The 55866-nt window shown below is 73.9% G+C and carries 55 protein-coding genes and 1 tRNA gene (1 of these 56 running past the window's edge); 26 read left to right on the top strand and 30 right to left on the bottom strand.

Features of this window, described 5'->3' with window-relative positions:
* Positions 1 to 8 precede the first annotated feature (8 nt).
* Together ABD332_RS04815 and ABD332_RS04810 are read left to right on the top strand one after the other, a co-directional pair.
* Entirely contained in the window at positions 9 to 3773 is a 3765-nt protein-coding gene (locus tag ABD332_RS04815) for a hypothetical protein (protein WP_344499885.1), read from the top strand.
* A gap of 122 nt (positions 3774 to 3895) precedes the next feature.
* The gene (locus ABD332_RS04810) at positions 3896 to 4051 is read left to right on the top strand and encodes a hypothetical protein (RefSeq protein ID WP_344499884.1); all 156 of its coding nucleotides are present in this window, start codon (positions 3896 to 3898) and stop codon (positions 4049 to 4051) included.
* 429 nt (positions 4052 to 4480) lie between these two features.
* Here the strand turns inward: ABD332_RS04810 and ABD332_RS04805 are convergent, their stop codons facing one another.
* The 5 genes from ABD332_RS04805 to ABD332_RS04785 all read right to left on the bottom strand — a co-directional run bounded on the left by ABD332_RS04805 (position 4481) and on the right by ABD332_RS04785 (position 14639).
* The gene (locus ABD332_RS04805) at positions 4481 to 7039 is read right to left on the bottom strand and encodes an ATP-binding protein (protein ID WP_344499882.1); all 2559 of its coding nucleotides are present in this window, start codon (positions 7037 to 7039) and stop codon (positions 4481 to 4483) included.
* Between the two features lie 176 nt (positions 7040 to 7215).
* Positions 7216 to 9405 carry a DUF4132 domain-containing protein gene (locus tag ABD332_RS04800; RefSeq protein ID WP_344499881.1) on the bottom strand — a complete coding sequence of 730 codons (2190 nt, stop codon included), beginning with the start codon at positions 9403 to 9405 and terminating at the stop codon, positions 7216 to 7218.
* A gap of 114 nt (positions 9406 to 9519) precedes the next feature.
* The gene (locus tag ABD332_RS04795) at positions 9520 to 10206 is read right to left on the bottom strand and encodes an MOSC domain-containing protein (RefSeq protein ID WP_344499879.1); all 687 of its coding nucleotides are present in this window, start codon (positions 10204 to 10206) and stop codon (positions 9520 to 9522) included.
* Positions 10207 to 10422: 216 nt separating this feature from the next.
* On the bottom strand, positions 10423 to 13290 hold the full coding sequence (locus tag ABD332_RS04790; protein WP_344499877.1) for a DUF7824 domain-containing protein: 2868 nt from the start codon (positions 13288 to 13290) through the stop codon (positions 10423 to 10425).
* Positions 13287 to 14639, bottom strand: coding sequence for an SWIM zinc finger family protein (locus ABD332_RS04785; RefSeq protein WP_344499875.1), 1353 nt, complete (start codon positions 14637 to 14639; stop codon positions 13287 to 13289). Before ABD332_RS04785 ends, ABD332_RS04790 begins: the two co-directional genes overlap by 4 nt.
* A 67-nt stretch (positions 14640 to 14706) precedes the next feature.
* Here ABD332_RS04785 and ABD332_RS04780 point away from each other — a divergent pair.
* A tRNA-Arg gene (locus tag ABD332_RS04780) sits at positions 14707 to 14781 on the top strand.
* A 32-nt stretch (positions 14782 to 14813) separates the two neighbouring features.
* A complete protein-coding gene (locus ABD332_RS04775) occupies positions 14814 to 16346 on the top strand; it encodes an ankyrin repeat domain-containing protein (protein ID WP_344499873.1) in 1533 nt (510 codons plus the stop codon).
* Here the strand turns inward: ABD332_RS04775 and ABD332_RS04770 are convergent.
* The gene (locus ABD332_RS04770) at positions 16339 to 17460 is read right to left on the bottom strand and encodes a pyridoxal-phosphate dependent enzyme (protein WP_344499872.1); all 1122 of its coding nucleotides are present in this window, start codon (positions 17458 to 17460) and stop codon (positions 16339 to 16341) included. The two genes, ABD332_RS04775 and ABD332_RS04770, sit on opposite strands and share 8 nt — an antisense overlap.
* Before the next feature lie 74 nt (positions 17461 to 17534).
* On the opposite strand from ABD332_RS04770, the gene ABD332_RS04765 reads away from it, so the two are divergent.
* The gene (locus ABD332_RS04765) at positions 17535 to 18503 is read left to right on the top strand and encodes an aldo/keto reductase (protein WP_344499871.1); all 969 of its coding nucleotides are present in this window, start codon (positions 17535 to 17537) and stop codon (positions 18501 to 18503) included.
* 19 nt (positions 18504 to 18522) lie between these two features.
* On the opposite strand, the gene ABD332_RS04760 is transcribed toward ABD332_RS04765, so the two are convergent.
* Positions 18523 to 19221: an MFS transporter gene (locus ABD332_RS04760; RefSeq protein WP_344499869.1), complete on the bottom strand. Its 699-nt coding sequence runs from the start codon at positions 19219 to 19221 to the stop codon at positions 18523 to 18525.
* Between the two features lie 3 nt (positions 19222 to 19224).
* On the opposite strand from ABD332_RS04760, the gene ABD332_RS04755 reads away from it, so the two are divergent.
* Both ABD332_RS04755 and ABD332_RS04750 read left to right on the top strand, forming a co-directional pair.
* Positions 19225 to 19779, top strand: a complete 555-nt coding sequence (locus ABD332_RS04755; RefSeq protein WP_344499867.1) for an Lrp/AsnC family transcriptional regulator — start codon at positions 19225 to 19227, stop codon at positions 19777 to 19779.
* A gap of 104 nt (positions 19780 to 19883) precedes the next feature.
* Positions 19884 to 21032: an endonuclease gene (locus tag ABD332_RS04750; RefSeq protein WP_344499865.1), complete on the top strand. Its 1149-nt coding sequence runs from the start codon at positions 19884 to 19886 to the stop codon at positions 21030 to 21032.
* 47 nt (positions 21033 to 21079) lie between these two features.
* On the opposite strand, the gene ABD332_RS04745 is transcribed toward ABD332_RS04750, so the two are convergent.
* Entirely contained in the window at positions 21080 to 22042 is a 963-nt protein-coding gene (locus tag ABD332_RS04745) for a helix-turn-helix transcriptional regulator (protein ID WP_344499863.1), read from the bottom strand.
* A 62-nt stretch (positions 22043 to 22104) separates the two neighbouring features.
* On the opposite strand from ABD332_RS04745, the gene ABD332_RS04740 reads away from it, so the two are divergent.
* Together ABD332_RS04740 and ABD332_RS04735 are read left to right on the top strand one after the other, a co-directional pair.
* Complete coding sequence (locus ABD332_RS04740) at positions 22105 to 23091, top strand: MDR family NADP-dependent oxidoreductase (protein WP_344499861.1); 987 nt, start codon at positions 22105 to 22107, stop codon at positions 23089 to 23091.
* Positions 23088 to 24185, top strand: a complete 1098-nt coding sequence (locus ABD332_RS04735) for a winged helix DNA-binding domain-containing protein (protein ID WP_344499859.1) — start codon at positions 23088 to 23090, stop codon at positions 24183 to 24185. Before ABD332_RS04740 ends, ABD332_RS04735 begins: the two co-directional genes overlap by 4 nt.
* A 26-nt stretch (positions 24186 to 24211) precedes the next feature.
* Here ABD332_RS04735 and ABD332_RS04730 read toward each other — a convergent pair whose 3' ends face one another.
* The 3 genes from ABD332_RS04730 to ABD332_RS04720 form a co-directional block, all read right to left on the bottom strand.
* A complete protein-coding gene (locus ABD332_RS04730) occupies positions 24212 to 27262 on the bottom strand; it encodes an ExeM/NucH family extracellular endonuclease (protein WP_344499857.1) in 3051 nt (1016 codons plus the stop codon).
* Between the two features lie 224 nt (positions 27263 to 27486).
* Complete coding sequence (locus ABD332_RS04725) at positions 27487 to 28176, bottom strand: ABC transporter permease (protein WP_344499856.1); 690 nt, start codon at positions 28174 to 28176, stop codon at positions 27487 to 27489.
* Positions 28166 to 28855 carry an ATP-binding cassette domain-containing protein gene (locus tag ABD332_RS04720; RefSeq protein WP_344499855.1) on the bottom strand — a complete coding sequence of 230 codons (690 nt, stop codon included), beginning with the start codon at positions 28853 to 28855 and terminating at the stop codon, positions 28166 to 28168. The genes ABD332_RS04725 and ABD332_RS04720 overlap by 11 nt, the downstream gene beginning before the upstream one ends.
* A 108-nt stretch (positions 28856 to 28963) precedes the next feature.
* On the opposite strand from ABD332_RS04720, the gene ABD332_RS04715 reads away from it, so the two are divergent.
* The gene (locus tag ABD332_RS04715; protein WP_344499854.1) at positions 28964 to 30118 is read left to right on the top strand and encodes a sensor histidine kinase; all 1155 of its coding nucleotides are present in this window, start codon (positions 28964 to 28966) and stop codon (positions 30116 to 30118) included.
* Positions 30115 to 30783 carry a response regulator transcription factor gene (locus tag ABD332_RS04710; protein WP_344499852.1) on the top strand — a complete coding sequence of 223 codons (669 nt, stop codon included), beginning with the start codon at positions 30115 to 30117 and terminating at the stop codon, positions 30781 to 30783. The genes ABD332_RS04715 and ABD332_RS04710 overlap by 4 nt, the downstream gene beginning before the upstream one ends.
* A 23-nt stretch (positions 30784 to 30806) precedes the next feature.
* On the opposite strand, the gene ABD332_RS04705 is transcribed toward ABD332_RS04710, so the two are convergent.
* Positions 30807 to 31184 (bottom strand): Hpt domain-containing protein, encoded by a 378-nt coding sequence (locus ABD332_RS04705; RefSeq protein ID WP_344499850.1) that lies wholly within the window; start codon positions 31182 to 31184, stop codon positions 30807 to 30809.
* 110 nt (positions 31185 to 31294) lie between these two features.
* Here ABD332_RS04705 and ABD332_RS04700 point away from each other — a divergent pair, with 110 nt between their 5' ends.
* Positions 31295 to 31735, top strand: coding sequence for a hypothetical protein (locus ABD332_RS04700; protein WP_344499848.1), 441 nt, complete (start codon positions 31295 to 31297; stop codon positions 31733 to 31735).
* Between the two features lie 183 nt (positions 31736 to 31918).
* Here the strand turns inward: ABD332_RS04700 and ABD332_RS04695 are convergent, their stop codons facing one another.
* Positions 31919 to 32512 carry a hypothetical protein gene (locus ABD332_RS04695; RefSeq protein WP_344499846.1) on the bottom strand — a complete coding sequence of 198 codons (594 nt, stop codon included), beginning with the start codon at positions 32510 to 32512 and terminating at the stop codon, positions 31919 to 31921.
* 132 nt (positions 32513 to 32644) lie between these two features.
* Between ABD332_RS04695 and ABD332_RS04690 the strand changes: the two genes are divergently transcribed.
* Genes ABD332_RS04690 through ABD332_RS04680 form a run of 3 tightly spaced genes read left to right on the top strand, consistent with a single transcriptional unit; the run spans position 32645 to position 33713 of the window.
* On the top strand, positions 32645 to 33022 hold the full coding sequence (locus tag ABD332_RS04690; protein WP_344499845.1) for a DUF2089 domain-containing protein: 378 nt from the start codon (positions 32645 to 32647) through the stop codon (positions 33020 to 33022).
* Positions 33022 to 33279: a hypothetical protein gene (locus tag ABD332_RS04685; protein WP_344499844.1), complete on the top strand. Its 258-nt coding sequence runs from the start codon at positions 33022 to 33024 to the stop codon at positions 33277 to 33279. The genes ABD332_RS04690 and ABD332_RS04685 overlap by 1 nt, the downstream gene beginning before the upstream one ends.
* An 11-nt stretch (positions 33280 to 33290) precedes the next feature.
* Positions 33291 to 33713: an SHOCT-like domain-containing protein gene (locus ABD332_RS04680; RefSeq protein WP_344499842.1), complete on the top strand. Its 423-nt coding sequence runs from the start codon at positions 33291 to 33293 to the stop codon at positions 33711 to 33713.
* On the opposite strand, the gene ABD332_RS04675 is transcribed toward ABD332_RS04680, so the two are convergent.
* From ABD332_RS04675 to ABD332_RS04665, 3 genes are all read right to left on the bottom strand, one after another.
* Positions 33714 to 34505 carry a class I SAM-dependent methyltransferase gene (locus ABD332_RS04675; RefSeq protein WP_344499840.1) on the bottom strand — a complete coding sequence of 264 codons (792 nt, stop codon included), beginning with the start codon at positions 34503 to 34505 and terminating at the stop codon, positions 33714 to 33716.
* Between the two features lie 86 nt (positions 34506 to 34591).
* Positions 34592 to 35026, bottom strand: a complete 435-nt coding sequence (locus ABD332_RS04670; RefSeq protein ID WP_344500722.1) for an iron chaperone — start codon at positions 35024 to 35026, stop codon at positions 34592 to 34594.
* A gap of 74 nt (positions 35027 to 35100) precedes the next feature.
* Positions 35101 to 35556 (bottom strand): carboxymuconolactone decarboxylase family protein, encoded by a 456-nt coding sequence (locus tag ABD332_RS04665; RefSeq protein ID WP_344499838.1) that lies wholly within the window; start codon positions 35554 to 35556, stop codon positions 35101 to 35103.
* A 166-nt stretch (positions 35557 to 35722) separates the two neighbouring features.
* On the opposite strand from ABD332_RS04665, the gene ABD332_RS04660 reads away from it, so the two are divergent.
* Positions 35723 to 37948 carry an ATP-binding protein gene (locus ABD332_RS04660; RefSeq protein ID WP_344499836.1) on the top strand — a complete coding sequence of 742 codons (2226 nt, stop codon included), beginning with the start codon at positions 35723 to 35725 and terminating at the stop codon, positions 37946 to 37948.
* On the opposite strand, the gene ABD332_RS04655 is transcribed toward ABD332_RS04660, so the two are convergent.
* From ABD332_RS04655 to ABD332_RS04615, 9 genes are all read right to left on the bottom strand, one after another.
* A complete protein-coding gene (locus ABD332_RS04655; protein ID WP_344499834.1) occupies positions 37949 to 39127 on the bottom strand; it encodes a hypothetical protein in 1179 nt (392 codons plus the stop codon). It abuts the gene before it with no gap.
* Complete coding sequence (locus ABD332_RS04650; RefSeq protein WP_344499832.1) at positions 39120 to 39653, bottom strand: SigE family RNA polymerase sigma factor; 534 nt, start codon at positions 39651 to 39653, stop codon at positions 39120 to 39122. Before ABD332_RS04650 ends, ABD332_RS04655 begins: the two co-directional genes overlap by 8 nt.
* Before the next feature lie 23 nt (positions 39654 to 39676).
* Positions 39677 to 40297, bottom strand: coding sequence for a hypothetical protein (locus ABD332_RS04645; RefSeq protein WP_344499830.1), 621 nt, complete (start codon positions 40295 to 40297; stop codon positions 39677 to 39679).
* Between the two features lie 132 nt (positions 40298 to 40429).
* Positions 40430 to 40858, bottom strand: a complete 429-nt coding sequence (locus tag ABD332_RS04640; RefSeq protein WP_344499828.1) for a YybH family protein — start codon at positions 40856 to 40858, stop codon at positions 40430 to 40432.
* Positions 40855 to 41298, bottom strand: coding sequence for an SRPBCC domain-containing protein (locus ABD332_RS04635; protein WP_344499826.1), 444 nt, complete (start codon positions 41296 to 41298; stop codon positions 40855 to 40857). Before ABD332_RS04635 ends, ABD332_RS04640 begins: the two co-directional genes overlap by 4 nt.
* Positions 41295 to 41639 carry an ArsR/SmtB family transcription factor gene (locus ABD332_RS04630; RefSeq protein WP_344499824.1) on the bottom strand — a complete coding sequence of 115 codons (345 nt, stop codon included), beginning with the start codon at positions 41637 to 41639 and terminating at the stop codon, positions 41295 to 41297. Before ABD332_RS04630 ends, ABD332_RS04635 begins: the two co-directional genes overlap by 4 nt.
* Before the next feature lie 56 nt (positions 41640 to 41695).
* On the bottom strand, positions 41696 to 42217 hold the full coding sequence (locus ABD332_RS04625) for a hypothetical protein (RefSeq protein ID WP_344499822.1): 522 nt from the start codon (positions 42215 to 42217) through the stop codon (positions 41696 to 41698).
* On the bottom strand, positions 42214 to 42975 hold the full coding sequence (locus ABD332_RS04620; RefSeq protein ID WP_344499820.1) for a hypothetical protein: 762 nt from the start codon (positions 42973 to 42975) through the stop codon (positions 42214 to 42216). Before ABD332_RS04620 ends, ABD332_RS04625 begins: the two co-directional genes overlap by 4 nt.
* Entirely contained in the window at positions 42972 to 43682 is a 711-nt protein-coding gene (locus ABD332_RS04615) for an ABC transporter ATP-binding protein (RefSeq protein WP_344499818.1), read from the bottom strand. Before ABD332_RS04615 ends, ABD332_RS04620 begins: the two co-directional genes overlap by 4 nt.
* Positions 43683 to 43794: 112 nt before the next feature.
* Here ABD332_RS04615 and ABD332_RS04610 point away from each other — a divergent pair, with 112 nt between their 5' ends.
* The 6 genes from ABD332_RS04610 to ABD332_RS04585 all read left to right on the top strand — a co-directional run bounded on the left by ABD332_RS04610 (position 43795) and on the right by ABD332_RS04585 (position 49467).
* Entirely contained in the window at positions 43795 to 44646 is an 852-nt protein-coding gene (locus tag ABD332_RS04610; RefSeq protein WP_344499816.1) for a sensor histidine kinase, read from the top strand.
* A 32-nt stretch (positions 44647 to 44678) separates the two neighbouring features.
* A complete protein-coding gene (locus tag ABD332_RS04605) occupies positions 44679 to 45326 on the top strand; it encodes a response regulator (RefSeq protein ID WP_344500720.1) in 648 nt (215 codons plus the stop codon).
* 54 nt (positions 45327 to 45380) lie between these two features.
* Positions 45381 to 46658, top strand: coding sequence for a sugar efflux transporter (locus ABD332_RS04600; protein ID WP_344499814.1), 1278 nt, complete (start codon positions 45381 to 45383; stop codon positions 46656 to 46658).
* Between the two features lie 36 nt (positions 46659 to 46694).
* Positions 46695 to 47375 (top strand): GOLPH3/VPS74 family protein, encoded by a 681-nt coding sequence (locus ABD332_RS04595; RefSeq protein WP_344499812.1) that lies wholly within the window; start codon positions 46695 to 46697, stop codon positions 47373 to 47375.
* Positions 47376 to 47443: 68 nt separating this feature from the next.
* Positions 47444 to 48589, top strand: coding sequence for a winged helix DNA-binding domain-containing protein (locus ABD332_RS04590; protein WP_344499810.1), 1146 nt, complete (start codon positions 47444 to 47446; stop codon positions 48587 to 48589).
* Between the two features lie 329 nt (positions 48590 to 48918).
* Entirely contained in the window at positions 48919 to 49467 is a 549-nt protein-coding gene (locus ABD332_RS04585) for a hypothetical protein (protein ID WP_344499808.1), read from the top strand.
* Positions 49468 to 49573: 106 nt separating this feature from the next.
* Here ABD332_RS04585 and ABD332_RS04580 read toward each other — a convergent pair whose 3' ends face one another.
* Positions 49574 to 50650, bottom strand: coding sequence for a tetratricopeptide repeat protein (locus tag ABD332_RS04580; RefSeq protein ID WP_344499806.1), 1077 nt, complete (start codon positions 50648 to 50650; stop codon positions 49574 to 49576).
* 165 nt (positions 50651 to 50815) lie between these two features.
* On the opposite strand from ABD332_RS04580, the gene ABD332_RS04575 reads away from it, so the two are divergent.
* Both ABD332_RS04575 and ABD332_RS04570 read left to right on the top strand, forming a co-directional pair.
* Complete coding sequence (locus tag ABD332_RS04575; protein ID WP_344499804.1) at positions 50816 to 51223, top strand: YciI family protein; 408 nt, start codon at positions 50816 to 50818, stop codon at positions 51221 to 51223.
* Positions 51220 to 52365, top strand: a complete 1146-nt coding sequence (locus tag ABD332_RS04570) for an RNA polymerase sigma factor (RefSeq protein ID WP_344499802.1) — start codon at positions 51220 to 51222, stop codon at positions 52363 to 52365. Before ABD332_RS04575 ends, ABD332_RS04570 begins: the two co-directional genes overlap by 4 nt.
* A gap of 61 nt (positions 52366 to 52426) precedes the next feature.
* On the opposite strand, the gene ABD332_RS04565 is transcribed toward ABD332_RS04570, so the two are convergent.
* From ABD332_RS04565 to ABD332_RS04555, 3 genes are all read right to left on the bottom strand, one after another.
* A complete protein-coding gene (locus tag ABD332_RS04565; RefSeq protein ID WP_344499800.1) occupies positions 52427 to 52549 on the bottom strand; it encodes a hypothetical protein in 123 nt (40 codons plus the stop codon).
* A 47-nt stretch (positions 52550 to 52596) separates the two neighbouring features.
* The gene (gene lepB / locus ABD332_RS04560) at positions 52597 to 53220 is read right to left on the bottom strand and encodes a signal peptidase I (protein ID WP_425552117.1); all 624 of its coding nucleotides are present in this window, start codon (positions 53218 to 53220) and stop codon (positions 52597 to 52599) included.
* 142 nt (positions 53221 to 53362) lie between these two features.
* On the bottom strand, positions 53363 to 53818 hold the full coding sequence (locus ABD332_RS04555) for a tellurite resistance TerB family protein (RefSeq protein ID WP_344499798.1): 456 nt from the start codon (positions 53816 to 53818) through the stop codon (positions 53363 to 53365).
* Between the two features lie 250 nt (positions 53819 to 54068).
* Between ABD332_RS04555 and ABD332_RS04550 the strand changes: the two genes are divergently transcribed.
* A complete protein-coding gene (locus tag ABD332_RS04550) occupies positions 54069 to 55268 on the top strand; it encodes a beta propeller repeat protein (protein WP_344499796.1) in 1200 nt (399 codons plus the stop codon).
* Between the two features lie 64 nt (positions 55269 to 55332).
* On the opposite strand, the gene ABD332_RS04545 is transcribed toward ABD332_RS04550, so the two are convergent.
* Positions 55333 to 55728 carry an MmcQ/YjbR family DNA-binding protein gene (locus ABD332_RS04545; protein ID WP_344499794.1) on the bottom strand — a complete coding sequence of 132 codons (396 nt, stop codon included), beginning with the start codon at positions 55726 to 55728 and terminating at the stop codon, positions 55333 to 55335.
* 71 nt (positions 55729 to 55799) lie between these two features.
* Here ABD332_RS04545 and ABD332_RS04540 point away from each other — a divergent pair, with 71 nt between their 5' ends.
* Positions 55800 to 55866: the 5' portion of a synaptic vesicle VAT-1 family membrane protein gene (locus tag ABD332_RS04540; protein WP_344499792.1), read on the top strand. The gene runs 959 nt beyond the window's last position; the window shows 67 of its 1026 coding nt (coding positions 1–67); its start codon is at positions 55800 to 55802; its stop codon lies beyond the right edge, outside the window.

The following is a 55866-nucleotide window of genomic DNA, read 5'->3' as shown; positions in this document are numbered from 1 at the left end:
TCGGGGGTATGGGCGCCGCACCTGAATCCGGCGAGGCCGGTTCGCGGTCGCAAGGGGTGCAGATCGGCGACCACAACGTCCAGCACAACTACTTCCACGCTGCCGGGCCGGCGCGGTCGACGTACCGGCACCAGGTGGAGCGGATCGCGCCGCATACCCTGGAGGGCCGCGACGGCGAGCTGGCGGACCTGGCCGCGTTCGCCACGGGCACCGCGGGGCAGTACGTCATGTGGCAGGCACCGGCCTGGGCCGGCAAGACCGCGCTGCTGTCCTGGTTCGCGCTGCGGCCGCCGGCCGGGGTCCGCGTGGTGCCGTTCTTCATCTCGGCGAGCCTGGCCGAGCAGGACGGCAGGATCGCGTTCACCGAGTTCGTCATCGAGCAGCTCGCCGAACTGCTCGACGAGCCGGCGCCGGCGATCACCGAACCGAAGCGGGACACCCTGTTCCTGGACCTCCTCGACCGGGCCGGCGAGCGCTGCGCCCGGCAGGAACGCCGGCTCGTCCTGCTGGTCGACGGGCTCGACGAGGATCTGGCGCTGGCGACCGACCTGCACACCCCGAGCATCGCCGCGCTGCTGCCCAGACGCCCGCACGCCAACGTCCGGGTCATCGTCGCGTCAAGGCCCAATCCACCGCTGCCGGACGACGTCCCACGGGACCATCCGCTCCGTGATCCGTCCGTCGTACGCACGCTGACCAGCTCGCCGGCGGCGGCGGTCATCCGGCATGACCTGATCCGCGACCTGAAGGTCCTGCTCGGCGGCGCCGGTCCGGGACGGGACGTGCTCGGCCTGCTCGCCGCCGCGCGTGGCGCGCTGACGGGACGGGATCTCGCCGAGCTGACCGGACGGCCGGACTGGGAGCTCGCCGAGCTGCTGGGCAGCCGGGCCGGCCGGCTGTTCCTGGCCCAGCCGAGCCGGTGGCGGGTGGGGCAGGACACCGAGGTGTACGTCTTCAGCCATGACGCGTTGCGGACCACCGCCATCGAGCGGATCGGTCCGGGCCACCTGACCGAGTCGCAGGACAGGATCCATGCCTGGGCCGACCGGTACCGCGGCGAAGGATGGCCGCAGGAGACGCCGGTCTACCTGTTGTCGGGCTACGGCGCCCTGCTGCTCACGACGGGCGATGCGACCCGCCTGGTGGAGCGCGGGGTCGACCGGGTGCTGCACGACAGGGTGCTCGTCGCCACGGGCGGCGACCACCTGACCATGACCGAGATCGACGCGACCGCACGGCTGCTCACCGCCGGCGTCGAGGTCGACCTCGACGCGGTCGGACGGCTCGCGGCACACCAGGCGTTCCTGCGGCGCCGCGGCACGCGAATTCCGGTCGAACTGGCCGCCGCCTGGGCGAGCCTCGGCGAGTTCGACCGCGCGGAGGTCCTCGCGCGGTCGATCACCGACCAGGAGGAGCGCGAACGGGCACTCTGCGAGGTCGTGAGCGCGCTGGCGAAGGATGCGGGATCGCTGGAAAAGGCCCGGCTGGTCGCCGGGTCGATCCGGGGCGCGCACGCCAAGGGCAGAGCACTGATGGAGATCACCCGTGCACTGGTCGAGTCCGGTCAGTACCGCGCCGCCGAGGACACCGCGAGGTCCATCGGCGCACCGGCCCTGCGGACCGCCGCGCTGGGCATCCTCGTCCGTGACCTCGCGGACCGCAGCGCATGGCCGCAGGCCGATGCTCTCGTGGACGCCCTCGACGAGCCGACCCAGCGCGAATGGATCCTCGTCGACCTGGTCGGCAAGGCGGGTGCCGCCGATCTGGAACGCGCCGGCCGGTTCCTCAGGTCGATCGGCCCGTCCGAGTACATGAACACCCGGAGGGCCGCGAAGAAAGAGATGGCCCGGGCGCTGGTGGCGGCCGACCGGGTGCAGGACGCCGGTCGCCTCGCCGACGAGTTCGGGGAGAACCCGTTCCGGTTCTCCGCCATGCTGGCCGACGTCGCGGAGATCGTGGCCGACGCCGGGCGGGTCGACGACGCGCTGCACATGACCGAGACGATCCCCGACCCGGTGGCCCGCGGCCGAGCGCTCGGCAGCATCGCCCGGTCGCTGGCCGTCCAGGGGGAATGCCGCCGCGCCGAGCACGTCACGCGGCGCATTCCCGACCTGCAGCCGGTCGAGTCCAACGCCCTGTCCCAGGTCGCCATCGCGATGGCCCAGCACGGCGATCCCATCCGCGCGGAGCGGATGGCGCGCAGGATCACCGAGGCCGATGTCCGGGCCGGGACCTTCGGCGTCCTTGCCCTGGTGTCCGCGCTGTCCGGCAACACCGGCCACGCCGAAACCCTCACCGGCGAGGCGGAAACCGCGGCGAACCTGCTCAAGGGCGCGCACCGGGAGTTCGCCCTGCTCGGTGTCGCGGTGGCGTGCGTGCACGCGCACGCCGGCGACCGCGCGGACGCCATCGTCGAGTCGCTGCGCCCGCTGTCCATCCACCCCAACCAGCAGACCGACGCGCTGCGGGCGCTGGCGGGCGCCTACGCAACCGCTGGGCAGGTCGGTCAGGCCGAGGCGGCGGTACGCGAGCACTCGGAGCCGGCCATGCATGCGGCGCTGCTCGCACAGCTCGCCGAGCACCACGCCACGCAGGGCGACCGACAGGTCGCGGAGCAGCTGGCCGTCCGGGCGGAGCAGCTCGCGCGTTCCGCCGCGGTGCCGTACTGGCACGTACCGGCGCTCATCAACCTGGCACGGTCGCTGGCCGGCACCAGCGAACGGGCATTCTCCGCCGCGCTGCTCGACGCGATCCCGGACCACCAGATCCGGGACGCCGACCTGGACGACCTCGCCGGTCTGCAGGCATCGATCGCGCACGCGCTGGTCGCCCTGGGCCGCCTCGACGAGGCGGCCGACGTCGCCAAGGGGATCCGCCGCCCACAGGAGCGGGCCGATGCGCTGACGGCGCTGGCAACGGCGTACGCCACCGCCGGCGCCTTCACCGAGGCGATCGCGGCGGCCCGGTCCTGCCCCGACGAAGGCCCGCGCGAGGAGGCCCTGGTCCGCGTCTTCGACATCGCCGCCTCGGTTCGCCGGACAGACGTCGCGGTCGAGGCGGCCACCGCGATCAGCGACACGGTCCGGCGGTCCGAGCTGCTCGGCGCCGTCGTCGACAGCCTCGTCTCCACCGGCGACCTGCCCGCCGCGACGCGTCTGGCCGCGACCATCGCCCACCCGCAGACCCGGATCGAAGCGACATCGGCAATCGTCCGGACCCACGTCCTGGCCGGCGACCAGCACCTCGCGGAGGCCCTGCTGGCCACGATCGAGAGCCACCCCGAACGCGCCCGCGTGACGATCGCCGTCGCGGCGGCGATGGTGGCACTGGACCGATTGGACCTGGCGGAGGAGACCGCCGGCTCGTTCGCCGATCCGAGCCTGCAAGCGGCCGCCTTCAGGCAGCTCGCCCGCGCCGCCGACGAGCGTGGAGCTGCCGGGCACGCCCGCCGCTGGGCCGAACGCGCCACCGCCGTCGAACGGTTCGCCATGCCCAGGTCGGCCGGCGACACCCGTCCACGCCGGCCGCGTCAACCGCGCCGGCCGGTCGCCGCCCGCCCGCCGGTGACGACCGCACCGGCGCCGGAAGAGGCCCCGGATGCCGACCCCCGGACGGCCGGACGCCAGGCCGCCGAGGCGCTGCTGGCGTTCGACGGCAGCGGCCCGGTCACCGCGGCCGCGGCCCTGGATCCCCGAGCGGTCCGTCGCATGGCGGAGGAACTGCTTCGCGTCGCCGCGCCCGAACTCCTCCCTCTGGTCGCCGGCATCGCATGAGCGGACGCTGAACGCTGGTTCATCGGCGGCACGACAGGCCCCGGGTTGATCGTCGGGGTGCCAGGACGCGTCGGATTCCGTTCTCACGGGACTGAGATCCGGCGTTCTCCGCGCTGACCCGGGTGCCGCTCGCATCGCCGCGCGACGGCGTGCCGGTGAGCGGCCACGACCAGCGGGCGAGCCGCCCGCAGGTTCTGCTCGACGCGCTCGGCTACGACGGCGACCGGCGTGCGTTCGGGACGGCGGTGCCGCACCGGCCCAGCGGCACGCCGACGTGATCCGCCAGATGGCCGACGCCAAGACGCGGCGTCGATCGCGCTGCTTCCCACCGCGGAGCTGCGCCAACGGCCCGCGATCGACGTCGAGGCCCTCCTGGACGACTACTGGGCGCATCGACAAGGTCGTCGCGGCCCGCCGACCTGGATGGCTCCAGGTCCGGGTCGGGGGCCAGGAACTCGATCCGAGACATGCCGCGCGGCCCCGGCCCGAAGCCGGCCGTCGCGCAGCAGCAGCGCGGGCCAGCAGCCCAGCAGCGCGGGCCAGCAGCCCAGCAGCGCGGGCCAGCAGCCCAGCAGCGCGGGCCAGCAGCGCGCCCAGTCCCCACGCCGGCCCGGGGTCGGCGCGACCCCGTCACGGTCACATCAGGTCGGACGCGGATGGATTGCGGCGGCACGGACACCCGCACGCCCACGACGCGGCGGGCGGAGTCAGCGTGGACCTTCTTCGGGGGCGCGGGTCAGGCGGGTGCGGAGGCCGTCGGCCTCGGGCATGCCGAGCTCGGTGAACAGAGCGACCGCCTCCTCGTGATGCGCGCGGGCGCTGGACAGGTCGTGCATGGCCTCGTGGGCGTCGCCGAGGCCGAGGTGGGCGCGGGCCTCCTGGTCGCGGGCGGCGGCGATCGTCGCGGCGGCGAGGGCGGCCGCGTGGTGGGTGAGGGCGGTGGACGGGTCGCCGAAGGCCATGGCGGCCTCGCCGAGGCCGTTGCGCGCCCAGGACTCGCCGAGGCGGTCGCGGCCGTCGAGGAACAGCTCCAAGGCCTGGCGGTGGTGCGCGGCGGCCTGCTCCGCCCGGCCGAGCCGGTGCTCGACGATGCCCAGGTCGGTCAGCGCGGCGGCCACTCCCAGCAGGATGCCGAGCTGCTCGTACAGCACGAGCGCCCGCTGCTGGTGCGCCTCGGCGGGGCTGTAGCGGCCCAGGCGCTCCTCGACGAGGCCGAGGTTGTTGAGGGCGCGGGCCTCACCGGTGCGGTCGCCGGCCTGCTCGAACAGGTGCAGCGAGCGCTCGAACCTGGCGGCGGCGGCCTCGAGCCGGTGCCGCTGGCCCTCGGCCAGGCCCTGCCCGAGGGTGGCGCGGGCCTGGCCGGCGAGGTCGCCGAGGTCGGCGAACAGGGCCTCCGCCCGGTCGAACTGCGCCGTGGCGGTCGCGGGCCGGCCCTGCCGCAGCAGCGCCAGGCCGAGGGCGTCGCGGGCCGCCGCCTCCCTCGCCCCGTCGCCGAGCGCCGCGTCGGCGGCGAGACCGTGGACCGCGACCGCGTCGGCGGGCGGGCCGTCGACGAGATAGCGCGCCAGGATCGCCGCCAGGTCGACGGTGTGCGCCGGGTGCCCGCTCGTGGCGGCCTCGGCGACGATCGCGAGCAACGCCGCCCGCTCGGCCTCCAGCCAGGCGTGGGCCGCGTCCCGGTCACCCACCGGAAAAACCAGCGACACCGCATCCCGGTCACCCACCAGACGAACCGGCGACACCGCATCCCGGTCGCCTCCCAGACGAACCGGCGACACCGCATCCCGGTCACCCACCAGACGAACCGGCGACACCGCGTCCGGGTCGCCCGACGGCAAGACCGGCGAAACCGCGCCCCGGTCGCCCTGCGGCAGGACCGGCGACGCGGCCGCCGGCATCTGCGCACGCGGGAACAGCGTGGCGACGGCGCTCGCCGCGGTCGCGCGGTAGAAGTCGAACATCCGCCGGCGGGCCTCGCCCGGCTGCTCGGCATGGGCGCCCGCATACGCCCGCAGCAGGTCATGCATGCCGTAGCGGCCCGGACCCGTCCGGTGCGCGAGGTGTGCCCGGACGAGCAGCGCCAGGGCGTCGCGCGTCTCCGCCAGGCCGGCACCGGTCAGGCTCGCGGCGGCGTGCGCATCGAAGTCCGGCCCAGGATGCAGCCCCAGCAGTCCGAACGCCCGCGCGACCGGCTGCGGCAGGTGCCGCACCGACCACGACAGGACCGCAGGCACCGACGCCCGCAGGTCCTCACCGGCGGCGAGCACGGCGAGCCGGCGCCGCTGGTCCTGCAGCTCGTCGACCAGGTCCTCCAGCGTCACCTCGGGGCGCGCCGCGATCAGCTCGGCCGCGACCCGCAGCGCCAGCGGCAACCGCGCGCATTGCTCGGCGAGGGTGGCGACGGCGTCGGGCGCGGACCGGGCCCGCGCCCCGATCAGCCGCCGCAGCAGGACCTCCGCGTCGCCGGCGGTCAGCAGGTCGACCTCGACCCGCCGGGCGCCGTCGACGGCGACGAGCCCCGACAGCGTGTCGCGGCTCGTCACCAGCACCGTGCACGACGCGGTGCCGGGCAGCAGCGGCCGGACCTGCTCGGCCGACGACGCGTTGTCCAGCAGGAGCAGCAGCGGGCGGTCGGCCACCTCGGTGCGGAACCGGGCGGCCCGGTCGTCCTCGTCGACCGGCACGTCCTCGGCGGCGACCCCCAGCGCCGTCAGGAACCTGGTGAGGGCGTCGCCGGCGGCCATCGGCCGGGCCGGGTCATAGCCGCGGAGGTTGACATACAGCTGCCCGCCGGGGAACCGGTCACGGACGTGGTGCGCCCACCGCACCGCGAGGGCCGTCTTGCCGACGCCCGCCGGCCCGGTCACGACCGCGACGAACACCGCCGTCGGCTGGTCTGCGGCCGCGAACGCCAGCGCGTCGAGGGCGGCCAGCTGCGCCTCCCTGCCGGTGAACGCCGACACGTCCGGCGGCAGCTGCGCCGGCACCCGACCGGAACCCACCCGCCCGCCGGCGGGCGGGTCGGCGGCGACGCCGGCCGCGCAGCGGCGGAAGTCCTCGGCGTCGGCGCCGGTCAGCCCGAACACCTGCGCCAGCAGCCGCACCGTCGGCGGCCGCGGCACCCCGATCCGGCCGCCCTCCAGCTTGACGATGCTGCGGACGCTCAGGCCGGCCTTCGTGGCCAGCTCCTCCTGCGTGAGCCCCAGACGCTGCCGGTGAGCACGCACGAGCGCTCCGAACGCCCCGTCGACCTCGACCATCGCCATCCCCAGACCGCGTGTTCTGCCGCTGCCGCCACCCTATGCCTCCGGTATGACAAGTTCCGACCAAGTTCCGGTCAACGTCCTGGAGGTCCGGCCACCCGTCGGCGACGATGAATCCAGCGAAGGACGGCACCGGTGACACGAGGGCACCGGTGCCGTCCTTCCCTTTGTGCGATGGTTCAGGTGACGGCGTACAGCTCCGCGAGCGCCTCCGACAGTGCGGCCGCGTCGCAGCGCCCCATCGGGATGCGGCGCTCGACCTGCCAGTGGTCCGACCACAAGTCGTCGGCCCAGATCTCGGTGACGCGCTGCTCGCGGACGGCGGTGACGGCCGACGTCTCCACCCCCGGGTCCAGCTCGACCAGCACCGTCAGGCCGCCGGGCAGCCGGTGGGCGAGCTGCGTGTGCAGCCGTTGCTGCCGGTGGTAGCCGTTGCCCTGCCACCGGGCGCCGCCCAACAGGTGCGCGATCCGGTCCGTCGGCACCGGCCCGAACCCGGTCAGCCCCGTCATCTCGCGTTGCGCCTCGGTGAGCGCCATCGCCGGGCGGTACAGCTGCGGAAACGGCTGCAAGATTTCGTAGTCGGTGAACACCTGCACCCAGCCGGCCAGGTCCCCGCCCAGGTCGGCCGGGTGCACGATGCCGAGCCAGGCGTCGCCGCCGACGGTCACGGTCGCGTCGTGGCGGTCGGTGAAGCTGCCGTCCTCCGCGATCCGCAGCGCCCGGACCAGGTGGTCGCGCGGCCCGTACTCGCCCCACAGCAGCCGCCGCGCGATCGGCCCCAGCACCGGATGGGGCAGGACGACCGCCGGGAGCTCGCGGGCCGGTCGGAACCGGCGCGCGAGCATGTCCCGTTCCAGGCGCGCGACCTGCGCCGCCGCGGCCGACCGCAGGTCCTTCTTCAACCGCAGGAAGTGTTGGTACGCCGCAGGGTTCGTGTCCTTGACGCCCGGCTTCGGCGGCCGGGCGAGGCGCCGCCCGTCGGCGTCGGCGACGAACGCCGTGAGCTGCCCGTCGACGCCCACCGTGAACGCTCGCGGCCCGTAGTCGAGGGTGACGCCGGTGTCCAGCCCGTGCGCCGGCGCCAGCCGGTCCGCCAGCTGCGTGACGGTCATCCCGCGCCGCTCGGCGGCCTGCGCCAGGTAGTCGCCGGTCCGGTCGTTCGTCGGCCCGGCCGACAACCGCTCCTCCACCGCCAGCAGATGCCGCAGCGACACGTCGGTGCCGGCCGTGGCCAGCACCGCGAGCCCCTCGACCGACCGCTCCCACCGGCCGCCCTGCGACCACGACCGCCGCAGCGGCGCGAGCATGTCCATTGTGGAGTCGTCGCCGACGTGGGCCTGCGCCGGCACGACCCACGCCTCCGCCGGCGGCATCCCGTCCGCCACCCACGCCGTCAGCAGCGCCCGGCCGAGCTCCGCCAGACTCCCCCGGTCACAGTCATCGATCAGTGCACGTGTTTGCGGATCCGGCAGGTGTACGAGCGGCTGCCGCGCCTTCGACGACTCCACACCCGACGTGGGACGGTCCTGCCGCGGGGCCGGATCGCCGGGCGGTGGCTCGGGCGGATCCGCCAGCCGCGCCCGGGTCAGCCCGTCGATCAGCCGCGCGACCTCGTCCGGCGGCATCGTCCCGCCACCGGCCAAGCCGACCTCCGGCAGCCGCTCCGGCAGCGTCCACCCCGGCCGCTTCCCTCTCCGCGCCGCCCGCGGCGCCGGTTGCTCGAGTCCGGCGGCGACCAGGTCGGCGACGTCCGGCCCGTACTCCGCGGCGGCCTCGGCGATCGTCGGCCCGTGACCGGTCGAGGCCAGGAACCGCAGCCCCTCCTCGGCGTGCTGCCGCTCCCTGGCGGAGCGTCCCGCCGCGGCCGGGATCAACGCCCGCGCCGCGGTCCCGGCGTGCCGGCCCAGCCACAGCCGCGCCCACAGCCGCGCGGACCCGAGGTGCCGCAGCCACCCGGCCACCAGCGTGGCCACCTCCGGCGCCCGGAACGGCAGCAGCAGCACCCCCAGCTCGTCCGCGTGCTCCTTCGCCTCGCCGCGCACGAACGGCAGCGCATCCAGCTCGAACCGCGCCACGAGCACCCGGCACAGATCGACCCGCTGCCGGTGCCGCAGCATCACCAGCTTGCCGAGCAGCGCCCGCGCCGGCACCTCCGGCCCCCTCGCGAACAACCACACCACCTGCGGCGGAGTCAGATCCGAAACCCGGTCCGCGCCGGCGGCCACCGCACCCCAGTCGGACCGCTCAAGGCCGTGCTCGAGCGCCGCGGCCCGCGACCACCACAGGTCCCGCTCCCCGTCCTCCCACGCCATGCCGGCGGGCTCCTTGCACACCAGCCCCTCCACCACGACCCGCCCTGCCGCCATCGCCCCGGCCTCCCCGCTCGTCCCCGCCGGCGGCGTGGTCCTGCCGCCCGGCCCGGTCCGGCGACCGTACCGGATCGCTACGTTCCCTCCAGGATCGAGCCGACCCGGGTGAGGTCAGCGGGCGGACGTCGTGGGAGGTGCCGGCCGGCGCTTGGGGAGGCGTTCCTCGAACGTCGCGCGGAGGTCGTCGGGCAGGCCGTCGATCGCGAGCAGGCCGGGCAGCAGCTCTGTCTCGGTCATGTACGCGCGAAACGCCTGCGCGATCGTCACCCCGTGCGGCGGGCGGTCCAGGACGGTCACCGGGTCGCCGGCCCACACCTCGCCCGGCTCCACCACGCGCAGGTACGCACCGGGGCGGACCGACCGGGTGAACGTCTTCAGCCAGCGCGGCTCGCCCATCTTGTGCTGGAACGTGGAGCAGGGAATCCGGCCGAACGTCGGCTGCAGCACCAACCGCGGACCGATCCGCCACAGCTCGCCGATGACGGCACCGTTGACGTCGACGCCCTCCGTGGTCAGGTTCTCGCCGAAGAGCCCGTTGGCGAGCCGGCGGGTCAGCCGGGCCTGCCACCAGTCGTAGTCTTCCCGGGCGTACGCGTACACCGCCTGGTCGTCGCCGCCGTGGTTCTGGATGTCGTAGATCTGGTCGCCGACCAGGCCGGTGTGCAGGCCGGTCGTCTTTGGTCCCGGCGCGCGCACGGAAACCAGGTGGTCGACCGGCTGCTTGTTGATGCCTGTGAGACCACCCTTGGCCGGGTTCGGCTCCGGCACCGCGAGGTTGACCGAGAGAATCCTGCTCACGCCCAGCAAGCTACCGATCCCGGCCAATGCCCGCCGCCCAATTTCCGCCCGCCGCCACCGCCATGAGCCTGCTCGACGCCAGGTGACGGGCCCACAAGGAGGCCTCCCCGCCGCAGCAAACCGCTGGCCAACCCGCATCCACCAAGCGGTGCCGGCGGCAGTGGCTGCCCACAGGCCGCCGGCATCGCGGTGGTTGAGGTGGTGCGGAGGCAGGGGTCAGGTCGTGGTCAGGGTCCGGTGCAGGCGTTTCGCTTCGACGACGAGACGGGTCGAACCCTTGCGTGCGGCCAGGTCGGCGAGGCCCGGCACCTCACCCCGGCTGCCGGACGCCGCCGCCGTGGTCGAGGCGAGCGTCAGCAGGTCCGGCAGTCCGCGGGGCGTGACGTGCGCCTTGCCGTCCGCCCCTGCCCCGCCACCCCGGACAGCCGCCCCCGACGCCGCAGTCACCCCAGCCGAGCCGGAAGCCCCAGCCGAGCCGGAAGCCCCAGCCGAGCCGGAAGCCGCAGCCGAGCCTGAGGCCGCGACCGAGCTGGGAGCTGCAGCCGAGCCGGCAGCTGCAGCCGATCCGAAAGCCGCGGCCAGGTCCCTTGCGGCGGCCCTGGTGAGGGGTGCGGCGGACGCCGGCGGGGTGATGGCGGGGCCCGGCGCGGGCCTGCTGGTCTCCGCCGGCAGCAGGCCGCCGAGCGCGCCCGACGCGATCCGCCACGTCAGCGCCGGGGCGATGCGGCCCGCCTCCTCCAGCTGGGTGACGACGCGGCTCAGGACGATCAGCTTGGTGCCGGCCATGCGGGCCAGCTGGGCCCCGAGCTCGCCGCCGTCGAAGTCGGCGGCGCCGCCGAGGGCCATGAGCGCGTCGAGCGCGGCGATGCGCTCGTCGGGCTGGGTGGCGGCGAGGCCGTAGGCGACGGCGGTGAGGGTCGCGGGGCCGACCGGGCCGGCGAGGTCGGCGAGCAGCGGCAGCAGCTGGACATTGCCGCGGCCGGAGTCGAGGTCGGCGGCGCCGGCGACGAGGGGCAGCAGGCACGCGGCGACGATCTCCCGCTGCGACGGCAGCACCGCCGGCCACAGCGCGGCCAGGCCCAGGCCGTCGCTGCTGTCGGCGTTGACGACCGAGGGTGCCGCGAGCTCGGTCAGCCAGTAGGGGTCCAGACCGGACCGGTCCGGCGACGAGGTGGCGTAGAAACGCGACTCGGGCAGCCACTCGAGATAGCGGCCCCGCTCGGCGCGCTGGCGGTGCACCCGGACCACCCGGACGTCGGGCCGGCCGGCTCCGCCGGTCTCCAGCCACTCGACGAGGGTCCGGCCGGCGTCGGAGGTCAGAGTGCGGGCCTGCCGCAGCGTGTCGGGGTCGGCGTCGGCGGGCAGCCGGTACAGCGCCTGGCGCAGATCGCGCTTCCACGGCTGCCAGCCCTCCCGCTCGGCCCGGGCGAGCCGCTCGACCAGCGCGGCGGGGTCGAGCAGCCCGTTGACCAGGGTGGGCGTCGCGACCAGGGCCGGGACCGGGTCGGTGGACAGCCGCATGACGATCTCGGCCAGCCGGATCGTCAGGACGCCCTGGAGCTTGGCGTAGGAGTTGCCGAGACGGAGGTCGGCGGGAGTGCCTTTCAGTGCGCGGGCCGCGTCGTCGAGGACGAACGGCAGCCCGGCGGCCTTGTTGAGCACCGCGGTGAACATCGCGACCGTGCGCCGGTGGCCCTCGGAGCCCCACCAGCCGTCGCCGATCCGGTTGTGGGCCCGCTGCATCACCGGGGCGATCGCGGCGCGCAGCCCGACGGGGTCGGCGGCGTGCATGCGGACGACCGCCGCGAGGACCCGCTCGAACGGCACCGTCTGCCAGTCGGTCTGGTCGAGCGCGGCGATCTCCTCCGCCAGCTCGTCGGGGGTGGCGATCGGCTCGGGCATGTCGGCGGCGCCGACCGGCGCGGTCAGCAGGTCCGGCTCGGGCGGGACGACCTGCACGCCGGTGGCCCCGGGCGCCGCGTGCTTCGCCAGGAACGCCGCCGAACGGTCGCGGGCCTGGACGTCGGGATGGTCCGCGGCGACGGCGACGACCTCGGCGATCTCGGCGACGCGGGCGGGGTGCCGCTTCGCGAGCTTCTCCAGCCAGATCAGCTGCGCCTTGACGAGGCCCTTCTCGCTGCGGGTGAGGACGGTGCGGGACGCGTCGAGCAGCGACTCCAGCTCCACGCCGCCGGCCGCCTCCGCGGTCTTCAGCACCTTCTGCGCCATCGTCGCCACCGAGCCCATGGCGTCGGTGAGCAGCTTCAGGTAGATCGTGGTGCGCTCGGCGACCTCGGCCTCGGTCGGGGCGAGCTTGTCGTGGAAGCTGACGAAGGCGTGCAGCACCGCCTTGGGGCGGACGGCGAGCAGGGCGTCCAGGCAGCGGTCGAGGATGTCGGCACGCGGGAACCGGCCCTCCTCGACGAGCGCGGCGGCGGCGAAGAGGATGCCGGGCCATGTGACCCACTTGCCGGTGTCCGGGTCGTGGCCGCCGACGGTGAAGACGATCTGGTCGCGTTCGAACGCGTGCGGCAGCAGCGCGTCGGTGAACGGGCTGCTCCTCAGCCTGTCCGCCACGACACTGTTGCGCTCCGAAATCTGCAGCGACAGCAGCCAGCCGTCGACGAACCGCTCGCCGGTCGGGACCGGCACGCCGGTGGCGACGACCAGGTCCGCGACGAGGCGCCACGAGCGCAGCGACCCACCGTCGCGCGGCAGCTTGCCGGCCAGCCTGGTCGCGAGGTCACCGAGCCACGGCACGCCGCGGTCGGCGGCGGCGCGCAGCACCGGCTGCGGCTGGATGGCCGACCAGGGCCAGCCGCGCCGGGCGATCACGGTGACGGCCTTCGCGGCCGTCGACGCGCATCCGACGGCGGCGACCGCATAGGCGGTGGCCTGCTGCGGGTTGAACCAGGTGCCGGCGTCCCCGCGCAGCGCGACGAGCTTGTGGCCCAGCTCGGCGCGCTGGGTCTCGTCGAGGTCGCGCAGCGCCTCCACGGTGGCCGCGAAGTTGCCCTTCTGCAGCATGGCCAGCAGGTCGGGCCACTCGATCGGGCCGGAGCGGCGGCGGGTGAACAGGTTCACCGGGTCACCGCCGGGGCGGCGGCGCGGGCCAGCTCGGTGGCCAGGGCGTGCTTGCAGGGGCCGCGTCCGCCACGGTACTTCGCCCACCACGGGCAGGTGCAGTGCAGCGCGTCGCCGGCCGCGCGGACCCGGTAGGTCTCCTCGCCGCTGCGCACGCTCGCCCCGGACCCGTCCAGCGTCACCGCGCCGGTCTCGACGAGCGCCCGGGCGCCGGCCAGCCGCGGGTTGTGCCGCTCGGCGCGCTGCGCGTCATAGGGCAGCACGCGGTGGAAATAGGCGGCCTCGGACACGTCGAAGCCGACCTGGCCGGCGGTGCCGAGCTGGGTGAGCGCCGCCCTGACCCGCACGGCCGGCATCGCGGCCTGCTCGGCGAGCGCGTCGACGTCGACCGTCGGGTCCCAGGCGAGCAGCGTCGCGATCAGCTCGGCGTCGTCGGTGACGTCGTCGCTGGCGAGCGCGGCGAGGACCGCGCCCTCGCCGGAGAATCCGCGGCTCGGCTGCGGCGACAGCGTGAGCGACAGGCGCAGCTCACCGGTGTCCAGCTCCCACGTGCTCGACACGGGCCCGCTGCCGGCGGTGACCGCCGGACCATAGACCCGCAGGTGCTTGGCGAAGCGCAGGACCGGCTTCAGCGCGGCGAGGCGGGCCGGCCCGGGCAGGCAGACGGCGCCGGGCACCGGGCGGGACGTGAGCCGCAGCGAGCGGCCGGCGGGGACGGCCCACAGCACCGAGCGGTCGCCGCCCGACGGGAGCCGGCGCAGGAACGCGGTCGCCTCGGCCGCGGACAGCTCCGCCCGCGGGTCGAAGCCGGACGCGATGACCTGCACCTCGGCGAACCCGCGCAGCCAGCGCGACGGCAGCGGCACCTTCTTCTCCACCACCGCACCGTCCATCGTGGACACCGTGAGGTCGTCGGGGCCGACGCTGACGTGCAGCGGGTCGACGCCGGTCAGCCGCTGCAGCGCCTGCCGCAGTGGCGTGTTGACGTCGACGTTGGTGGTGCCGTGGTCGACGATCTCACCGTCGAGGCCGGTGGGCAGCACGTCGAGGCGGGCATAGACGCCGCAGCAGCCGGAGAACGACTCGAACCGCAGCCGGTCCCGGCTGCCGGTGACGACCGGGTCCAGGCTGGCCGGGCTGAGGGGCTGGAAATAGCGGGTGCGGGCCACCTCGGCGACCGCGAGCAGCCCGGCCGCCGCCGCGGCGGGCGTGGTCAGGAACCCGGTGAAGAACCGCGGATTGGCGGTGACGGCACGCTGCGCCACACCACCGGCGGTCTGCAGCTGCAGCCCTCCGTCGTGGAGTGCCGACGGGGCCAGATAGCTCAGCGACTGCACAGCGTTGCTCATGCCCGACAACGTAGCTCCCGGGTACGACATTTTTCTGAAGGCGGGTCGTGGCCTAGGCTCGCGGGCGGCAGGTCGTAGTGCAGAGGTCGTCACACCACCTTGCGAAGTTGGAAGACGCCGGTTCGAATCCGGTCGGCCTGCCGCCTCAGACCCCGCGTGGAGGTATGCACCGCAGTGCGCAACGACCTGCCGCAGTGGCGCCGGATCAGGGCCGAGTCGCTGCCGCACGACGTCGTGGACGCGGCGGCCAGGGCCCGCGAGGCCGGTGACTGGCGGCGCGCCGCCGAGCTCGCCCGCTGCGACGTCGACATAGCTCCGGGGTACGAGAGCGACGACCTGCGGCACCTGAGCCTCGACCTGCTGTGGTGGCACCTGCCGAGGCACCGCGGCGGGATGAGCACGCTGCAGCCGATGGTGAGCGCGGTCCTGCCGCCGCGGACCGGTGCGGACAGTGCGCCGCTGCTGAAGGTACGGCTGCCGAAATCGCCGACCGGGCCCCAGCGGCTGCTGCTGACCGTGACGACCCTGGCCGAGCTGGAGCACGAGCGCTGGTATGTCGCGCCCCGCTACACCTGGGACGTGCGCGAGGCCGCCGCCGTGCGGAAGGCGTGGGGCGGGTCCGCGGCCAGGATGCCGTTCCTCACCCCGGAGGGGAAGGCCCTGTCGAGAGAGACGATCGCCGCCGGTACCGACGAAGCCGCCACCACCGAGCGCATCCATCAGCGGATCGTCGCGGGGGACCTCGAAGGGGCGTGGCGCGAGTGCGGCATCGACGTGCGTGGGGTCGACCCCGACGCCCTGCAACGGCCCTCGGCCCCGCCGACGCTGCCGGTCGGGGTCGCGGACGAGGCCAGGGCCGCCGCGGCCGCGTTCGGCGTGCAGCAGGTCGCCACCCTGTACGGCGCGTCGCTGACGCTGACCGTCGGCGGGATGACCGCCGAGGCGCTTGATCTCAGCGAATACCTGGAGGTGCCGACGCGGATCCTGACCGGCCCGGTGCCGCCGGACCTGGCGCTCATCGCGGCCGGCCTGCAACGCCCCGCCGACCTGCACCCGCTCGTCCGCGAGGCGCTGTTCCCGGCGTCGGTGGCGGCCCACGGTGTTGCGAGACCCGACGCGGCCCAGACCGCGGTGCGAGTGCGCTGCCAGGGCGAATGGCACCGGGTCGGCGTCGACGGCGGTGCGCTGCGCCTGCCGGACCACGACGGGGAGGAGCAGCTGCGCGAGCGGGTGCTGCGGTCCCTCGGCGGCGCCAGCAGCGGCTGCTACGCCGTGCAGCAGACCTGGACGACCGGCGTCGGCCGGCTGCCGCACGGGCTCGCCGCGCAGCGCCGGCAGGTGAAGCACCGCATGCAGCACGGCGACACCGGCTGGCTGCTCGACGGCCTCGGCCGCGGCGTGATCGACCCGCAGATGCGCGACGCCAACGGCTGGTCGCTGCTGCACCTGGTGATGTGGGTCGACTGGGAGCGGGTGCTGCCACTCCTGCTCGCCGCGGGGGTCCCCGTCGACGCCCGGGACCGCGTCGGCCGGACGCCGCTCTACCTCGCGGTGATGAACGGCGGCCCGCCGGAGCTGATGCGCCGCCTGCTCGCCGAGGGCGCCGACCCGCGCGCCGAGACGGTCCACGGCTCCTGGCCCGCGCACGTCGCCCGGTCGCGCCAGTACTGGCAGGACCTGTCGTTCCTGTTCGAGCCTGTTACATGACGGGCGGCTTGGACTTCAGCCCGCTGCCGCACAGCGGCGCCACGACCGTCCCTGCCGGCTCGACCTCGCCGGCCTCGATGGCCGCCCAGCAGACGGCGGACGTCGGCTCGACGTAGAGGCCGGAGCGGGCCAGGGCGGCGTGCGCGGCCCGCACCTGCTCGTCGGTCACGGTGACGACGGCACCGCCGGTCGCACGGACGGCGGCGAGGATCTGCGCGCCGCGGGCGGGCCGGGCGATGGCGATCCCCTCGGCCACGGTCCCCTGCGTGGCGATGTTCGCCGGTACCGGCGACCCGCCGGCGAACGCGGCGGCCAGCGGCGCGCATCCGGCGGCCTGGACCGCGACGATGCGCGGGAACCGCTCGATGTGCCCCGCCTCGAGCAACTCCGCGCAGGCGAGGTGGGCGCCGAGGACGAGGGTGCCGTTGCCGACCGGCAGCACGAGCGTGTCGGGCAGGCGGCCGCCGAGCTGCTCCCACACCTCGTAGACGTAGGTCTTGGTGCCGTGCACGAAGAACGGGTGATACACGTGGCTGGCGTAGAACACGCCCGGCTCGCCGGCGGCGAGCGCCGCGGCCCGGGCGGTGTCCTCGCGGCTGCCGGGGATCTGGTGCACGGCCGCGCCGTAGGCCCGCAGCTGCCCGACCTTCCCGGCGGAGGTGTCGGCGGGCACGTAGACGTCGCAGGCGATTCCGGCGCGGGCGGCGTACGCGGCGACGGCGGTCCCCGCGTTGCCGCTGCTGTCGGCCATGAGCCGCGCGACGCCGAGCCGGGCGGCGAGCGCCACGAGCATGACCGCGCCCCGGTCCTTGAACGACCCGGTCGGCATGAGGTGGTCGACCTTGAGCGTGACCCCGGGCCGTCCGGGCGCACCGACCAGCGGCGTCATCCCCTCCCCCATGGTGATGTCGCCCGGCTCGGCGATCGGCAGGGCTTCCCGATACCGCCACAGGCTGGTGCCCCGCCCGGCGAGGTCGGTCAGGGAGGGCGGGGCCGCGGCGAACCCGTCGAGGTCGAGCACGCCGTGGCACTTCGCGCACCGCCAGGCCAGGCTGCGCAGCGGTTCGGTGTGGCCGCACGCGCCGCAGCGCAGCGACAGGGATTCCAGCGTCACGCGCTCGATAGTAAACGTCCAGACTCTGGACGAACAGTCCAAGCGAGGTATGGTGTATTCGGGAGGGCAGCGCATTGGAGTACGCACGGCTGGGCCGGACCGGGCTGCGGGTGAGCCGGATCGGGCTGGGCTGCATGAGCTACGGCGTCGCCGCCGCGGGCATGCACCAGTGGACGCTGGACGAGGACGCCGCCGCCCCGTTCTTCCGCCAGGCCGTCGAGCTCGGCGTCACGTTCTGGGACACCGCCAACGTCTACCAGGGCGGCACGTCGGAGGAGTTCGTCGGCCGCGCGATCCGCCGGTTCGCGCGGCGCGAGGACATCGCGCTCGCCACCAAGGTCAGCGGGAAGATGCACGACGGGCCCGGCGGCAGCGGCCTGTCCCGCAAGGCCGTCCTGGAGCAGGTCGACGCGTCGCTACGGCGGCTGGGCACCGACTACATCGACGTCTACTACATCCACCGCTTCGACCCCGAGACGCCGGCCGAGGAGACCATGGCCACGCTGCACACGCTGGTGCAGGCGGGCAAGGTCCGCTACCTCGGCGCCTCGTCGATGTGGGCCTGGCAGTTCGCCAAGCTGCAGCACGTCGCGGTGCTCGGCGGATGGACACCGTTCGCGGCGATGCAGGACCAGTACAACATCCTCAAACGCGAAGAAGAGCGGGACATGATCCCGATGTGCCTCGACCAGGGCGTCGGTCTCACGCCGTATTCGCCGCTCGCGAAGGGCAGGGCGGCGCGGCCCTGGGGCGAGCGGACGGCGCGGTCCTCGTCCGACGCCGTCGCCCAGGCGTTCGACCGCGACGTCGACCGGCCGGTCGTCGACGCGATCCAGCGGGTCGCCGAGGCCCGCGAGGTGCCGATGGCACAGGTCGCCCTGGCCTGGCTGCTGACCAGGCCGGTCGTGTCCTGCCCGATCGTGGGTGCGACGAAGCCGCACCACCTGCGCGACGCCGTGGCCGCCCTCGCCCTCGAGCTCACCGCCGGCGAGCTCACCGATCTCGAGGCCGCCTACACACCGCAGGACAACTTCTGGTGGTGAGCGCGCCGGCGGCCGGGCGTCAGGCTGCGACGCCCGACGGTGCCTCGGTCCGGTCCGGCTCGGCGCCGCCGACCGCGGGCGGGCGGAGCAGGGCCAGGACCGCCACCCCCGCGACGCCGGCGATGACGGCGCTGATGAGGAAGATCCGGTCGAGGCCGGCGACGTACGCCGCCCGCAGCACATCGGCCGGCACCTGCCGGACCAGGTCCTGGTAGCCGCCGCCCGTGAGACGCCGGGCGGTGCCGGCATCGCCGAGGACCTCGCCGGCCCGGGCGGTGACGACGGTGGCGAAGACCGGCAGCGCCAGGGCGTAGCCGAGCTGGCGGAACGTGTTCGACGCGCCGTTGGCCATGCCCGCCCGGCCGGGTGGCGCGACGGCGAGGGCCGCCGACGCCAGGACCGGCGTGCACAGGCCGACGCCGAGGCCGGACACGCACAGCCCCGGCATGAGCGCCGCCCAGCCCGACCCGGGGCCGGCCAACATGCACAGCGCGGTGCCGGCGGCGACGAGCAGCAGCCCCCAACCGATGCTGTGCCGCGGCGGGACCGCGTGCAGCAGCCGGCCGCCCAGCCCCGCGACCACGAACGCGACGACCGCCATCGGCGCCAGGATCAGCCCCGCCGCCATCGCGCCGAGCCCGAGCACCGACTGCGCCCACAGCGACACGAACACCAGGTTGGCGAACGCACGCCACGGATCACGGTCCTCAGCGCGCACTGCATGCTGCGCGGCGTCGCCGGCCTGCACGGCTGGCCCGGCCGCACCGACGCACTGGACCCCGACCAGGTCACGGCGCTGCGCCCGGCGCCGCCCGCACCGCTGCAGACACCGCCGACCAGAGCGGACAACGCGCTGCTCGCCGCGCTCGCCAGGGACGGCCGGGCGCCGCTGCCGGCACTCGCGGCCGCCACGGGATGGTCCGAGACCACCGTCCGGCGGCGGCTGGACGAGCTGTGCCGCGGCAACGTCCTGTACTTCGACGTGGAGATCGAGCCGGCGCTGCTCGGCTATCACGCGGAGGCCATGATGTGGCTGACCGTCGCGCCGTCCGCCCTCTCGGCCACGACCCGGGCCCTGGCCACGCACCCGCAGATCGCGTACGCCGCCGCGACGACGGGCCCGGCCAACATCGCGGCGTCGGTGATCTGCCGCGACCTGAACGAGCTGTACGAGTACATCGCCGGGGACATCGGCTCCCTCGACGGCGTGGCCTCGGTGGAGACCGCACCGGTCGTGCGCCGCGTCAAGGCCGGCGGCACCCTGCTGGTGACCTGACGCCCGCACCCTACATGTAACCCGCCCGCCCTCTGCGGTCCACGCCGCCCGACACATCGGCAATCTACGATGTCTCCACACGGCTGCGAGATGAGGTTCTGGCCATGTGGAGATCGCGGCGGATCGCGACGGCAATTGCTCTTACCCTGACCGCGGCCGGTGCCGCCGTGGTCATGACCTCGACCGCGGCGGTGGCCGCGGACCTTTCGGTGAGCCAGGCGCTCGCGGCGCAGGACGGCCGGTCGGCCTCCGTCGTCGGGTACGTCGTCGGGCAGCCGACCGCGACCAGCACCGTGCTGCGGTCCGGGTTCACCGGCGACACGGCCCTCGCCCTCGCCGACTCCGCGAGCGAGACCGGCACCTCGCGGATGCTGTACGTGCAGATCACCGCCGCATACCGGGCGCAGTTCGGGCTGCAGACGAACCCGTCGGTGATGGGCCGCCGGCTCGTCGTCGCCGGGCAGCTGACCGCGTACTTCTCCCACGGCGGCCTGAAGTCCCCGACCTCGATGGCCTTCGCCGGCACCACCCCCACGGGCAGCCCGACCACCGGCCCGACCGGCCCCGTCGAGACCTACTACGCCGCCGCCGCGGGCAAGACCGGCACCGCGCTGCGCAACGCACTGCACGGCATCATCAAGACGCAGACGAAGCTCACGTACGACCAGGTGTGGGACGCCCTGAAGGACACCGACCAGGACCCGAACAACAGCGCCAACGTCATCCTGCTCTACTCGGGCCGGTCGCAGAGCAAGTCGACGAACGGCGGTGGCGCCAACGACTGGAACCGCGAGCACGTCTGGGCCAAGTCCCACGGCGACTTCGGTACCGCCACCGGCCCCGGCACGGACGTCCACCACCTGCGCCCCGAGGACGTGTCAGTCAACTCCGCCCGCGGCAACAAGGACTTCGACCTCGGCGGCTCGGCGGTCAGCGAGGCCCCCGGCTGCCTCACCGACAGCGACTCCTTCGAACCCCGCGCCGCCGTCAAGGGCGACGTCGCCCGCATGATCATGTACATGGCCATCCGCTACGAGGGCGACGACGGCTGGCCCAACCTGGAGATCAACAACTCGACCGCCAACGGCTCCGCCCCCTACATCGGCAAGCTGTCGGTCCTGCTCCAGTGGAACCAGCAGGACCCGCCCGACGCCTTCGAGCGCCGCCGCAACGACCGCATCTACGCCACCTGGCAGCACAACCGCAACCCCTTCATCGACCACCCGGAGTGGGCCGCCGCGATCTGGAGCTGACCCCGCGGCGAAGGCGGCCGGTCGCGGAATGCGACCGGCCGTATCCGTCATCCGGCGCCGGGCGGTGTCGCGGCACGGAGGAACCGGGTGCCCCAGTCCCGGAGGTGGTCGGTGAACTCCGGTGGGCTGATCACCTCGAACTCCGCGCCGATGTTGCCCAGCGCCTGGGTGGGCCAGTCCAGGCTGGTCGAGACCATGGTGAGCCGGCAGCACCGACCGTCGACGGCTTCGATCGTGCCCCACTGGCCGACGACCCGGCGGACGTGTTCGGCGGGTGCGTGGACCAGGGCCTGGACGACGTGCCCCGACGGCACGCCGGTGGAGGCGCGCACGAACTGGGCGGCGTCGTCGGCGGGAAGGGACCGCGGGCGGAATTTCGCCCCGGTGCTGTGCGGGTCGGTCAGCCGGTCGAGGCGGAAGCTGCGCCAGTCATGTCGGGTCAGGTCGTAGGCGGCCAGGTACCAGCGGCCGCCGAGCGCGACGAGCCGGTGCGGTTCGACCTCCCGGTCGGTGTCGGGGCCGCCGCGTGCGGCGTAGCGGAACCGCAGCCGCTCCTCGTCCCGGCACGCCTGGGCGATGACCGTGAGCACCTCGGCGGGCACGACCGGCCCCGCGGCCGCGGGCGAGACGGTCATCGCGCGCAACGCGTTCACCCGTGCGCGGAGGCGCGGCGGCAGCACCTGCACCACCTTGGTCAGCGCGCGCACCGCGGCGTCCTCGATCCCGGCGATGCCGCTCTGGGTGGCGTCGCCCATGCCGACCGCCAGCGCGACGCCTTCCTCGTCGTCGAGCAGCAGCGGCGGCAGGACCGCACCAGGCGCCAACTGGTAACCGCCGTCGGTGCCACGGGTGGCGTGCACCGGGTAGCCGAGCTCCCGGAGCCGGTCGACATCGCGGCGCAGGGTGCGTTCCGAGATCCCGAGACGGTCGGACAGATCCGTCCCGGACCAGTGACGATGGGTCTGCAGCAGCGACAGCAGCCGGAGCGTCCGGGAACTGGTGTTGGCCATGCCGCGATCGTTGCACGACTTCCGGTCAGGAACTGGCCGGAAGCCTGGCTACGGTCGATCTCATGATTGCTCGTGAGATTCAGCTGACCAGCCAGATCGCCGGCGTTCCGGGCCGGGACCACTTCACCGTCGTGCAGACCGAGATCGACGGTGAGGTCCTGGTCCGCACCGACCACCTGGGGCTGGCCGCTACCTACCTGGAGCTCATGCGCGCCGACTGCCACCTGCCGATCCCGGCCTGGCAGCCGGGCCGGCGCATCGGCGTGATGGCGCTCGGCACCGTCCTGCGGTCGGACAGCCGGGACCTGCGAGAGGGCGACCTGGTCCAGTCGATGACCGGCTGGGCGACGCATTCCGCCGGGCCGGCCACCTCGTACATCAAACTGGACCGCGACGCGTACCCCGATCCGAGCTACCACCTCGGCCAGGGACCGACCGCCTACTACGGCATGGCAGAGGTGGCCAAGGTCGGCCGCGGCGACGTCGTGTTCGTGTCCGGCGCGGCCGGCGGCGTCGGCTCGCTGGCCGGGCAGATCGCCCGCAACCTGGGCGCCTCGAAGGTCATCGGCAGCGCGGGCAGCCAGGCGAAGGTGGACTACCTGGTCCAGGATCTCGGCCTCGACGCCGCCTTCGACTACCACCAGGACCCGGTCGCGGCGCTGAAGGAGCTCGCCCCCGAGGGCATCACGGTCTTCTTCGACACGGTCGGCGGCCCACTGTACGAGGCCGCGCTCGAGGTTGCGGCGCCCGGCGCGCGGTTCGCGCTGTGCGGGTCGCTGTCCACCCAGCTGGGTGCGGCGGCGCAGCGATTCCCCGAGCCCGACCAGGCCGTCGCCGCGGCAAAGGAGGTCAAGCTGCTGCCGTTCTCCTGCCACCACACGCCCGATCAGATCGCCGCATGGCACACCCACTTCCGGGCCTGGCTCGACCAGGACAGCTTCGTCTTCCCGCACACCGTCGTCGAGGCCGGCATCGACGCCGTGCCCGACACCTTCCTGTCACTGCTGCACGGCGCCTACCGCGGCAACGTCTCGGTGCGGCTGACGTGACGCGCCTGTCGCGTCGCGCCCTCAACCGGGCGCTGCTGCAGCGTCAGTTCCTGCTGGAGCGCACCGACCAGGCGCCGCTCGATGTGATCCGGCACCTGGTCGCCCTGCAGGCACAGGAACCGAACTGGCCCTACGTCGGGCTGTGGAGCCGGATCCGTGGGTTCACCCACACCGATCTGACCGGCCTGCTGCTCGACAGGCACGTCGTGCGCTCCAGCCTGCTGCGCAGCACCCAGCACCTCGCCGCGGCCGACGACTTCCGTCGGCTGCGGCCCCTCCTGCAGCCCGTCCTCGACCGCACCGCGAGCTCGCCGTACTTCCGGCGTGACGGCGACCGGCCGTCCACCCGAACGCTCATGGCCGACGGACATGCGCTGCTGGACGCTGGACCGCTCGCCCGCAGAGACCTCGCCCGCGGCCTGTCCGCCCGCCATCCGGGTCGCGACGGGCGGATCCTCGCCGGCGAGTTCGAGCTCCGCACCCCGCTCGTCCACGATCCCGCCACCGCGTCCTGGGGCAGCTGGGGCAACCGGTCCTCCGTCATCGTCACCACCGTGCCGACTGACGCCATCGAGACCGCGGCGACGCACGAACTGATCCGCCGCTACCTCGCCGCCTTCGGACCGGCCTCGGTGGCCGACGTCCAGGCCTGGAGCGGGCTGACCCGGCTGAACCGCGTCGTCGCCGAGATGGGCGTCGCACTGCGCCGCTACACCGGACCCGACGGCCAGTCCCTGCTCGACCTGCCGGATGTGCAGCTGCCCGACCCGGACGTCCCTGCGCACGCGCGTCTGCTGCCCGCCTACGACAACGCCCTACTGGGTCACGCCGACCGCACCCGCATCATCAGTGACGAGGACCGCAGGCAGGTCATGCCGGGCCGAGCCCTGGTGCGCCCCACCATCCTTGTCGACGGCGTCGTCCGTGGCACATGGTCGTTCACCGACGGCGACATACGGCTCGCGCCCCTTCGCCCGCTCACCGCCGCCGAGCGGCAGGACATCGACGACGAAGCCCACCGGATGTTGCCGTTCCTCACCCATCGGGATCCCCCAGGTCCACAGTGGACCGCAAAGGGGCCGCCCTCGGTGTGAGGACGGCCCCGTCTACAGCAGGAGTGTTACGGCAGCAGCTTCCAGGGGCCCCACTGGTCGCCGGGGGCCTGGTTGCGGGTCCACCACTTGGCTTCGTACTTCTTGCCCTGGTAGAGGACCACATCGCCGGTGGTGAAGATGCGCGAGGCGGTCCAGATCGCGGTGCCGTCGGGGGCGGTCGAGATCTGCTGCCACGGGCCGTAGGGGTCGCCCGGGGCCTGGTTCTTCGTCCACCAGGTCGCCTGCCAGACCGAGCCCTGGTAGAAGACCTTGTCGCCGGCGTTGTAGACCGTCGAGGCGCTCCACGCCGGGGCCGGCGGCGTCACCGGCGGGTTCAGGCCGATGACGACCGGGTCGTGGTCGGAGGCCGCGAACGGGTCGCCGCCGTTGAACAGCAGCGTGGCGTTGTAGTTGTACCGGCTGTACGCGTAGGCGACCGCCTCCTGCGCGTTGATCTGCCAGACGTCGGCGCCGGTGACCAGCGTGCGGGCGGCCGCGTTGGCCAGCACGTGGTCGAGGGAGCCCTGCAGGCCGTCGAAGGAGTACGTCGACTCGTTCGGGTCGAAGGCCGCACCGAGGTCGGTGTAGCCGGCGTCGTACAGGACGTGCATCGGGTCCTCGTGGGTGTACGAGTTGAGGTCGCCGACGAGGAAGATCCGGTCGGTGCCGATGCTCGTCGCGACCTGGTTGGCGAACGCGACGGTCTCCTCCGCCTCACGCACCCGCGTCGCGTTGAACGAGCCCTGGTTCTTCGCCGGCGAGGACGTGTCCTCGGCGTCGCCCGGGTACAGCGGGTCGCCGCTGCCCTTGGACTTCCAGTGGTTCGTGACGACGAGGAACGCGTCGGCGTCGGTCGCGCCGACCTTCTTGAACGCCTGCGCGAGGGGCTCGCGGGCGATCGAGAACGGCTGGCCGGGGCCGGACGCGGTCGTGAGGATCACCGAGGTGCCGACGAGCGCGATGTCCGCCGGCTTGTAGATGAACGCGCTGCGGATCACGTCCTCTTGCGCGATCGGCGGCAGGACGGCCGGCGACGGCACGTACGCCCACACGGGGCCGCCGGCGGCGGCGTTGAGCGCGTCGACCAGCTGGGCGAGGGCGGCGTCGCGGGGCTTGCCGAACTTCGCCGAGTTCTCGACCTCTTCCAGCGACACGACGCTGGCGCCGAGCCGGTTGATGCCGGTCACGATCTTCGCCTGCTGCCGCTGGAAGCTGGCGTCGTTGGCGGCGCCGCGGACGCCTGCCGCGTTGCCCGGCCCGACGCACTTGTCGACGGCGATGTGGGTGCCGGCCCGGTCGTTGAAGTAGCTGCAGGTGCCGAAGCCCTGCGCGACGTACGACTCGCCGGTCGTCGGGAAGTAGTTCTCGACGTTGAACGTCGCCAGGCGCACCGTGCCACCGACGTTGGCCGGCTGCGCGTTGCCGGTGCGCGTGTCGCTGAACGTCGCGACGGCGGCACCGTTGTCGGTGACCCGCTGCCGCGGCTGGAAGTTCCAGAGCGAGAAGCGGTACTCGAGGATCACCGGCTGGTTGAAGGTGACCTTCGACCCGATGCTGACCGCGTTGGTCGGCGTCAGCCACGGCAGCGGAGTGCCCGTGTTGGCGGAGCCGCTGTAGTTGACGCTGGCGCCGTCGTCGAGGGTGATGCTCCGGGCCGCGTTGTCGGCGACCGCGGCGAGCGCCTCGGCGCTGCCCGGCCGGCCCGCGTCGGTCGGCTGGCGCAGCGGCGCGTCACCGGCGGCGAGCGTGAACGAGCCGTACCAGTTGGCGTCGTAGTTGTCCGCGACGGTGAACGTGCCCTGCGGCGCGATCAGCTCACCCTCGTGGGCCTCCTTCTGCGCGGCCGTGGTCAGCGACGCCCACGGGATCGTGCCGGGCGCGACGGCCGGCAGCGGGGTCGCCAGCTGCGTGACCGTCGGCGCGGAGATCTCCGTCGTGCCCTGGAACTCCACGACGTTGCCGGTGACCCGCACGCTGTCGCCGATGTGGACCTGGCCCGCCGCGACGGAGCCGAAGACGAAGATCGCGTCGGAGGCACCCGGGGTGGCGTCGTCGGCCTCGGCGCCGCCGGACCCGCCCGTCTGCAGGTAGAACCCGTTGAACCCGCCGGTCGCATAGACGGCGGTCACGACACCCTCGGTCGTCACGTTCCGGCCGACCTCCGGCGACGTGTCGGTGTTCGTGCCCTGGATCGCGGCGATCGGCAGCACCGTCGTGGTCGTCGTGACGGTGTACGTGAACGTGGCCGAGCCGCTCGCGCCGCCCGACTCGGTCGCGGTGACCGTCACCGACGCGGTGCCGGCCGCGGTGGGCGTACCTTCGATGACGCCGCCGCTGGAGATCGTGAGGCCGTCGGGCAGGCCCGTCGCGGACCACGTGTAGGGCGCGGCCCCGCCGGACGCGCTCAGGGTCAGCGGCGAGATCGCGGTGCCGACCGTGGCGTTCTGGTTGCCGGGGCTGGTGACCGTGACGGTCGCGGTGCCGCCGTCGGACGCCGCGTTCTGCGGCACCGGGGTGGCCGTGCGGAAGTCGGCGCCGTTGTTGTCCGTGTCGGCGCCGGCCGCGTCCCGCTGGTAGCTCAGGACCAGGGAGTTCCCGGTCGAGGCGGTGCCCTCGGGCGCGTTGCTGGTGCCCCAGCCGACGCGGTCGATGACGGCCGCGTCGGTGGGCAGCACGCCGGTGGCGCTGGCCGCGATGTACAGCGTGCCGCCACCGGCGCCCGGGTTGACGCTGGTGCCGGTGAACAGGTCGGGCGTCGGCAGCGGCGCGCCCGGGTTGGTGGTGGCGTTGTTGCCCGGCAGCATGATCAGGAAGTGCCCGTGCGCCGCAACGGCGCCGGTCAGCGTGAACACCTGCGACCCGCTCGGCACGACGGTGCTGGTGGGGGCCCGGTACTGCAGCGTCGTGCCGCTCAGCGGGATCGAGGCGGACGTCGGGTTGTACAGCTCGACGAACTTGTTCAGGTAGCTCGCGCCGGACGAGCCGCCATTGACATATACCTCGCTGATGACCAGACCAGTGCCGGCCGGGTTCGCGGCGGCAGGGTCGGCGAGTAATGGCCAGGCTGCGCCGGCCATGGTAAGGGACAAAACGACGGTTGTGCGTCGGATGACCGCACGGGACATAGACCCGGACCTCCAGGTGGGCGTGATTCGGCTCCGTCACTGCTGGAGGCCGACTCACGGACGTTAGGCCCTGCCGGCGGACGAGAGCTGAACGGCGTGTGACAGCCTAAGGCAGGTTCCCTGGATTGACGCCGGTGTCAGCATGAGGCGAGGGTTAACCCCATCGACGCATCGACTCACATCGGGTCGCGGCGTTGGGCGGCGACGGCGGCGATCGTGAAGGCCGCGGCGTAGCCGGCGAGGACCGCGGCGGCCGTCCACTGGTCCAGGCCGGTGGCCGCCGGGAGCCGGCCCAGGGCGCTGCCGGCCCGGAACGGCAGCCAGCGGGCCGCGTCGGTGCCGATCAGCTCGGCCGCGACGCCCTCGATCAGGGCGAGCCAGGCGAGGGCGCCGGCGACCGCGGCGATCTGGTTGCGGACCAGGGCGCCGAGCCCGACGCCGATCGCCGCGAAGGCGGCGTTCCACCCGACGTCGCCGGCGAGGGTCGGCCACACGTCGTCGAGCGTCGACGACGTCCAGGAGCCCCACGCCGCGATCGTGGCGAGGGCCGTCAGGGAGGCGGCCACGCCGAAGCCGGCGCCGAGCAGCGTGTGCACGGCGAGCTTGTCCAGCAGCACCCGCTCGCGGCGCGGCGTGGACAGGTAGGTGTCGGCGACGGTGCGGTGCCGGTACTCGCCGGCGACCGCGATGACGCCGAGGATCAGCGGGAACAGGGCGACGAGCCCGACGTGCGCGGCGGCACCGGCGACGTCGTCGGGGTGGCCGGACAGCCGGCCGCTCGCGCCGAGCACGACGAGGGCCACGGTGGCGGCCAGCAGCAGCCACGGGGTCCGGACGGTGGCGAGTTTGCGCAGTTCAGATCGCATTCGAGGTCACCGCCAGGAAGGTGCGCTCCAGGTCGTCGCCGACGGGGCCGGCGTGGCGCAGGCGGCCGGCGCCGACGATGACGGCGTGGTCGGCGGTCTGCGCGATCTCCGACAGCACGTGGCTGGAGACGATCACCGTCCCGCCGGCGGCCGCCCGCCGCCGCAGCAGGCCGCGCAGCCAGGACATGCCGGCCGGGTCGAGGCCGTTGGCAGGCTCGTCGAGCACGAGCAGCCCGGGGTCGCCGAGCAGGGCGCCGGCGAGGCCGAGCCGCTGGCGCATGCCGAGGGAGTACGTGCGGACCCGCCGGTCGGCGGCGCCGGTCAGGTCGACCTCGTCGAGGACCGCGTCGACGCGGGCCATCGGCAGCCGCGCCGAGCCGGCGAGGATCCGCAGGTGGTCGCGGCCGGTGCGGCCCGGGTGGAAGCCGCCGGACTCGAGGACGGCGCCGACGGTCCGGCGCGGCTCGGCGAGGTCGTGGTAGGCGCGGCCGTCGATGAGGGCGGTGCCGCTGGTCGGCCGGGCCAGGCCCAGCAGCATGCGCAGGGTGGTGGTCTTGCCGGCGCCGTTGGGGCCGAGGAAGCCGGTGACCGAGCCGGCGGGGACGTCGAAGGTGAGGGCGTCGACCGCGCGGACACCCCGGTACCGCTTGGTCAGCTCTCGGACGTGGACTGCTGTCATGCCGCCAACGATCGCCGCCGGGGCCGGAGAAGTCGTCCCGCAGCGGCGGCATCCCGTATACCGCGGCTGCGGGATGTCCACGCGGTAGCACCGGCCTACCGTGTGGGCATGCGCATCGACCCGGCCGTCGACCGTGCCGTCGATCTGGCCATCGGGCTCGTCGTCGGGGTCGTGGTGCTGGCGACCACCCACGGCACGCCGCACGCCGCGCCGCTGGACGTGACGGCGACGCTGGTCGCGGCGGTCGCGTGCCTGGTGCTGGCGCTGCGGCGGCGGTGGCCGCTGCACACGTTCCTGGTCAGCTCGGTCGCCGCGGAGGCGTACCTGGTGTTCAACCACAAGACGGCGAACGGCATGCTGATCCTGGCCGCGCCGCTCATCGCTCTGTACACGGTCGCGGAGTCGGCCAGCCGCCGGCGCGCGCTGACGATCGGGGTCCTGGCGGTGTCCGCGTTCGCCGGCCTGCACATGCTGGCGAAGCCGGCGTCGTGGCTCGGCGCGGAGAACCTCGCGCTCGCCGCGCTCGGCGGGCTGGCCGTGGCCGCCGGCGACGGTGCCCGCAGCCGCCGGGAGTACCTGGCGGAGGTGGAGGCGCGGGCGCTGCGCGCCGAACGCGACCGTGACGCCGACGCCCGCCGCCGCGTCACCGACGAGCGGCTGCGGATCGCCCGCGACCTGCACGACGCCGTCGGGCACCAGCTGGCGCTGATCAACGTGCAGGCGGGCGTGGCCGCGCACCTGCTCGACGCGCAGCCCGGCCGGGCCCGGGAGGCGCTCACCCATGTACGGCACGCGAGTCGGACCGCGCTCGGCGAGCTGCACGACACGATCGGCCTGCTGCGCCAGCCGGGTGACCAGCTCGCGCCGGTCGATCCGGTGCCGGGGCTGACGGGCCTGCCCGACCTGCTCGACACGTTCCGCCGGTCCGGGCTGGCCGTGTCGGCGTCGGGGCTGGGCGACGCGCTCGACCTGCCGGTGCCCGTCGACCTGACCGCGTACCGGGTGGTGCAGGAGGCGCTCACCAACGTCTGCAAGCATGCCGGGGCGGTGGCCGTACACCTCCTGCTGCAACGGACTGGAGATGCCCTCACGATCCGGGTTGAGAACGCACCGGCGGCGCACCCGCGGAAGGCGGCAACGCCCGGTGTCGGGCTGGTCGGGATGCGGGAGCGGGTGTCGGCGCTCGGCGGGTCGCTGGAGGCCGGCCCGCGCCCCGCCGGCGGCTACCGGCTGACCGCGGTGCTGCCGCTGGAGGCTCGGTGATCCGGGTGGTGCTGGCCGACGACCAGCCGCTGATCCGCAGCGGGTTCCGGGTGTTCGTCGACTCGGCCGACGACGTGACCGTCGTGGGTGAGGCCGCCACCGGGCGCGAGGCGGTCGAGCTGGCCCGCTCCGCCCGCGCCGACGTGGTGCTCATGGACATCCGCATGCCCGACCTCGACGGCCTGGCCGCGACCCGGCTGATCACCGCCGACCCGGACCTCGCCGGCGTGCGGGTGCTCATCCTCACCACGTTCGAGGTCGACGAGTACGTGTTCCAGGCCCTGCGCGCCGGCGCCGGCGGCTTCCTCGGCAAGAGCGCCGAGCCGGCGGAGCTGCTCGCCGCGATCCGCACCGTGCACCGCGGCGAGCAGCTGCTCTCGCCGGCGGCGACCCGCGCCCTGATCGCCCGCTTCCTGGCCGAGCCCGCCCCCGCCGCCCGCCGCCGTCTCGACGCGGCGCCGCTGGTGGACCTGCTGACCGGCCGCGAGCGGGAGATCGTCGGCCTGGTGGCGACGGGCCTGTCCAACGACGAGATCGCCGCCCATCTGCGGGTCAGCCCGCACACGGTGAAGACCCACATCAACCGCTCGATGACGAAGCTCGGCGCCCACGACCGCGCCCAGCTCGTCGTCGTCGCCTACGAGTGCGGCCTCGTCCCGCGCTGAGCGGACCGCGGCGAGCGCCCGGGTCAGGGCGCGGAGCGGCTCAGCTCGCCGGCGAGGGCCTCGCAGACGGCGGCGACCTCGGTGTACTCGGTGCGGATGCGGTCCAGGGCGGGGCCGGCGTCCGGCAGGCCGCCGTCGCGGGCGCGCTGCTCCAGGTCGGCGAGCAGGTCGGCGAGGGCGGTGCCGCCGATGTTGGCGGCGGAGCCTTTCAGGGCGTGCGCCTGGACGTGGACGGCGGCCGTGTCGCCGGCGTGCATGGCGACGGCGAGGCGGTCGACGGCCGGCGGTGTCCTCGTGGTGAAGGCGGTCAGCAGCCGGGCGAGCATGGCGAGGTCGTCGGGCGACGGGTCGGGCCCCGCGACGTCGTCGAGGCGGGCACTGATCCCGGCTGCACGATCCACGTCTTCATTTCAGGCCGCCGGGGGCGGGTGGCACCGGCGCCGCAACCGGTTCGCACCCGGATCGCAACCGAGCGCCGCCGGCCGCACCTCCACTGCGCCTCCTCAGCGCCGTGCCGATGCTCGACGACGTCATCGCGATGATCCGGGGGCTGGACGGCACGGCGCCGGTGGGCGCCGCGTCGCCGCTCGTCCTCACCGGCGTGGCGGTGCTGCGCGCCGCGATCGACATGGAGCTGCTGGAGCGGCGCGGACTGACGACCGCGAGCGCCCTGGTCATCCTCGACCGCGACCCGAGGCACAACCCGGCGGTGCTGACCGCGCTGCGGCAGCTCATGCAGGTGGTCGAGGCGCAGGAGGTCGTGCAGGCCTGCACGGTCGGCCGGCTCGACGCCGGCATGCGCATCGCCGAGGACGTGCTGACCTCGGGCGGTCTGGTCCTGATCGGCCGCGGCATGTACGTGACCGACGTGCTGCTGGAGCGCCTCGCCAACTTCAAGCACATGGGCCAGCTCGTCGAGCCGATCATGGCTTCGGTGCCGGTGTCGCCCTGATCCCGTCCATCGACGCGCCCCCACGTCCGCCGGCGATGCTGCGATGATGTCGCGGCGGCCGATGGGCGCGGACCGAGGGGGCGGTGTTTGGACACGCAGGTGCTTGTCGAGCCGCACGACCGGCTCCATCTGCACCTGCGGCCAGTGCGGGCCGCTGCGCTGACCCGTGCCTCGCGTCGGGGCTCAGGGTGCCAGCAGCTGCTCACGCAGGACGGTGGCGAGCTCGCCCATCGGCAACGTGCCCTTCTCCGCGATGACGGTGAGCGTCTGGTACGCCGGATCCGCCGGCCGGGCGAGCGTGATCACGGCGACCGGCTCCGTGTAGTGGTTGGCGGAGTTGGTGTACTCCGAGTAGTCCTGGGTGAACGCCGTCGCCTCGCCCAGCGGCGTCTGGATGCTGGTCGCGCCGGCGCGGAGGTCGGCGGGGATGTCCGCGGTGCTGCGGTAGACGCCGTGCCGCCCGTTGATGCGCCGGGGGTCGTCCGGCAGCGGGCAGCCGGTCGCGTAGGCCGTGAACCGGACGAGCCGGCCGTCGCCGAGGTGCACCCGCGTGTCGACGCCCGGGCAGCCCTGCGGCCCCGGCGACAGCGGGATGAGCCGCTGGCCCGCGCCGAGTCTGACGCTGAACGGGACGGGCCCGCCGACGGCCGCCGACGACGGCTCGGGGTTCGGGCTTGAGTTCGGGTTCGGGTTCGGGCTCGGCCGGGCCGCTCCGCCGTCGCAGCCCGCGGCGGCGAGGACGGTCACGACGGCGGCTGCGGCGAATCTGCGTCTCATGGCAGCTCTGACCGGCCGCCGGGCGGCGCCGTTCCCCGCTGTCAGGATCGCGACTGCCCTCCAGAGGGCGTAATTAAAAATCTTAAGATCGACTTCTTGAAAGTTAATCCACGGCGCGTGCATACTTCAGGTATGACAGAGCAGGCGATGGACTGGCAGGAACTGACGAACCTGACCCGGGGCCGGCCGTTCGTCGTGGAGCGGGTGCGGCTGGCCGACAGCGACGTCGCGATCGAGGGCCGGTTCGAGCTGCCGCAGCTGGCCCAGCTCAACGTCGAGGACCAGGTCTTCGTCACGGCGTTCGTGCGGTGCCACGGCTCCATCAAGGAGATGGAGCGGATCTTCGGGGTGAGCTACCCGACGATCAAGGCGCGGCTGAACAGGATCACGCAGTCCCTCGACTTCGTCGAGACCGATCCGCGGCCGTCGCGGGCTGACGTCATCGACCGGCTGCGGCGCGGCGAGATCACCGCGCAGCAGGCACTGTCCGAACTGGACGGTCGCACATGATGCCGCAGCTGCTGACGGTGCGGGTCGACCGGCGGCACCGCCGGCCCGTCCGGCTCTGGATCCCGGTGCTGCCCGTGGCGCTGATCCTGGCGCCGCTGCTGGTGCTGGCGTTGCTGGGCGGGATCATCGCCTGCATCGTCTTCCGCATCAGCGTGCCACGGACCCTGGGCACCGGCTGGCGCATCGTCTCCGCGCTGCCGGGCACCCGGGTCGACATCAAGGACGGCCACACGGCCTTCCTCGTCTCCATCCGATAGGAGCGTCAACCATGAACGAGCAACGCAAGGACATCCTCGACATGCTCGCCGCGGGCAAGATCACCGTCGACGAGGCGGAGCAGCTCATCGCCGCGCTGGAGCGCGACCAGCCGCCCGTCGCGACCCTCCCCGAGGCCCGGCCGAAGGGCAAGCCCAAGTACCTGCGGGTGCTGGTCGACACCCTCGAGGGCGGCGAGCCGGGCCGCGTCAACGTCCGCGTGCCGCTGCAGCTGCTGCGCGCCGGCGTGAAGCTCGTGGCGCTCATCCCGCCGCAGGCGCTCCAGCACGCCAACGCCGAGATGCACAAGTCGGGCGTGCCGTTCGACCTGACCCAGCTGAAGCCCGAGCAGCTCGAGGCGCTCATCGAGCACCTCGACGAGATGACCGTCGACGTCGACCAGCCCGACGCCAAGGTCCGCGTCTTCTGCGAGTAACTACGCGGCCCGGGCGAGGAACAGGTCGCTCAGGCGCACCATGTCGATCCCGCCGCCGTTGGCGTCCAGCACCCGGGCGGTCTCCGAAAGGGCCAGCTCACGGTCGGCGACGGGCAGGATCCGGTAGGCGGAGATCGAGGTCAGGTAGGCCAGGTAGCGGCCGGTGTCGTAGCTGACGTGGTCTCGGAACCGCACCGACCGCAGGTCAGCGAAGCGCCCGTCGCGCAGGCACTCCTCCAGCGGCCAACCTTCCTCACCGGTCCAGGCCCCCGGCACGTCGCCGTAGAAGGACGCGACCGCGTCGTGCGGTGAGTGCTCCACACCGTGCCGGCGGTCGATCTCGGCCAGCTCCGCCTGCAGCCCGGCGTCCACGACGCCGTGCGGGTTCCAGAACAGCGCGAGTGTGCCGCCCGGCTCCAGGGCGGCGTGCACCAGATCCCACCGGCGGCCCGGGTCCGTCCAGTGCCAGGACGTCGCCGCGTACAGCAGCCCGAAGCGCCGGCCGGCGCGCTGCCAATCCTCGAACGCGCTCACCTCGACCGTCACCGCACCGTGCCCGGCGGTGTTGCGACGGAGCACCTCGGCCATCCGCTCGTCGGGCTCCACGCAGACGACCGGGACACCGCGGGCCGCGAACTGGACCGTCGCCTTGCCGGTGCCGGCCCCGATCTCGGCCGCCGGCCGCGCACCCAGCGCGGCGTAGGCGAGGACCTCGTCGACCATGTCGTCGCAGTAGCCGGGCCGCCCGGCGTCGTACAGCTCCGCGACCTCACCGAACACCCTGCTCCGCATCTCACGCATGATGCCCGTGCCTCACCGCGGAAGGCCCCCTGGGGAGGGGGCCTTCTGGCGGCATGGCGAACCAGCGGCGACTGGCTTCAGCCGACGGCCTGCTTGAGCAGTGCGGCGATGCGGGCCTCGTCGTCGGCGGACAGGGTGGTCAGCGCGTAGTACGTGGGCCACATGGTGCCGTCGTCCAGCTGGGCCTCGTCGCTGAAGCCGAGGACGGCGTAGCGGGTCTTGAACTTGGCGGCGCTCTGGAAGAAGCACAGGACCTTGCCGTCGCGGGCGTAGGCGGGCATCCCGTACCAGAGCTTCGACGTCAGCGTGGGGGCGCTCTCCTTCACGATGGCGTGGAGGCGCTCGGCGAGGGCGCGGTCGGCGTCGGACATCTCGGCGATCTTCGCCAGGACCTCGCTCTCGGTGTCCGCCTTGGCACCGCGCCGCGCGGTCGACTTGAGCTCCTTCGCCCGGTCCTTCATCGCGGTGCGCTCGGCGGTGGTGAAGCCGTCGTACTTCTCGGTGTTCGCCATGGTCGTGCCTCTCTCGTTGAAGTTGGAGTTGGAGTCGAAGTTGGAGTTGGAGTTGGAGTTGACGTCGAAGGTGGTCACCACTGCCCGGCCTGCTGGCGGGTCGGGGCGTTGAGCCGGTTGAAGGCGTTGGTGACGGCGATGTTCAGCAGCAGCGCCGCCAGCTCCTTGTGGTCGAAGTGCTTCGCGGCCAGGTCCCACACGTGGTCCGGGACGGCGTCGGGCCGGTCGGCGAGCCGGGTCACCGACTCGGTGAGGGCGAGCGCCGCCCGCTCCTCGTCGCTGAACCACGGCGTCTCCCGCCACGCGGCGACGGCGTCGACCTGGTTGTCGCCGGCGCCGTGCCGGCGGGCCTGGGCGGCGCCGCCCGCGACGCACGGCCCGCAGCCGTTGATCTGGCTGGCGCGCAGGTGGCTCAGCGCCAGCACCCGCTCGCTCACCCCGGCGCCGGCGATCGCGCCGGTGAGGGCCATGAGGGCCTCCATCGCCCCGGGGATCAGGGCCGCCGGGTTGGGCATGCGCTCCGTCGACATCGCGAACTCCCTTGCTGTGTGCTCTCGCTGACAGGACCCATCTGACCAGCGGCGCACCCCGTCCCTCGACGTCCGTGGGACACCGTGGGACACGCGCGACGGCGCTGAGCTGGGCCGTTGCACCGTTGAGCCGGCCCCGCGGGGCGGGACGGGTACGGTGTTGCACGTGTCGAGCCCGCAGGAACACCTCGTCGCGCAGCTCGCCCGGATCAAGGAGCTCAGCGGGCTCAGCCTGCGCGCCCTCGCGACGAAGGCGAGCCTGAGCAGTTCGTCGCTGTCGCGGTACATGTCGGGCCAGCTGGTGCCGCCGTGGGAGGCCGTCGTCGCGCTCTGCCGGGCGGTGGGCCGCGACCCGCGCCCGCTGCGCGCCGTGTGGGCGGAGGCGGCCAAGGCCGGCGCCGCTCCCCCGCCCCGCCGCAACGACCTGCCCGCCGACCTGTTCGACTTCACCGGCCGGGAGGCGGAGTCGGCGCTGGTCGAGCAGCTGCTGCGCACCGCCGGCGCGGTCGCTGTCGACGGCATGGGCGGGGTCGGCAAGACCAGCCTCGCCGTGCACGTCGCGCACCGGGTCGCCGGCGCGTACCCGGACGGCGGCCTCTACCTGGACCTGCACGGGTTCACGCCGGGGCAGGAGCCGCTCGACCCGCCCGCCGCGCTGGGCCGGCTCCTCGCCGCGTTGGACGTCACGCACCCGCCGGCCGGCCTCACCGAACGGGCCGCGCTGTGGCGCTCGGAGCTGTCCCGCCGGCGGGCGCTCGTCGTGCTCGACAACGCCGTCGACGCCGAGCAGGTGCGGCCGCTGCTGCCCGGGGCCGGGAAGTCCGCGGTCCTCGTCACCAGCCGCAACCGGCTCGTCAGCCTCGACGGCGTGCCGCCGGTGTCGCTCGAACCCCTCGCCGACGGCGACGCCGCGCGGCTGTTCGGCCGCGCGGCCGGGCTCACCGCCACCGAGGAGGACGCCGTCGGCCAGGTCCTCCAGCAGTGCGCCGGGCTGCCGCTCGCGCTGCGGATGGCCGGCGCCCGGCTGCGGCACCGGCCCGGCTGGACGGTCGCGGTGCTCGCCGAGCGGCTGCGCGACGCCACCGGCCGGTTCGACGCGGTCTTCGGCATGTCGCTACAGCAGCTCGACGCTGACCAGCGGCGCGTGTTCCGCCTGCTGGGAGTCCTTCCCGGCGCAGACTTCGACGCCTCGACGGCGGGCGCCCTGGCGGGCCTGCTCTCCGGCGTCGGCGCGGTCCTCGACGAGCTCGTCGACGCGCACCTGCTGCAGGAGGTCGCGCCGGGCAGGTTCCGGATGCACGACCTGATCCGCCAGTACGCCGCGGACCTCGCCGCCGACGAGGAGCCCCAGTCGGACGCCGCGCTGCGCCGCGCCCTGGACCACTACCTGGCGCAGGCCGCCGCCCACGAGCGGACCCTGCCCTCGCCGCACCGCCCGCGGCCGGAGCCGGGCGACCCGGCGCGGGCGATGGCCTGGTTCGAGCTGGAGTACGTGAACCTGGTCGCCTGCGTCGACGCCGCCGTGCGGATCGGCGCGGACGAGGTCGCCGCCGCGCTGCCGCAGCTGATGCGGGTGTACTTCTTCCGCCACCGCGGCACCGACGACCAGGCCCGGCTGCTGGAGGCGGCGGCCGGTGCGGCGGGCCGGCTCGGCCGGGAGCGGGAGCGGGTGGCGCTGCTGTCGGACCTCGGCTTCACCCGCGCCGCCGCGGGCCGGCTGACCGATGCCATGGCCGCCTACGAGCAGGCCCAGGCCGCCGCCGCGGACGACGACGAGGCCGCCGCCGGGCTGGCGCTGCGCACCGGCATGGCCCACCGCGACCTCGGCGACCTCGAGGCGGCGCGGGCGCAGCTGCGGCGGGCCGGCGAGCTCTTCGAGAAGCTCGGCCGGCCGGCGGGCCAGGCGCAGGCGCTGGCCATCGACGGCTGGGTGACCCTGCGGCTGGGGCGGCCCGCCGAGGCGGTCGAGCTCGCGCGGGCGTCCGTCGCCCTCGCCGCCGGCCCGGGCCGGATCACGGGACTCGTGACGCTCGGCCTCGCCACCGGCGAGCCGGAGGAGGCGCTGCGCACCCTCCAGGACGCGCTGCGGCTCGCGGAGGAGCACAACCTGGCGCACAACCAGGCGCTGTGCCACAACGCCCTCGGCGTCGCGCTGCGCGCGCAGGGTGCGCTCGACGAGGCCCTGGAGCACCACCGGCTCGCCCTGGAGCTGCTCGAACCGCTCTCCGAGGTGCAGCTGGAGCTCGACTGCCGGCACGCCTACGCCGAGACGTGCCGGGCCGCCGGGCTGCGCGACGAGGCCGCCGCGCAGCTCGAACGGATCATCGCCGTCGCGCGGGACCTGGCCCGGCCGCACGACGAGCAGCTCGCGCGTGCGGCGCTGGGCCGGTAGTCACCGCTGGAAGTACTCGCCGTTCCAGGTGTACCGCACCTCCTGGCCCGACGCCGTGGCCAGCGTCAGGACGCCGTTCGCGAGCGACCAGTTCGACACGGTCGTGCCCGCGGGCGGCCGGACGGCGTCGACGGCGCGGAACGACCCGTCGGTCTGCCGTTCGAGCACCGCCACGAACGCCGCGCCGCCGCAGGAGATCGCGACCAGCAACCGCCGGTGCCCGTCGCCGTCGAGGTCCACCAGGTGCGGCAGCTGGTCCGGCATGACCGGCTGGGTCAGGTCCCAGGTCACGCCGTCCACGGTGACCTGCTGCCGGTCACCGAACCGCAGCGACACCGCGGGACAACCGGTGATCCCGGCGACCGGCGCCAGGTCGACCGCCGAGACCAGCCCCGGCAGGCCCGAGTCCTCCTCGTCGAACGCCTGCCCGGTCCACCGGTAGGCGCGGGCGGCCCCGGGCAGGTACCCCCAGTTGATGTGCCACGGCTTCACGTCCATGACGAGCCGGCCGCCGTCGACCCACCAGTCGGTGTAGATGCCGCCGCGCGGTCCGGCCCACCCGGCCGCCCGCAGCGTCGCGCCGTCGCGCCGCACGACCAGCAGCTGCCCCTGACCGTCGCCGGAGTCCTCCGCCGTCGGCCAGCAGGTGGCGCGCAGGACCGCCTCGGGCTGCCCGTCGGCCGCCAGTTGCCCGTACACCACCTGCTGCGGATCGATCGAGATCCTCGGCCATGACGTGGGGCCCACGATCGCGTCCGCCGCGCCCTTGAACTCCTGCCTGCGGAGGGTGACCGTCCCGGACGGGCAGCCATCCTGCGCGGGAAGCGTGATCGTGGCGGACGCCCAGTCGACACCGGCCCACGCCGCGGGCGTCTGCGGGGTCTGCCTGCCAGGGACCGGCTTGCTCGGTCTCGTCGCGGCGGGTGATGTACGAGCCGGCGCGGGGCTGGACGATCCGCCCGGCACGGGTGCCGACTTGGACGGCCCGCCCCGCCAGATCAGCCCTCCGCCGACGAGGACGGCCAGCACCACGACGGCGGCGACGACCGCGGTGGCGGTCCGGCGGGCGCGCTGCCGGCGCTCGGCCTTCCTTCGCAGCTGGGCGCCCGCGGGTGGGGCGACGGCGGCGCCGACGTCCGCGCGCAGCCGCGACAGCGCCTGGGTCAGCTCTTCAGTCACGGTGGGTCACCTCCTCGATGGTGTGTGCCAGCTCGGCGGCGAGCGCCGCGCGCCCGCGGTGCAGCCACGACTTGACGGTGCCGACGGCGGCGTCCATCTCCCGCGCCACCTCGGCGACCGGCAGGTCGATCAGGTGGTGCAGCACGACCGCCCGCCGCTGCTCCTTGGGCAGCCGGCGCAGGGCCGCGACGAGCGCCACATGGTCGGGGCTCAGCGCGGGGACGTCGGTCGTGCGTTCCCGGCCGAGATACGCGCGGGCGACCCGGCCGCGCCGCCACCGGGACGTGGCGAGGTTGGCCGCGACCCGGCGGATCCAGGCGAGCGGGTCGTCGTACCGTGAGACGTCGCCCCAGCGTTGCCAGGCGCGGCAGAACGCTTCCTGGGCGAGGTCCTGCGCCTCGGCGAGGTCGCCGGCGAGCGCGTAGACCATGGCAACGACGTCGCCGTAGCGTGCGTCGTAGAGCGCGTCGAAGTCGGCCGCGGCTGGCGGCGGCCGGTCGGTGGCGCGGCGGTCGGACTCGGGCATGTCACGTCACACGCTATGCCCGTCTATCCGGTTGCGACGCGCTCCCTCGTCTGTCGCAGGCTTGACACCACCGCCGCCAGCAGCACGAGCTCGCCCAGGTTGCCCAGCCACGGCACCGCGAACCCGGCCGCCGCGGCGGCGAACATGGCGACCGCCCCGGCAAGCAGCCACGGCCACCCGTCGCGCCGCCACAGCACCACCCCGACGCCGATCAGCACGAGGATCGCCACGACCGCCGGCACCGGCGGCCCGGCCGCGTTGTCGTTGACGTAGCGGAGGGTGTCGGCGTACCGCTCGGGCACCAGCCGCAGCCGCACAACGTCGGCCCAGATCCCGATCCCGACCAGCACCGCCGCGAGCGCTGTCAGCGCCCAGCGCCCGCCCCTTGCCAGCCCGGCCAGCCCGGCCAGCCCCGCCCCGACCACGATGAGCAGCGGCGTGAACAGCGCGTGCCCCACGAACCGCCCCGCGTTGAGCCCTTCGAGCGCATCCCCTTCACCGACGAACCGCCCGGCCGCGATCACCGTGTTGTCGTAGACGAGCGCACCCGCCACCACGACGACGAGCCACGCCCGCAGCCGCACCGCCACCACCCCGGCACCGACCATGCCGACCGCCAGCACCGCGAAGATGAGTGACACCATGCCGGACCCACCGTTTCACTGGAAGAAACACAGTTCCACTCACGGCAACGTACGGCCCTTCACCGGAACCGGTCAATCACTTCCAGGCATCGAACTCGCTGAGAACGTCCGGGACCCGGTCCTGGAGCGTCGTCAGAGCTCGGCGCGAAGCTCGGCGCGGCCGGTGTCGGCGTCGAAGGGCACCGACGCGTGCTCGTGAACGATCGTCCAGGCATCGCCTCGGCGGCGGAGGCAGCTCGTCGCGCGCACCCACATGCCGACCTCGGTGCCGTCCCGCATCGTGCCGCTGATCCGGACCAGGAAGTGGCAGAACGCAAGGTCGGCGCCGGCGGTGATCTCCAGGTCCCGGATCTCGTGCCCGATCCCCGTGCGGTACGACCCGATCCACCGCTCCAACCGGTCGGCCGGGTCCTCGCCGCGGCGGACGAGCGGGCCGACCGCGTCGTACAGCACGAGGTCGTCGTCGTAGCCGGCGGCCGCGGTGGCGGCGTCCCGGCGGGCGAAGGCGCGGGTGCGGGTCTCCAGCAGCGCGCGGATCTGCTGCTCGCCGCCGGCCGTCATCGCCGGGCCACCTGACGGCCGAGGGCGTCCAGCCAGTCGCCGGTGCCCTGCTCGCGCCACTCGGGCTGTTCCTGGTCGTCCAGGAAGGTTCCCTGTTCGGTGAGCACCAGGCGGGTCCCGTCGCCTTCGCGGGCGAGCTGCACGGTGGTCAGCGACACGGTCGACAGGACGCTGCCGGTGAACAGGGCCGTGGTGTACACGATGCGCTCGTCGGGGACGATGTCGTGATATTCGCTCCTCGCCACGAGGTCGGTCCCGGCGCCGCCGTGCACGGCCTCGGTGCCGCCGACCCGGAAGTCCAGCGAATACCGTCCGTCCTCGGCCGCGAACCACTTCGCCTTCGTGTCGCGGTCGGACCAGGCCGCGAAGACCGTGGCGGGCGCGGCTGCGTAGGTCCGCTCCAGCGTGAACGTGCTGTGCTTCACCGAGTGGTCGGTCATGATCCTGGCTCCTTCTGCTCGTCGTCGAGGACCGCGCCGAGGCGGTCCAGGCGGTGCTCCCACGTCGTGCGCTGGCGCTGCAACCACGCCTCGGCGTCGCGGAGGCCGGCGGGATCGATCTGGCAGGTGCGGACCCGGCCGGCCTTCTCCGACCGCACCAGCCCGCTGTCCTGCAGCACCTGGAGATGCTGGACCGTCGCGGCGACGGTCACGCCGAGCTGGGCGGCCAGCTCGCTCACGGTCGCCGGGCCGCGGGCCAGTCGCTCGATCACCGCCCGCCGGTTGCCGTCCGCGAGCGCGTGGAACACCCGGCCCGTCGCCCCCGCCTCATGCTTAAGCATGCACTTAACCGTAGCCGCCTGACCGGCAAAGCTCAAGTGATGGCTTAAGTGTTTGGTCATGCGTCCCGGCGGTGGAAGACGTACCCGGCCACGGCGATGGCGACCAGCGTGCTCACTGCGACCGCCGTGGTGTCCGGCACGTAGGTGGTCCGGAGCAGCGGGCCGACGTAGTACACGACGAGCAGCAGCACCACGGCCGCCTCGGTGCGCCGGACGAGGGTGCCGGCGGCCGCGGCGAGCAGGGTGGTGAGCGTCAGGTGCACGGTCGAGTGGAGGGCGACCAGCGCGGCGACCGGCAGCGCCACCACGGCGAGCGCGACGACCTTCGCGGCGTACAGAGGGAGCCGGCGCGGCATGGCGAGGAGGGTCGCGCGGATCTGGTCGCCGCCCTGGTGCTCGGAGGCGGTGGCCAGGACGCCGAGCACCAGGAACCCCGCCTGGACGTAGCGGACGGGCTGCGCCGCGTCCAGGGACGCCAGTAGGAGCGCGACGGCGACCGTCAGCAGCACGGTCAGCCGCAGCGACGGCAGCGTCAGCAGCTTGCGCAGCTCGGCGTGCAGAAGCGTCAGCAGTGTCACGTGTCGCGCCGGTGGAAGAGCGCGGCGCCGACGGCGAGGAGGGCCGCGATCCACGCCGTCATCACCAGGCCGGCGGTGAGCGGGGCGATGCGGACCGGGAAGTCGGGCGTGTGGAGGAACATCTGCGCGCCGACGATGTCTGGCAGGTACGCGGCCGCGTCGGTGACCTTCGTCAGCAGGTACGACACGGAGACGACGGTGCTGTTCACGATGAGGAACGTGAGCGGCACGATCCCGTTGCGCGTGATGAGCGTGATGGCGAACGACAGCAGGGCGATCAGCGTCCAGTACAGGACGGCGGCGGCGACCCGGCCGGGCGCGGGCGCGGACACCCGGTCGCCGTGCAGGGCCTCGGTGAGCGTAAGCGCGGCGGCGGCGGTGACCGCGGCCTGGGTCGCGGCGACGAGGACGAGCGCGGTGGTCTTCGCGGCGAGCAGGCGCAGCCGGCCCGGGACGGCGGCGAGCGTCGCGGTCAGCTGGCGGGCGCGCGGGGCGTCGTGCCCGGTGTTGGTGTATTCGCTGCTGATGATGACCACGCCGAGCACCATCGGGCCGATGAGCCCGACGCCGAGGTCCTGCAGTCCCAGGTCGGACGTGTCGGTGATGGTGCCGTCGTCGATGCCGCGGCGGATGTACGGCGCGTTGAGCAGCACGATGACGGGTGCCAGCAGGGTGCCCAGGACGATGCCGATCCAGGCGGTCGGCAGGCCCAGCAGCTTGCGGACCTCGGCCGCCACCGCCCAGCGGAAGGCGCTCACCACGGCGCACCCGCGGTGGCGGTCAGGGCCAGGAACGCGTCCTCGAGGGTCGCGTGGTCGCCGGTGACCTCGGCGAGGCCGCCCTGCACCAGGATCCGGCCCTGGTGGATGACGACGACGTCGTCGGCGATCTCGGCGAGCTCGCCCATGAGGTGGCTGGAAAGCAGCACGGTGCCGCCCCCCGCGGCCCGGTCCCGCAGGAACTCGCGCATCCACCGGATCCCGGCGGGGTCGAGGCCGTTGACGGGCTCGTCGAGGACCAGCACCGCCGGGTCGCCGAGCAGGGCGGTCGCCAGGCCGAGCCGGCGGCTCATGCCGAGGGAGTAGCGGCCGGCGCGCTTGCGGGCGTCGCCGGCGAGGCCGACGACCTCGAGCACCTCGTCGGCGCGCGACACCGGCAGGCCGTTGCTCACGGCGACCCAGCGCAGGTGCGCGCGGGCGGTCCGGGCGCGGTGCGCGCCGCTGCCGTCCAGCAGCGCGCCGACGACGGTGAGGGGACGGTCGAGCTCGCGGTACGGGCGGCCGCACACGAGCGCGCTGCCGTGCTCCGGGCGGTCCAGCCCGAGCAGGACCCGCAGCGTCGAGGTCTTGCCGGCGCCGTTCTGCCCGAGGAACCCGGTGACGCGTCCGGGGCGCGCCTCGAACGTGACGTCGTGCAGGACCCGCGCCCTGCCCTTGCGCTTGCTGACGCGATCGATCGTGATCATAGGCCGAGTCAACCGGGGCGTCCGGCCGCGGGCATCGGGCCCGGCTCGGATCGTCGCGGCGGCGTGCGACCGTGGGCCGTCAGACCCTGGTCTGAGCACTACAGTCGGCGGCGTGAACGCCCATCCGCGTCCGTCGGGACGCTCCAGCGTCCTGCCGGTGCTCGTCATCGTGGGCATGGTGCTGCTGGCGGTGATGTGCACAGTCGGCGGGGACGGCCCGGGCCGGGTCGTGCTGCCGTGGGCGATGGTCGGTGCCGCGCTCGCCGCCGCGGCGTGGGCGGTGCGCCGCGCCCGCGCGGACCGGGCCGCCTACGAGTCGCGCCTGACCGCGTGGGCCGCGTCGGAGGCGGTGCTCGCCGAGCGGCTGCGGATCGCCGGCGACCTGCACGACATCGTCTCGCACGGCCTGGGACTCATCACGGTCCGCGCCGCGGCGACCCGGCACCTGCCGAAGCCGGCGGAGGTCGAGGCGGCGCTGACCGACATCGAGGACGCGAGCCGGCACGCGACCGCGGAGCTGCGGCGGATGCTGACGGTCCTGCGCGAGCCGTCCGCCGCCGGGCTGCGCGCGCCGCTGGACGGCCTGGACGACCTGCCGGCGATCGTCGACGGCGCGGCGGTCGCCGGCCTGCGCACCCGGCTCACCGTTGACCCGGAGCTCGGCGCGGTGTCGCAGGGCGTGCAGGTGGCGGTGTGCAAGACCGTCCGGGAAGGGCTCAGCAACGCCGCGCGGTACGCGGGCCCCACCGACGTCCGGGTGGCCGTGCACCGTGACGGGCGGTTCGTCGTGGCCGCCGTGACCGACGCCGGGCCGTCCGATCCCGCGTGGCGGGCGACGCCGGGCGCCGGGCACGGCCTCGTGGGCCTGCGGGAGCGGGTGACCAGCCTCGACGGCACCCTGACGGCCGAGCCGGTCGACGGCGGATTCCGGGTCGCCGCGCGGATCCCGGATGACGCGGCATGACGTACATGACGGATATCGCGGACATCAGGGTCATGCTGGTCGACGACCAGCCGCTGCTCCGCCACAGCCTCGCGATGATCATCAACAACGAGGCCGGTCTCCGCGTGGTCGCCGAGGCGGGCGACGGCGCCGACGCCGTCGCGCAGGCCCGCGCGGCCAGGCCCGACGTGATCCTCATGGACGTGCGGATGCCGCACCTCGACGGCCTGCAGGCGACCCGCCGCATCTGCGCCGACCCGTCGCTGGCCGCGGCGCGCGTGCTGGTGCTGAGCATGTTCGAGCTCGACGAGTACGTCTACGAGGCCCTGCACGCGGGCGCCTCCGGCTTCCTGCTCAAGGACGCCCGGCCCGCCGAGCTGATCGAGGCGATCCGCCGCACGCACCGCGGCGAGTCGCTCTTCGCGCCGTCGATCCTGACCCGGCTCGTCGCGCACTACGTGGCCGCGCCCCGTCCGGACCGGCCGACCGCGGCGCTGCGGCGGCTCACCGGCCGCGAGGTCGAGGTGCTCACGCTTATCGGCGGCGGGCTGTCCAACGACGAGATCGCCACCGCGCTGTCGATCTCGGTGAAGACCGTGAAGTCGCACATCACGCACCTCATGGCGAAGCTCGCGGCGCGGGACAGGGCGCAGTTGGTGATCGCCGCCTTCGATGCCGGTCTGGTACGGCCACGCTCCTGAAAGCCCTGTGAAACGGGGTCGCGCGGGGTTTGGCTGTAGCGGTACAGTCCGGCCATGACCTTGGCCGCTCCGCCGCGCCAGCGGCCGCTCAGTCGTGCCCTCCTACCGCTCGGGCTGATGTTCTTCGCCGTCGGCATCTCCGTCGCCGTCGTCTTCCCGTTCCTGTCGCTGTTCCTGAGCACGGCCGTGCACGCGGACCCGGTCCAGGTCACCGTGTTCCTCATCGCGTCACCGCTGACCGGCGTGCTGGTCTCCTCCGCGGTCGGCCGGGTGTCGGACCGGTGGCCGATCCGCCGGAGGATCCTGGTCGGTGCCGCCCTGTTCGGCGTCGTGGGCAGCCTGGTCGCGATGTTCGTCCGCGACTACTGGGTGCTGTTCGCGCTGTGCATGACCGCATACGCGTTCGCGGGCTCGCTGTTCCCGCAGTCCTTCGCGTACGCCCGGCAGATCCTCGAGCGGGACAGTCCCGGCCAGGCGGCGATGGGCATCAGCGCGCTGCGGACCGTGTTCTCCCTCTCGTGGGTCGGTGGCCCGGCGCTCGCCGCGGTGCTGCTGGACGTCGGTGGGTTCCGGCTGGTGTACGGGCTGGCCGCCGCCACGTATGCCCTCGCCGCCCTGATCGCGGTGGTCTGGCTCGAGGAGGTGGAAGCGCCGACCCCTTCGAAGACGGCGGAACCGTCCGCCGACGCGGCGGCGGGACCTTCGGCCGACGCGGCGGCGGGACCTTCGGCCGACGCGGCGGCGGGGCCGGAGGGGCCGCGTTGGGTGCTGTGGTTGACGATCGTGGCGTTCGTGCTGATGCAGGTGCCGATGACGCTCGGTGTGCAGGCGCTGCCGCTGTACATCGAACAGGACCTGCACAGCGACGCGTCCCGGGCCGGTCTGATCCTCGGCCTGTGCGCCGCCCTGGAGATCCCGCTGATGCTCGGCCTCGGCGCGCTCACCACCCGCTTCAAGCTGCAGACGCTGATCCTCATCGGCGGAGCGTGCGGGACCGCCTACTACGCGATCGCCTGGGTCGCGCCCAACCTGTGGGTGCTCGCCGCCGGGCAGGTGGTCAACGCGCTGTTCATCTCGGCCATCTCCGGCGTCGGCATCACGTACGTCCAGAACCTGCTGCCCGGTCAGCCGGGGCGGGCCACCACGTTGTACACCAACACGTTCCCGATCGGGTCGGTCGTCGCCGGCCCGTTGTTCGGCGTGGCCGCGCACTTCGGCTACCGGTCCGCGTTCGGCATGAGCACAGCCCTGATGGGCGCCGGGTTCCTGCTGCTCGTCGTCACCGCCATGTGGGTCCGGCCGTCGCGCTCCGCAACGTACCCGACACGGTAATGCGGGACGAGCGGGCGCGCGCTACCGTTCCGAGCCATGAGTTCCGTTGCACTGGCGGAGGAGCTGCTCCTGCTCGCCTACGATGACGACACCGGGAAGGCCACCGGCTCCCACATCGGCCTCGACCTCGGCATGGCCGCGGGCGTCCTGGTCGACCTGGCGCTCGCCGGGCGGCTGGCGTACGCCGGGGGGATGATCGTCGTCGTCAAGGACGCGCCGACCGGCGAGCCGATCGCCGACGAGGTCCTCGCCCGGGTTGTCGGCGACACGCCGCACACCCCGGCGTCGTGGCTGCAGCGGCTCCGGCACGGCCTGCGCGACCGGGTCCTGGCCGACCTCTGCTCCCGGGGCATCCTCACCGACGTCGACGAGGTCCAGCTCGGCTTCATCCACGTGCACCGCTACCCGATGGCCGACGCGACCGTGGAGACCGAGGTGCGCGCCCGCCTCGGCCGCGCCCTGACCGGCGACGACGTCCCCGACGAGCGGACCGCGGCCCTCGCGGCACTGGTCGCGGCGGCGCGGATGGAGCCGGCGCTCTACCTGTCGGGCGACGAGATCGCGGCGGCGCACCGGCGGCTGGAGGAGATCAGCGACAACGCCGGCTTCACGGGCACGGTCAGCATGGAGGAGTCCTCGATCCGCCCGTCGGTCGCGCTCGTCGTCAGCGTCCTCGTCCAGGCCATCCAGACCGCGCTCGGCACCGCCCGCGCCTGACCCCGCCCGTGACGGCGGGCCGCCCGGCCCGCCGTCCGGCCTTGTGGCAGCATGTCCGGGGGCGTCACGTGTCCGACGACCAGCGCCGGTCCCGGCTCGCGGTCCGGCACGCGCTCGCCCCGGACTTCAGGGTGGCGACCCCCGAGTCCGTCACCGGGGCGATGACCGTCCTGCACGCCACCGAGCCCGCCACGGTCCACCTGTCGTGCCAGGCCCGGACCACGGACCTGCGCCCCGCCGACGTGGACCGCGCCCTGTACCAGGAACGGACCCTGGTCAAACAGCTCGCGATGCGCCGGACACTCTTCGTGTTCCCGCGCGAGCTGCTCCCGGCCGTCTGGCCGAGCGCGTCCGCCCGGGTCGCCGCCGGCGAACGCACCCGCCTGGTCAGGGACCTCGTCGCCACCGGCACCACCACCGACGGCGACGAGTGGCTCGACCGCGCCCGCACCGAGGTCCTCGCCGCGCTCGCCGCCGCACCCGACGGCCTGCAGCCGACCGAGATCCGCCGCGCCGTACCGATGATCGACGTCACGCTCGACATCACCACCGCCGACCCTCGCGTCTCGACCCGCGTCCTGACCTACCTCGGCGCCGCCGGCGACATCGTCCGGGCCGTCAACGCCAGCGGCTGGCACCTGTCCCGCCCGCGCTGGACCCTAATGTCCTCGTGGCTGCCCTCGGCGGAGCACGCCGTGGCGGCGGACGGCTACCGCGAGATCGTGCGGCGCTGGCTCTTCACCTTCGGCCCCGGCACCGAGGACGACCTGGTCTGGTGGCTCGGCGCCACCAAGGGCATCGTCCGTGCCGCCCTCGCCGCCCTCGGCGCCGTGCAGGTCTCGCTCGACGGCGGCGGCACCGGCTGGCTCCTGCCCGACGACCTCGACGACCTCCCCGACCCCGGCCCGTGGGCCGCCCTGCTCCCCGTCCTCGACCCGACCGTCATGGGCTGGCAGCACCGCGACTTCTACCTCGGCCCGCACCGCGCCGGCATCTTCGACCGCCGCGGCAACGCCGGCACCACCGCCTGGTACTCCGGCCGCGTGGTCGGCTGCTGGACCCAGGACCCCGCCGGCGTCGTGCGGCTCCGCCTCCTCGAGGACGTCCCCGCCGAAGCCCGCCGCCTGCTGTCCGCCGAGGCCGACCGCCTGACGCAGTGGTGCGCGGGCTTCCGCGTCCCGACCATCTACAACTCCCCGGCCATGCGCGCCTGACCCGCCGCGCCGGCTCACAGCCTCGCGCTCGTCCACCGGCTGCCGGTAGATGAACTCGAACCCGAATCCGCCGCCGAGATCGTCGTCGTAGCAGATGTGGTCCGGGGCATCCAGCCGCCCGATGGCCAGGCTGTCGGTCTCGCCCGCGTAGAACGGCCCCGGCACGTTGCGCCAGTTCCGATGCTCCCAACGCCCGGTGAAGAGCCGATCGGCGGGCTCGCCGAGGCGCTCCACCACACTCCGCGCGGTGGGCAGCGGGTCCCAGTAGCCGGTCATCGGACCATCCTGCCCGACGCGGCCGCCGCAGCCCCTGCCGGTACTGTGGGTCGATGGGGGAAGCGGTCAACGTCATCGATCTCGACGAGCCCGCGGAGCAGTCTGTGCGGCCGTCGGTGGTCGCGCGGTGGCGACGCAGGGTGCCGGTGAAGGCGGTGGCGCTCGTGGTGCTCGGCGTCCTGATCGGTGCCGTCGCCGGTCAGCGGTGGGAGGCCGCGCGGCAGGAGGAGCGGCGGGCGGCGGAGGTGTCGCTGTTCGTGACGGTTGCCGGGACGGAGTCGGGCCAGGGCGACCGCAGCCGGCTGACCATCGGGGGCACCGTGACCGTGCTCAACGGCGGGCCGAGGCCGGTTCAGGTGGCCGGCGCGGGCGTGGTCGCCGACGTCATGGTCTGGGGCGAGCACCGGATCGAGCCTGGCGCGGCGGGCTGGTTCCGGGTCAGCGCCACCATCACCTGCACCGACGACGCCGCGAGCCGGCCGCTACGGGTCGGGCTGGTGGCGGTGACGGAGGACGGGGTCCGACGCCCGGTGACAACCACGATCCAGCTGAACGGCACCAGCTGGCAGGACCAGGTGAGGCGCGGCTGCCCACGGCGCTGACCACCCGGCCTCACCGGCCGGATTCCCGGCGCCGCCCTTGTGCGGATGCCGGCAAGGTCGAGGCCGTACGTCTTCCACCGCCGGGACGCATGACCAGCGCGCGGCCTTACTCGCCCGCTGCCGCACCCCACACCAGCGGCTCCCGGGCGTGCAGGACGGTGATCGCCTCGTCGACCCTGCCCTGCCGGATCAGCACCTCGGCGAGCAACTCGCCGTGGAGGTGATCGGAGCGGCCGGGCTGCAGCACCGACTCCGCCTCCTCCAGGCGCCCGGCGGCGATCAGCATCCTCGCCAGCGACGATTCCGCGTGCTGGTCGCCGGCCGCGGCGAGGCGGTGCAGCTCGGCGAATGCCTCGTCGGCCCGGCCGCACGCGAAGAGCACATCCAACCGGTGGTACCTGAGGTCGAACCCGACACCGCCAGCCACCAGCTCGTCGAGGCAAGCCAGGGCGTCGCCGGCGCCGCCGCGGCCGATGAGCAGCTCCATCAGCTGCCAGACGGCACCGTGGACGTCACCGGGGTACGGTTCGATCGCCGCCGCGACCGGGAGCAGCGCGTCGATCGCCTCGTCCACCCGGGCGTGCTCGGCAAGCCACCGCGCCAGCCGGCACGCGGCGCCTTGGTCTCCCTCCGCGGCGAGGCGGCGCAGCACGCCGATCGCCTCGTCCGTCCGCTCCGCGGCAAGGAGCATGTCGACCAGGCTCGCGCCGGCGATACGGCGACGCTCGCCGTCGTCGCCCGCGCCGAGCGCCACCAGCTCGGCCTCGCGGCCGTGCCGGGCGAGCAGCTCCGCCAGCCCCGTGACGTCGTTGAAGGAGACGGCCAGGAGGGCTGCGGCCTCGTCCACCCGCCCCTGCCGCTCCAGCACCTGCGACAGCAGCCAGGTTCCGTTGTTCGGCTCGCGCCGCCAGCTCGGAAGGTGCTCGCCCGCGGCGATCACCTCCCGCAGCAGCGCCACGACCTCGTCGTCGCGGCCATGCCCCGCGCTCGCCTCGACCAGCGCCTCCGCCAGCCGCGGGTCGGTCAGCCGCGGCCGCAGGAACGCGAACATCTCGTCCACGCGCCCCGCACCGGCCAGCAGCTGCGCGAGCCGGTGCGCCGCGTTCCGGTCGCCGGTGTCCGCGTGCCGCCGAGCCGTCGCGATGGCTGCCTCCACGTCACCGCCGGCCACGAGCGCATCCACGGACAGCTTGGCCGCTTCTCCCGGGACGCCGTCGGCCGGCAAGGGGCGGCTGGGTGACTTCGGCGGGGCGGGGTACATATTTTCGCCGGGATGCCTGACGGTGTCGAGAACGGGGAGCCGGCTCCGTCCCAGGGGGACAACCGGTCGAGAACGAAGGAGCACACCGTGAAGTACCTGCTGCTGAAGCACTACCGTGGCGGACCGACGCCGGCGGTCGACCACCCGCCGATGGACCAGTGGGCGCCTGAGGACGTCGACGCGCACATCCGGTACATGGGCGAATTCGCGACCAGGTTGGAGAAGGCCGGCGAGTTCGTCGACATGCAGGCGCTGGCTCCGGAGGGCGCGTTCGTGCGGCACGACGGGGAGGGGCGGCCGCCGGTGACCGACGGTCCGTTCGCCGAGACGAAGGACCTCATCGCCGGCTGGTACGTCATCGACGTCGAGTCGTGGGACCGCGCGGTCGAGCTGGCCGGCGAGCTGTCCGCCGCTCCCGGCCCGGGCGGCCGGCCGATCCTCGAGTGGCTGGAGGTCCGGCCGTTCTACACCGAGCTGCCCTCGGTCGGCGAATGAACGAGCCCCTGCTGCGGGAGCTCGTGCCCGCGGTGATCGGTGTCCTCGTCCGGCGCGGAGCGGATTTCGCGTCGGCCGAGGACGCCGTGCAGGAGGCGCTGATCCGGGCCTTGAAGCTGTGGCCGGACGACCCGCCGCGCGACCCGAAGGCCTGGCTCGTCGCCGCGGCGTGGCACAAGTTCGTCGACGCCGCCCGCTCCGAGGCGTCCCGGCGGGACCGGGAGCTGGCCGTGCAGGACGAGCCGCCCGCCGGGGCGGTGCCCGGCGCCGACGACACGCTCCGGCTGTACTTCCTGTGCGCGCACCCGTCGCTGCCGCCCGCCGCGGCCGTCGCCCTCACGCTGCGCGCCGTGGGCGGGCTGACGACGCGGCAGATCGCCCTCGCCTACCTGGTGCCGGAGGCGACGATGGCGCAGCGGATCAGCCGCGCGAAGCGCCGCATCGCGGGGCAGTCCCTCGACCGGCCCGGCGACCTGGGCACGGTGCTGCGGGTGCTGTACCTCGTGTTCAACGAGGGCTACAGCGGCGACGTCGACCTGGCCGCCGAGGCGATCCGGCTCACCCGCCAGCTCTTCGCGCTGACCCGGGAACCTGAGGTCGCCGGGCTGCTCGCGCTGATGCTGCTGCACCACGCGCGGCGCGCCTCCCGTACCGGCGACGACGGCCGGCTGGTGCCGTTGAGCGAACAGGACCGGTCCCGCTGGGACACCGCCCTCATCGCCGAGGGGGTCGAGATCCTGCAGGCGGCGCTGGCCCACGACCGGCTCGGCGAATATCAGGCGCAGGCCGCGATCGCCGCCCTGCACGCCGACGCGCGCACCACGGAGTCGACCGACTGGGTGCAGATCGTCGAGTGGTACGACGAGCTGCTCCCGCTCACCGGCGACAGCCCCGTGGTGCGCCTCAACCGGGCCGTCGCGGTCGGCGAGGCCGACGGCCCGCGGGCCGGCCTGGCGGCGCTGGGCGGCGTCGACCCGGCCGTCCCCCGGTACGCGGCGGTGGCGGCCCATCTGCACGAGCGCGCCGGCGACCTGGCCCGCGCCGCGGACCTCTACGCCGAGGCGTCCCGCGCCGCGACCAGCGTCCCGGAGCGCGACCACCTCACCCGCCAGGCCGCCCGCGCCCGCCACCGCGGCCGTTGAGCCGACCAGCGGTGGAAGCAGGCTGGCCTTCGCATCCGGTCGCGGCTGCAGTACGCGGGCCTCATCCGGTGGCGCGGCTGCCGTACGCGGGGCCGAACACGACGAGCAGGGCCAGGTCCTCGGTCACGTCGACGAACCGGTGCTCCTCCCCCGCCGGCACGAACACGACCGACCCCAGGCCCACGTCCGCCGACCCGCCCGGCGTCGCGCGGGTCGCGATGCGGTGGCAGGTCAGTGCGGGTTGGGCACGCCGGCGAAGGTCGAGGGCACGGAGAGGCTGCGCCATCTGGGGAGGGGCCAGCAGGTGACGAACGCGCGGCCCACGACGCGGTCGACGGGGATGGTGCCGCTGGAGGCGCCGAGGTGGGCGCGGGAGTCGGCGGAGGCGCTGCGGTGGTCGCCGAGCACGAACAGGCGGCCGGCGGGCACCGTGACGTCGAACGGGGTCATGGACGGCTCGTCGCCCGGGTAGAGGTAGTCCTCGTCCAGGGCGGTGCCGTTGATGGTGACCCGGTGCTTGTCGTCGCAGCACTTGACGCGGTCGCCGGCGACGCCGATGACGCGCTTGATGTAGTCCTCGTCGGGGCCGGCGGACCACGCGGGCGGCGGGCGGAAGACGATGATCTCGCCGCGCTCGGGGTCACGGAAGCGGTACAGCACCTTGTTGACGAGCACCTTGTCGTCGATGATCAGCGTCTGCTCCATCGAGCCTGACGGGATGAAGAACGTCTGGACCAGATAGGTGCGCACGACGATCGCCACCAGCGCCGCCACGACAAGCATGACGATGTTCGCCGTCCAGCGCGACCGCCTGCTCTTCACGTTCCCCGTTGCAGGCACGGCCGCAGCGTACATCGTCGATGCCAATGGATCTGCCCGGCACTGGTGGCGGTCGTTGTGGCATTGGCGACCCGGCTACGTTCAGCACCCAGGTCAATACATCAGGTGATGTCGCCGGCGCGGGGCCGGGGCCGCCGCGCCGGGTGTGCGGGGCTTGCTACAGGTCGAACTCCGCCGGTGGGATGCCGACGGCGAAGCAGGCCTCGCGGACCGCCCTCTTCTCGTTGTCGTCGAAGTTGCCGTCGGCGCCGCCGATGATGATGCCGATCTGGATGACGGCGCGGGCGTGGTCGGGCTTCGACTTGAGCTTCGCGATCGTGGCGATCGCCTCGACCTTGCCGAACTCGAAGTCGCGGACCAGCCGGTCGGCATAGAAGGCGAACTTCTGCCGCAGCTCGTCGGGCGGGAAGACCGCCAGGATGTCGTTGCTGGTGATGACTCCCTCGGTGCGCTGGCGCTCCGACGGGTCGATGCTGCCGTCGGCGGCGGCGATGAGCGCGCACATCGCCATGCTCGCGTTGGCGAACTCCTTGCTCTTGAACTGGCCGGCCCGCGTCTTGAGCTGCCCGCTCATCTCCTGCGTCCGGCTCTTGAGCTGGTCGAAGAATCCCATGCTGCCATCCCCCATCGTTCGAAGCCCCCGCCGGGAAGCCTACCCGCGCCGCCTGACAGAAAGCTGCGAGCGCGCTGCCCGCGACCGGCGGCCTGAGCAGGCGTTACCCCGTACCGGCGACGCTGCCGCAACATGAGCGGCACCGCGGACAATTCGGGAAACTCCGCAACATTTCACCCACGTGTGAGGTTGACCGTTGAGGTCAGCGTGCCGGTCATCTCGTCGCCTGATCGCCGGTACCGTCGAGGATGTGCGGTGGCGGCTCGTGGGGGCGGGCGCGGCGACGCTGGCGGTCCTCGCCGGCGCCGCGGTCACGATCGCGGCCCGGCACAGACCGGACGGCGGACCGGACGGCGCACCGGACCGCCGAGACGTGCTGTGGCGGCGCATCCCCGATGCCTTCGCGGCGCCGCCGGGTGCCACCGTGAGCGCGGTCCTGCTGTACCCGTCGGCGGACGGCTGCTTCTCGGCCACCGGCACCGTCGACGCCGGGATCCGCCGGCACGTCGGGATCTGGGTCGCCGCCGGGGCGTGCGACACCGTCCGGCTCGAGTGGCCCGTGGAGGTGCCGCCGACGAACCCTCAGATCACCCAGCGCGAAACGGTCGTGGACGCGACCGACCTGGACGGCAACGGCACCTGGCTGACGGTCGCCGCCGCCACCGCCGGTGACCGTGCGTGGGCCGACACGACCCTCGGCGGCCCGTCCGGCGGGGTGTCGGGCCGGCTCCGCGAACCCCCCGACGACCGGGGCGACGTGCCGGTGGCCGTCGGTGCCATTTACAGTCAGTACGCGGTCGTCGGACGGCACGGCGACGAGCCGACGGTGTACCTGTCGCCCAGCGGGAGCCACTGGTGGGACCGCCCGCTGCCCCTGCCCGGCACCGGCCCGGCGGAGCCGCTCGGCGTCGCGGGCGCGCCGGACGTGTTCCGCCCCGAACGCTCCGCCTTCGACATCGGCCCGGGTGTCGTGGTCGGCCGCGCGGGCGGCACCGCCGTCATCTGGTCCAGCGCCGACGGCGGCTTCACCTGGCAGGTCCGGGCGCACCCGGAGGCGGCCGAGCTGACCGGTGTCGCCCACGACGGCTCGGCGTTCGTCGCCACCGGCACCGGCCCGGGCGGCGACGTCGTGGTCCTCACCTCCGCCGACGGCGTCACCTGGCAACGGGATCTCCGCGCGGTGCCGGCCGGCGCAAGGCCGTTCCGTTCGGTGTACGCGCTGCGCCCACCCGCCCGGCCGGTGTTCGATCTCGGCGGCCCGCCGGCGCCACCGCCGTCCGTCTATGCCGTCAGCGCGGACGGCGAGTGCGCCACGGTGTGGCGGCGTGACCCGGACGCCTGGGTGGCGGAGCCGCTCGGCTGCCACGGCGTGCCAGCCTCCCTCGCCCAGCTCGCCGACGGCCGCGTCGCCGCCATCGGCGGCACCACGCTCTGGCTGCGTAAGCCGTAAACCGGGAGGGCGCGGGACAGCGGCACCACGCTCTGGCTGCGCAAGCCGTAGACAGCAACCGTGATCAGGCGTCGTGGTCCAGGAGAGCGACGCGGCGTCGGCCGGCGGTCCGCCGGTAGCTCGCGTCCAGCAGCTCGGCGATCTCGTCCCAGTCGGTGTCGTCGTCCAGGTCCACGCCGATCCAGCCGGACGGGCCGAGGTAGGCCGGGACGTAGCTGCGGGCGTCCTCCAGCAGCGCCTCGCGTTCGGCCGGGTCGACCAGCACGAGCACCGAGCGCTCGTGCTGCCGGTAGGTGCCGTCGACCTTGACCGAGCCGCCGTAGTAGGCGAACACCTTCGTCGTGTAGAACGCCGGGTGCCCGTGGGAGATCTTCTCCGCGGCGTCGGGCAGGGCGAGCGCGAGCTCCCGCACCCGGCCCAGGATCGGGTCGGCGTCGTCGAACATGATGGGATGGCCCATTGAGCGACGATAACCGAGGCCAGCTGCGGGCCCGGCGACGGGTGTGACCCAGGACACATTAGAGTCGGTGCATGCGAGCGGTTTGGATCACCAGGGCCGGCGGCCCCGAGGTGCTCGAGGTGCGCACCACGCCCAACC

The sequence above is a fragment of the Dactylosporangium maewongense genome (assembly GCF_039531485.1).
Taxonomy (GTDB): domain Bacteria; phylum Actinomycetota; class Actinomycetes; order Mycobacteriales; family Micromonosporaceae; genus Dactylosporangium; species Dactylosporangium maewongense.
The sequence above is the reverse complement of the archived record's forward strand: the minus strand, read 5'-3'. Positions and strand labels throughout refer to the sequence as shown.

Bases quoted from the DNA above. Each gene is read 5' to 3' on its own strand.
- ABD332_RS04815 (WP_344499885.1), top strand. From the start codon at position 9: ATGGGCGCCGCACCTGAATCCGGCGAGGCCGGTTCGCGGTCGCAAGGG.
- ABD332_RS04805 (WP_344499882.1), bottom strand. From the start codon at position 7,039: ATGGCGATGGTCGAGGTCGACGGGGCGTTCGGAGCGCTCGTGCGTGCT.
- ABD332_RS04800 (WP_344499881.1), bottom strand. From the start codon at position 9,405: ATGGCGGCAGGGCGGGTCGTGGTGGAGGGGCTGGTGTGCAAGGAGCCC.
- ABD332_RS04785 (WP_344499875.1), bottom strand. From the start codon at position 14,639: ATGAGCAACGCTGTGCAGTCGCTGAGCTATCTGGCCCCGTCGGCACTC.
- ABD332_RS04755 (WP_344499867.1), top strand. From the start codon at position 19,225: ATGCTGCGCGGCGTCGCCGGCCTGCACGGCTGGCCCGGCCGCACCGAC.
- ABD332_RS04750 (WP_344499865.1), top strand. From the start codon at position 19,884: ATGTGGAGATCGCGGCGGATCGCGACGGCAATTGCTCTTACCCTGACC.
- ABD332_RS04745 (WP_344499863.1), bottom strand. From the start codon at position 22,042: ATGGCCAACACCAGTTCCCGGACGCTCCGGCTGCTGTCGCTGCTGCAG.
- ABD332_RS04740 (WP_344499861.1), top strand. From the start codon at position 22,105: ATGATTGCTCGTGAGATTCAGCTGACCAGCCAGATCGCCGGCGTTCCG.
- ABD332_RS04730 (WP_344499857.1), bottom strand. From the start codon at position 27,262: ATGGCCGGCGCAGCCTGGCCATTACTCGCCGACCCTGCCGCCGCGAAC.
- ABD332_RS04725 (WP_344499856.1), bottom strand. From the start codon at position 28,176: ATGCGATCTGAACTGCGCAAACTCGCCACCGTCCGGACCCCGTGGCTG.
- ABD332_RS04720 (WP_344499855.1), bottom strand. From the start codon at position 28,855: ATGACAGCAGTCCACGTCCGAGAGCTGACCAAGCGGTACCGGGGTGTC.
- ABD332_RS04715 (WP_344499854.1), top strand. From the start codon at position 28,964: ATGCGCATCGACCCGGCCGTCGACCGTGCCGTCGATCTGGCCATCGGG.
- ABD332_RS04695 (WP_344499846.1), bottom strand. From the start codon at position 32,512: ATGAGACGCAGATTCGCCGCAGCCGCCGTCGTGACCGTCCTCGCCGCC.
- ABD332_RS04690 (WP_344499845.1), top strand. From the start codon at position 32,645: ATGACAGAGCAGGCGATGGACTGGCAGGAACTGACGAACCTGACCCGG.
- ABD332_RS04685 (WP_344499844.1), top strand. From the start codon at position 33,022: ATGCCGCAGCTGCTGACGGTGCGGGTCGACCGGCGGCACCGCCGGCCC.
- ABD332_RS04680 (WP_344499842.1), top strand. From the start codon at position 33,291: ATGAACGAGCAACGCAAGGACATCCTCGACATGCTCGCCGCGGGCAAG.
- ABD332_RS04675 (WP_344499840.1), bottom strand. From the start codon at position 34,505: ATGCGGAGCAGGGTGTTCGGTGAGGTCGCGGAGCTGTACGACGCCGGG.
- ABD332_RS04670 (WP_344500722.1), bottom strand. From the start codon at position 35,026: ATGGCGAACACCGAGAAGTACGACGGCTTCACCACCGCCGAGCGCACC.
- ABD332_RS04665 (WP_344499838.1), bottom strand. From the start codon at position 35,556: ATGTCGACGGAGCGCATGCCCAACCCGGCGGCCCTGATCCCCGGGGCG.
- ABD332_RS04650 (WP_344499832.1), bottom strand. From the start codon at position 39,653: ATGCCCGAGTCCGACCGCCGCGCCACCGACCGGCCGCCGCCAGCCGCG.
- ABD332_RS04645 (WP_344499830.1), bottom strand. From the start codon at position 40,297: ATGGTGTCACTCATCTTCGCGGTGCTGGCGGTCGGCATGGTCGGTGCC.
- ABD332_RS04640 (WP_344499828.1), bottom strand. From the start codon at position 40,858: ATGACGGCCGGCGGCGAGCAGCAGATCCGCGCGCTGCTGGAGACCCGC.
- ABD332_RS04635 (WP_344499826.1), bottom strand. From the start codon at position 41,298: ATGACCGACCACTCGGTGAAGCACAGCACGTTCACGCTGGAGCGGACC.
- ABD332_RS04630 (WP_344499824.1), bottom strand. From the start codon at position 41,639: ATGCTTAAGCATGAGGCGGGGGCGACGGGCCGGGTGTTCCACGCGCTC.
- ABD332_RS04615 (WP_344499818.1), bottom strand. From the start codon at position 43,682: ATGATCACGATCGATCGCGTCAGCAAGCGCAAGGGCAGGGCGCGGGTC.
- ABD332_RS04605 (WP_344500720.1), top strand. From the start codon at position 44,679: ATGCTGGTCGACGACCAGCCGCTGCTCCGCCACAGCCTCGCGATGATC.
- ABD332_RS04600 (WP_344499814.1), top strand. From the start codon at position 45,381: ATGACCTTGGCCGCTCCGCCGCGCCAGCGGCCGCTCAGTCGTGCCCTC.
- ABD332_RS04595 (WP_344499812.1), top strand. From the start codon at position 46,695: ATGAGTTCCGTTGCACTGGCGGAGGAGCTGCTCCTGCTCGCCTACGAT.
- ABD332_RS04585 (WP_344499808.1), top strand. From the start codon at position 48,919: ATGGGGGAAGCGGTCAACGTCATCGATCTCGACGAGCCCGCGGAGCAG.
- ABD332_RS04570 (WP_344499802.1), top strand. From the start codon at position 51,220: ATGAACGAGCCCCTGCTGCGGGAGCTCGTGCCCGCGGTGATCGGTGTC.
- lepB (WP_425552117.1), bottom strand. From the start codon at position 53,220: ATGTACGCTGCGGCCGTGCCTGCAACGGGGAACGTGAAGAGCAGGCGG.
- ABD332_RS04555 (WP_344499798.1), bottom strand. From the start codon at position 53,818: ATGGGATTCTTCGACCAGCTCAAGAGCCGGACGCAGGAGATGAGCGGG.
- ABD332_RS04545 (WP_344499794.1), bottom strand. From the start codon at position 55,728: ATGGGCCATCCCATCATGTTCGACGACGCCGACCCGATCCTGGGCCGG.